50 protein-coding genes are annotated in these 56,997 nt (G+C 70.2%); 24 read left to right on the plus strand and 26 right to left on the minus strand.

The window, feature by feature from the left end; genetic code table 11:
- From ABD817_RS00005 to icmB, 3 genes are all read right to left on the minus strand, one after another.
- A partial coding sequence (locus tag ABD817_RS00005; RefSeq protein ID WP_344913420.1) for a CoA-binding protein occupies positions 1 to 520 on the minus strand: 520 nt, incomplete at its 3' end.
- Positions 520 to 1,701 (minus strand): ADP-forming succinate--CoA ligase subunit beta, encoded by a 1,182-nt coding sequence (sucC, locus tag ABD817_RS00010; RefSeq protein WP_344913423.1) that lies wholly within the window; start codon positions 1,699 to 1,701, stop codon positions 520 to 522. The genes sucC and ABD817_RS00005, both read right to left, overlap by 1 nt.
- A 276-nt stretch (positions 1,702 to 1,977) precedes the next feature.
- On the minus strand, positions 1,978 to 2,385 hold the full coding sequence (gene icmB, locus ABD817_RS00015; RefSeq protein WP_329090183.1) for a coenzyme B12-dependent isobutyryl CoA mutase small subunit: 408 nt from the start codon (positions 2,383 to 2,385) through the stop codon (positions 1,978 to 1,980).
- A 427-nt stretch (positions 2,386 to 2,812) separates the two neighbouring features.
- Between icmB and ABD817_RS00020 the strand changes: the two genes are divergently transcribed.
- Both ABD817_RS00020 and ABD817_RS00025 read left to right on the plus strand, forming a co-directional pair.
- A complete protein-coding gene (locus tag ABD817_RS00020; RefSeq protein ID WP_344913428.1) occupies positions 2,813 to 3,718 on the plus strand; it encodes a hypothetical protein in 906 nt (301 codons plus the stop codon).
- Positions 3,719 to 3,965: 247 nt separating this feature from the next.
- Positions 3,966 to 4,874 carry a hypothetical protein gene (locus ABD817_RS00025; protein WP_344913431.1) on the plus strand — a complete coding sequence of 303 codons (909 nt, stop codon included), beginning with the start codon at positions 3,966 to 3,968 and terminating at the stop codon, positions 4,872 to 4,874.
- A 62-nt stretch (positions 4,875 to 4,936) separates the two neighbouring features.
- On the opposite strand, the gene pcrA is transcribed toward ABD817_RS00025, so the two are convergent.
- Positions 4,937 to 7,201 carry a DNA helicase PcrA gene (gene pcrA, locus ABD817_RS00030; protein WP_425583209.1) on the minus strand — a complete coding sequence of 755 codons (2,265 nt, stop codon included), beginning with the start codon at positions 7,199 to 7,201 and terminating at the stop codon, positions 4,937 to 4,939.
- 120 nt (positions 7,202 to 7,321) lie between these two features.
- Between pcrA and ABD817_RS00035 the strand changes: the two genes are divergently transcribed.
- Positions 7,322 to 8,041 carry a PIG-L deacetylase family protein gene (locus ABD817_RS00035; protein ID WP_344913434.1) on the plus strand — a complete coding sequence of 240 codons (720 nt, stop codon included), beginning with the start codon at positions 7,322 to 7,324 and terminating at the stop codon, positions 8,039 to 8,041.
- Between the two features lie 106 nt (positions 8,042 to 8,147).
- Positions 8,148 to 8,933 (plus strand): ABC transporter permease, encoded by a 786-nt coding sequence (locus ABD817_RS00040; RefSeq protein WP_344913437.1) that lies wholly within the window; start codon positions 8,148 to 8,150, stop codon positions 8,931 to 8,933.
- Here ABD817_RS00040 and ABD817_RS00045 read toward each other — a convergent pair.
- The 6 genes from ABD817_RS00045 to ABD817_RS00070 all read right to left on the minus strand — a co-directional run bounded on the left by ABD817_RS00045 (position 8,867) and on the right by ABD817_RS00070 (position 14,736).
- Positions 8,867 to 9,799, minus strand: coding sequence for a CPBP family intramembrane glutamic endopeptidase (locus tag ABD817_RS00045; RefSeq protein WP_344915546.1), 933 nt, complete (start codon positions 9,797 to 9,799; stop codon positions 8,867 to 8,869). The two genes, ABD817_RS00040 and ABD817_RS00045, sit on opposite strands and share 67 nt — an antisense overlap.
- Positions 9,800 to 9,902: 103 nt before the next feature.
- Complete coding sequence (locus ABD817_RS00050) at positions 9,903 to 10,181, minus strand: WhiB family transcriptional regulator (protein ID WP_344913440.1); 279 nt, start codon at positions 10,179 to 10,181, stop codon at positions 9,903 to 9,905.
- 227 nt (positions 10,182 to 10,408) lie between these two features.
- Positions 10,409 to 11,083, minus strand: a complete 675-nt coding sequence (locus ABD817_RS00055; protein ID WP_344913443.1) for a neutral zinc metallopeptidase — start codon at positions 11,081 to 11,083, stop codon at positions 10,409 to 10,411.
- Between the two features lie 100 nt (positions 11,084 to 11,183).
- On the minus strand, positions 11,184 to 12,653 hold the full coding sequence (locus tag ABD817_RS00060) for a glutamate-cysteine ligase family protein (protein ID WP_344913446.1): 1,470 nt from the start codon (positions 12,651 to 12,653) through the stop codon (positions 11,184 to 11,186).
- Between the two features lie 63 nt (positions 12,654 to 12,716).
- Entirely contained in the window at positions 12,717 to 13,355 is a 639-nt protein-coding gene (locus ABD817_RS00065) for a response regulator transcription factor (protein ID WP_329090166.1), read from the minus strand.
- Between the two features lie 166 nt (positions 13,356 to 13,521).
- Positions 13,522 to 14,736, minus strand: coding sequence for a PspC domain-containing protein (locus ABD817_RS00070; protein ID WP_344913450.1), 1,215 nt, complete (start codon positions 14,734 to 14,736; stop codon positions 13,522 to 13,524).
- 141 nt (positions 14,737 to 14,877) lie between these two features.
- On the opposite strand from ABD817_RS00070, the gene ABD817_RS00075 reads away from it, so the two are divergent.
- The 6 genes from ABD817_RS00075 to ABD817_RS00100 all read left to right on the plus strand — a co-directional run bounded on the left by ABD817_RS00075 (position 14,878) and on the right by ABD817_RS00100 (position 20,652).
- On the plus strand, positions 14,878 to 16,572 hold the full coding sequence (locus ABD817_RS00075) for a PspC domain-containing protein (RefSeq protein WP_344913453.1): 1,695 nt from the start codon (positions 14,878 to 14,880) through the stop codon (positions 16,570 to 16,572).
- Positions 16,562 to 16,768, plus strand: a complete 207-nt coding sequence (locus ABD817_RS00080) for a hypothetical protein (RefSeq protein WP_344913457.1) — start codon at positions 16,562 to 16,564, stop codon at positions 16,766 to 16,768. The genes ABD817_RS00075 and ABD817_RS00080 overlap by 11 nt, the downstream gene beginning before the upstream one ends.
- Before the next feature lie 128 nt (positions 16,769 to 16,896).
- Positions 16,897 to 17,472, plus strand: a complete 576-nt coding sequence (locus tag ABD817_RS00085; protein ID WP_344913459.1) for a CGNR zinc finger domain-containing protein — start codon at positions 16,897 to 16,899, stop codon at positions 17,470 to 17,472.
- A 367-nt stretch (positions 17,473 to 17,839) separates the two neighbouring features.
- Positions 17,840 to 18,283, plus strand: a complete 444-nt coding sequence (locus tag ABD817_RS00090; protein WP_344913462.1) for a VOC family protein — start codon at positions 17,840 to 17,842, stop codon at positions 18,281 to 18,283.
- 6 nt (positions 18,284 to 18,289) lie between these two features.
- On the plus strand, positions 18,290 to 19,285 hold the full coding sequence (locus ABD817_RS00095; RefSeq protein WP_344913465.1) for a pyridoxamine 5'-phosphate oxidase family protein: 996 nt from the start codon (positions 18,290 to 18,292) through the stop codon (positions 19,283 to 19,285).
- Between the two features lie 185 nt (positions 19,286 to 19,470).
- A complete protein-coding gene (locus ABD817_RS00100; protein WP_344913468.1) occupies positions 19,471 to 20,652 on the plus strand; it encodes an SRPBCC domain-containing protein in 1,182 nt (393 codons plus the stop codon).
- Positions 20,653 to 20,678: 26 nt separating this feature from the next.
- Here the strand turns inward: ABD817_RS00100 and ABD817_RS00105 are convergent, their stop codons facing one another.
- The 4 genes from ABD817_RS00105 to ABD817_RS00120 form a co-directional block, all read right to left on the minus strand.
- Positions 20,679 to 21,242 carry a hypothetical protein gene (locus tag ABD817_RS00105; RefSeq protein WP_344913472.1) on the minus strand — a complete coding sequence of 188 codons (564 nt, stop codon included), beginning with the start codon at positions 21,240 to 21,242 and terminating at the stop codon, positions 20,679 to 20,681.
- Positions 21,239 to 21,472, minus strand: coding sequence for a DUF4277 domain-containing protein (locus tag ABD817_RS00110; protein ID WP_344915548.1), 234 nt, complete (start codon positions 21,470 to 21,472; stop codon positions 21,239 to 21,241). The genes ABD817_RS00105 and ABD817_RS00110 overlap by 4 nt, the downstream gene beginning before the upstream one ends.
- 118 nt (positions 21,473 to 21,590) lie before the next feature.
- On the minus strand, positions 21,591 to 21,878 hold the full coding sequence (locus ABD817_RS00115; protein WP_344913475.1) for a DUF6204 family protein: 288 nt from the start codon (positions 21,876 to 21,878) through the stop codon (positions 21,591 to 21,593).
- Positions 21,879 to 21,889: 11 nt separating this feature from the next.
- Positions 21,890 to 22,528: a TetR/AcrR family transcriptional regulator gene (locus ABD817_RS00120; protein ID WP_344913478.1), complete on the minus strand. Its 639-nt coding sequence runs from the start codon at positions 22,526 to 22,528 to the stop codon at positions 21,890 to 21,892.
- A gap of 73 nt (positions 22,529 to 22,601) precedes the next feature.
- Here ABD817_RS00120 and ABD817_RS00125 point away from each other — a divergent pair, with 73 nt between their 5' ends.
- Both ABD817_RS00125 and ABD817_RS00130 read left to right on the plus strand, forming a co-directional pair.
- Positions 22,602 to 23,129: a DinB family protein gene (locus tag ABD817_RS00125; protein WP_344913481.1), complete on the plus strand. Its 528-nt coding sequence runs from the start codon at positions 22,602 to 22,604 to the stop codon at positions 23,127 to 23,129.
- A 3-nt stretch (positions 23,130 to 23,132) separates the two neighbouring features.
- The gene (locus tag ABD817_RS00130; RefSeq protein WP_344913484.1) at positions 23,133 to 23,435 is read left to right on the plus strand and encodes a hypothetical protein; all 303 of its coding nucleotides are present in this window, start codon (positions 23,133 to 23,135) and stop codon (positions 23,433 to 23,435) included.
- 216 nt (positions 23,436 to 23,651) lie between these two features.
- Here ABD817_RS00130 and ABD817_RS00135 read toward each other — a convergent pair whose 3' ends face one another.
- The gene (locus ABD817_RS00135) at positions 23,652 to 24,599 is read right to left on the minus strand and encodes a helix-turn-helix transcriptional regulator (RefSeq protein ID WP_344913487.1); all 948 of its coding nucleotides are present in this window, start codon (positions 24,597 to 24,599) and stop codon (positions 23,652 to 23,654) included.
- A gap of 183 nt (positions 24,600 to 24,782) precedes the next feature.
- On the opposite strand from ABD817_RS00135, the gene ABD817_RS00140 reads away from it, so the two are divergent.
- Positions 24,783 to 25,727: an alpha/beta fold hydrolase gene (locus tag ABD817_RS00140; protein WP_344913490.1), complete on the plus strand. Its 945-nt coding sequence runs from the start codon at positions 24,783 to 24,785 to the stop codon at positions 25,725 to 25,727.
- A 237-nt stretch (positions 25,728 to 25,964) separates the two neighbouring features.
- Here the strand turns inward: ABD817_RS00140 and ABD817_RS00145 are convergent, their stop codons facing one another.
- The gene (locus ABD817_RS00145) at positions 25,965 to 27,071 is read right to left on the minus strand and encodes a CU044_5270 family protein (protein ID WP_344913493.1); all 1,107 of its coding nucleotides are present in this window, start codon (positions 27,069 to 27,071) and stop codon (positions 25,965 to 25,967) included.
- The gene (locus tag ABD817_RS00150; RefSeq protein ID WP_344913496.1) at positions 27,072 to 27,608 is read right to left on the minus strand and encodes an RNA polymerase sigma factor; all 537 of its coding nucleotides are present in this window, start codon (positions 27,606 to 27,608) and stop codon (positions 27,072 to 27,074) included. It abuts the gene before it with no gap.
- A gap of 148 nt (positions 27,609 to 27,756) precedes the next feature.
- Here ABD817_RS00150 and ABD817_RS00155 point away from each other — a divergent pair, with 148 nt between their 5' ends.
- The 6 genes from ABD817_RS00155 to ABD817_RS00180 all read left to right on the plus strand — a co-directional run bounded on the left by ABD817_RS00155 (position 27,757) and on the right by ABD817_RS00180 (position 33,920).
- A complete protein-coding gene (locus ABD817_RS00155; RefSeq protein ID WP_344913499.1) occupies positions 27,757 to 28,077 on the plus strand; it encodes a Scr1 family TA system antitoxin-like transcriptional regulator in 321 nt (106 codons plus the stop codon).
- Between the two features lie 2 nt (positions 28,078 to 28,079).
- Positions 28,080 to 28,301, plus strand: a complete 222-nt coding sequence (locus tag ABD817_RS00160) for a DUF397 domain-containing protein (RefSeq protein ID WP_344913502.1) — start codon at positions 28,080 to 28,082, stop codon at positions 28,299 to 28,301.
- A gap of 304 nt (positions 28,302 to 28,605) precedes the next feature.
- Positions 28,606 to 29,154: a Panacea domain-containing protein gene (locus ABD817_RS00165; RefSeq protein WP_344913504.1), complete on the plus strand. Its 549-nt coding sequence runs from the start codon at positions 28,606 to 28,608 to the stop codon at positions 29,152 to 29,154.
- Positions 29,147 to 29,449, plus strand: a complete 303-nt coding sequence (locus ABD817_RS00170; RefSeq protein ID WP_344913507.1) for a hypothetical protein — start codon at positions 29,147 to 29,149, stop codon at positions 29,447 to 29,449. Before ABD817_RS00165 ends, ABD817_RS00170 begins: the two co-directional genes overlap by 8 nt.
- Before the next feature lie 515 nt (positions 29,450 to 29,964).
- Positions 29,965 to 32,766, plus strand: coding sequence for a bifunctional glycosyltransferase/CDP-glycerol:glycerophosphate glycerophosphotransferase (locus ABD817_RS00175; RefSeq protein WP_344913510.1), 2,802 nt, complete (start codon positions 29,965 to 29,967; stop codon positions 32,764 to 32,766).
- Between the two features lie 35 nt (positions 32,767 to 32,801).
- A complete protein-coding gene (locus ABD817_RS00180) occupies positions 32,802 to 33,920 on the plus strand; it encodes a glycosyltransferase (protein ID WP_344913513.1) in 1,119 nt (372 codons plus the stop codon).
- A gap of 98 nt (positions 33,921 to 34,018) precedes the next feature.
- On the opposite strand, the gene ABD817_RS00185 is transcribed toward ABD817_RS00180, so the two are convergent.
- From ABD817_RS00185 to ABD817_RS00200, 4 genes are all read right to left on the minus strand, one after another.
- On the minus strand, positions 34,019 to 35,062 hold the full coding sequence (locus ABD817_RS00185; RefSeq protein ID WP_344913516.1) for a sulfotransferase family protein: 1,044 nt from the start codon (positions 35,060 to 35,062) through the stop codon (positions 34,019 to 34,021).
- A 1-nt stretch (position 35,063) separates the two neighbouring features.
- Entirely contained in the window at positions 35,064 to 36,074 is a 1,011-nt protein-coding gene (locus ABD817_RS00190) for a sulfotransferase family protein (RefSeq protein ID WP_344913519.1), read from the minus strand.
- 25 nt (positions 36,075 to 36,099) lie between these two features.
- Positions 36,100 to 37,095 (minus strand): CDP-alcohol phosphatidyltransferase family protein, encoded by a 996-nt coding sequence (locus ABD817_RS00195; RefSeq protein WP_344915550.1) that lies wholly within the window; start codon positions 37,093 to 37,095, stop codon positions 36,100 to 36,102.
- 417 nt (positions 37,096 to 37,512) lie between these two features.
- The gene (locus ABD817_RS00200) at positions 37,513 to 40,944 is read right to left on the minus strand and encodes a bifunctional glycosyltransferase/CDP-glycerol:glycerophosphate glycerophosphotransferase (RefSeq protein ID WP_344913522.1); all 3,432 of its coding nucleotides are present in this window, start codon (positions 40,942 to 40,944) and stop codon (positions 37,513 to 37,515) included.
- A gap of 490 nt (positions 40,945 to 41,434) precedes the next feature.
- Between ABD817_RS00200 and ABD817_RS00205 the strand changes: the two genes are divergently transcribed.
- The 3 genes from ABD817_RS00205 (at position 41,435) to ABD817_RS00215 (ending at position 47,128) form a co-directional block, all read left to right on the plus strand.
- Positions 41,435 to 42,967, plus strand: a complete 1,533-nt coding sequence (locus ABD817_RS00205; RefSeq protein WP_344913525.1) for an NAD(P)/FAD-dependent oxidoreductase — start codon at positions 41,435 to 41,437, stop codon at positions 42,965 to 42,967.
- Positions 42,968 to 43,121: 154 nt separating this feature from the next.
- Positions 43,122 to 46,004: a CDP-glycerol:glycerophosphate glycerophosphotransferase gene (locus ABD817_RS00210; protein WP_344913528.1), complete on the plus strand. Its 2,883-nt coding sequence runs from the start codon at positions 43,122 to 43,124 to the stop codon at positions 46,002 to 46,004.
- On the plus strand, positions 46,001 to 47,128 hold the full coding sequence (locus tag ABD817_RS00215) for a glycosyltransferase (RefSeq protein WP_344913531.1): 1,128 nt from the start codon (positions 46,001 to 46,003) through the stop codon (positions 47,126 to 47,128). The genes ABD817_RS00210 and ABD817_RS00215 overlap by 4 nt, the downstream gene beginning before the upstream one ends.
- A gap of 183 nt (positions 47,129 to 47,311) precedes the next feature.
- Here ABD817_RS00215 and ABD817_RS00220 read toward each other — a convergent pair whose 3' ends face one another.
- Positions 47,312 to 48,958, minus strand: coding sequence for a hypothetical protein (locus ABD817_RS00220; RefSeq protein WP_344913534.1), 1,647 nt, complete (start codon positions 48,956 to 48,958; stop codon positions 47,312 to 47,314).
- Between the two features lie 260 nt (positions 48,959 to 49,218).
- Here ABD817_RS00220 and ABD817_RS00225 point away from each other — a divergent pair, with 260 nt between their 5' ends.
- Entirely contained in the window at positions 49,219 to 50,079 is an 861-nt protein-coding gene (locus tag ABD817_RS00225; RefSeq protein WP_344913537.1) for a polysaccharide deacetylase family protein, read from the plus strand.
- Between the two features lie 23 nt (positions 50,080 to 50,102).
- On the opposite strand, the gene ABD817_RS00230 is transcribed toward ABD817_RS00225, so the two are convergent.
- The 3 genes from ABD817_RS00230 to ABD817_RS00240 all read right to left on the minus strand — a co-directional run bounded on the left by ABD817_RS00230 (position 50,103) and on the right by ABD817_RS00240 (position 54,033).
- Positions 50,103 to 51,320 carry an acyltransferase family protein gene (locus ABD817_RS00230; protein WP_344913540.1) on the minus strand — a complete coding sequence of 406 codons (1,218 nt, stop codon included), beginning with the start codon at positions 51,318 to 51,320 and terminating at the stop codon, positions 50,103 to 50,105.
- Positions 51,321 to 51,395: 75 nt separating this feature from the next.
- Entirely contained in the window at positions 51,396 to 52,967 is a 1,572-nt protein-coding gene (gene guaA / locus ABD817_RS00235; RefSeq protein ID WP_425583258.1) for a glutamine-hydrolyzing GMP synthase, read from the minus strand.
- 28 nt (positions 52,968 to 52,995) lie between these two features.
- A complete protein-coding gene (locus ABD817_RS00240; protein WP_344913546.1) occupies positions 52,996 to 54,033 on the minus strand; it encodes an SDR family NAD(P)-dependent oxidoreductase in 1,038 nt (345 codons plus the stop codon).
- 148 nt (positions 54,034 to 54,181) lie between these two features.
- Between ABD817_RS00240 and ABD817_RS00245 the strand changes: the two genes are divergently transcribed.
- Positions 54,182 to 54,928, plus strand: a complete 747-nt coding sequence (locus ABD817_RS00245; RefSeq protein WP_344913549.1) for an SDR family NAD(P)-dependent oxidoreductase — start codon at positions 54,182 to 54,184, stop codon at positions 54,926 to 54,928.
- A 15-nt stretch (positions 54,929 to 54,943) separates the two neighbouring features.
- Here the strand turns inward: ABD817_RS00245 and ABD817_RS00250 are convergent, their stop codons facing one another.
- Complete coding sequence (locus ABD817_RS00250; protein WP_344913552.1) at positions 54,944 to 56,467, minus strand: DUF885 family protein; 1,524 nt, start codon at positions 56,465 to 56,467, stop codon at positions 54,944 to 54,946.
- Positions 56,468 to 56,997 lie beyond the last annotated feature (530 nt).

Genomic DNA, 56,997 nt, shown 5'->3' on the forward strand with positions numbered 1-56,997 from the left:
TGGAGAACCCGATGTCACGCAGCTCGTACATGAGCTGGTAGGTCAGCGTGCCCGACTTCGAGACCAGGCCGATGCGGCCCGCGCTGGTGATGTCGGCCGGGATGATCCCCGCGTTGGAGGCGCCGGGCGAGGCGATACCGGGGCAGTTGGGGCCGATGATCCGGGTCCTGCCGCCCTTGGCGACCGCGTACGCCCAGAACTCGGTGGTGTCGTGGATCGGCACGCCCTCGGTGATGACCACGCAGAGCGGGATCTCAGCGTCGATGGCCTCCTTGACGGCGTCCTTGGTGAACGCCGGGGGCACGAAGACGACCGACACGTCGGCGCCGGTCTCCTTGATGGCCTCGGCGACGGTGCCGAAGACGGGCAGGCCCTCGTGGACGGTGCCCGCCTTGCGGGCGTTGACGCCGCCGACGACGCGGGCGCCGGAGGCGAGCATCCGGCGGGTGTGCTTGGTGCCCTCACCGCCGGTCATGCCCTGGACGATGATCTTGCTGTTCTCGTTCAGCCAGATGGCCATTACGCACCTACCGCGGCGAGCTCGGCGGCGCGCTTGGCCGCATCGTCCATGGTGTCCACGAGTTCGACGCCGGAGAGCTTGGCGTCGGAGAGAATCTGACGCCCGAGGTCGGCGTTGTTGCCGTCCAGACGGACGACCAGCGGGCGGCTCACGGCCTCGCCGCGGGCGTCCAGCAGCTGGAAGGCCGAGACGATGCCGTTGGCGACCGCGTCACAGGCGGTGATGCCGCCGAAGACGTTGACGAAGATCGACTTCACCGCAGGGTCGGAGATGATGATCTCCAGACCGGCCGCCATCACCTCGGCCGAGGCGCCGCCGCCGATGTCGAGGAAGTTGGCGGGCTTGGGCTGGCCGGGGAACGCCTCGCCGGCGTAGGCGACGACGTCCAGGGTCGACATGACCAGGCCGGCGCCGTTGCCGATGATGCCGACGGAACCGTCGAGCTTGACGTAGTTGAGGTCCTTGGCCTTGGCCGCTGCCTCCAGCGGGTCCTCGGCGGCCTTGTCTTCGAAGGCCGCGTGGTCCGCCTGGCGGAAGGACGCGTTGTCGTCGAGGGTGACCTTGCCGTCGAGGGCCTTCACCTGGCCGTCGGCGGACAGGATCATCGGGTTGACCTCGACGAGGGAGGCGTCCTCGTCGACAAAGGCGCACCAGAGCTTCTCGATGAGCTCGGCGGCGCCGTCGAGCGCCGCCTCGGGCAGCCCTCCGGCCTGGGCGATCTCACGGGCCTTGGCCCGGTCGACGCCGTCCAGGGGGGAGATCGGAACCTTCGCGACCTTCTCCGGTGTGCTGTGCGCGACCTCTTCGATGTCCATGCCGCCCGCGGCGGAGCAGATGGCGAGGAACGTACGGTTGGCGCGGTCGAGCAGGAAGGAGAAGTAGTACTCCTCCGCGATCGCGCTGGCCTCCTCGATCAGGACCTTGTGGACCGTGTGGCCCTTGATGTCCATGCCGAGGATGTCGGTGGCCTTCCGCTCGGCGTCGGCGGCGTCGTCGGCGACCTTCACGCCACCGGCCTTGCCTCGACCACCGGTCTTGACCTGGGCCTTGACAACGACACGGCCGGTCAGCTGCTCGGCTGCCGCCCGTGCCTCCTCCACGGTGTGCGCGACCACGCCGCGCGGCACCGGGATGCCGTACTCCGCGAAGAGCTCCTTCGCCTGATGTTCGAACAGGTCCACGAGGGTCCGTCCTTGCTTGTCCGGCTGGTGTATAGATGTGAGCGGGCCGACTCCATGATCCAAGGGGGAGCCCGGCGGTTTTGCGCCAATGAAGCCTAGCCCGCCTGAGGGCATGACCAGGTAACCGGGTTCCAGATCGTACGCCCCGAATGCTGTTCGCGCCGAACCGGCAGGCCCCGTCGCCGGTCCCGTGAGGCGGCTCACCGGACCGGCGGGGATCTGTCAGGGTTCGTCAGACCGGCTGGAGGCTCCACCGGAGGCCCGGTGAGAGGTTCGTCAGACGGGCGAGGGGATCGCGCTGCGCACCCAGTCGACGATCTCCTGGGTGGTGGCGCCCGGGGTGAAGACGCGCGCGACGCCCATCTCCTGGAGCGCGGGCATGTCGGCTTCGGGGATGATCCCGCCGCCGAACACCACGATGTCGCTCGCGTCGCTCTCCTTCAGCAGCTCCAGCACCTTGGCGAAGAGCGTCATGTGCGCGCCGGACAGGATGGACAGCCCGATCGCCGCGGCGTCCTCCTGGATCGCGGTGCGCACGATCTGCTCGGGTGTCTGGTGCAGGCCGGTGTAGACGACCTCCATCCCGGCGTCCCGCAACGCCCGCGCCACGATCTTCACGCCTCTGTCGTGGCCGTCCAGCCCCGGCTTGGCGATGACGACGCGGATCCTCGACACGGCATCCATCCAGACCTCCTTGTCTGCGCTCCCCTCGCGACGTGGGAGCTGTCCGCAGCGTAACCGGCCAGGTCTCACCGGGTTCGGCGGGCCACCGCGAACCACGGTACAGCGGCACGGATTTCATCGCCTTTCCGTACGGCGTCCGGACCGCCCCGGACGACCGCGCCCCGGCCGAAGCCCGGCCGGAATGCGCGGGGAAACCGAGACTTCACCGAGAAAGGAAACTAACCGTCCGTGATTACCCGAAGGCGAATCCGTGTTCCCGCCATAGCAGATGACAACTCACCAAAGGCCGGGAAGGCATATCTGCACCGAATATGCACGTTTAATTCAAGGCAATCCGCCAAATGCGCTACCATCCTGTGATCTTGCTCCGCAAGAATGTGTTGCCTCCCCCCAGCGGGGCGGAGGGATCAATCAGGAGGACTTTCCTTTGAAGCGATACATCGCCGGGCTGGCGTGCGCCGCAACGGCCGTGCTGGGCGTTCCGGCGCTGGCATCGACCGCGCACGCGCAGGCCGCCGACCCGATCAGCGCGTTGAAGAAGCAGCTCAAAAGTGGTTACGGCGTCACGTACGTCGACACCATCAAGACGAAAAGAGCCGGCAAGAGCACGGTTGTCGGCAAGCGCACCGGGGAATTGCAGTTCGACGCCTCCGGGGTCATCGCGTCGGACCACACCACTCAGCTGCGACTCGATGAGGACCTCTTCGAGTTCACCACGGAGAGTGCCCCCGGCACGGGGCAGGACGACGGTGAGAAGACCGAGGAGGAGAGGGACCTCGACAGGCTGTTCGCCGGATTGGCCGAGCCCGAACGGATCGTGCGGGTCAAGAAGAAGGCGTACAGCCAGGGTGGGGCGTTCAGCCGGTTCCTGCCGGCGGACAAGCCCTGGCTCGAATACCCGAAGGACACGCTCGGCCTGACCGGCTCGATGGGCCAGCCCGTCAACGTCGCCGAACCCGCGACCCTCAAGGCCCTCCTCGCCCGCGCCACGGTCAAGCGCCCGACCGCCTACTCGGGAAAGATCACTTTTGGTGAGCTCTACAAGGTCTCACCGTGGTTCCGCGCCGCGCGGGAAGAAGCGTCGCTCGACCGGCAGACCGATCTCGTGATCAACTGGCGGCTGTTCCTCAACGCCGACCGGCTCCCCGTACGGCTGGCGACCTCGTACGCGGCCTTCGAGGGTGACCTGGTCTCCACGGTCGACACCAGCTACAGCGGCTGGGGCTCGAAGGTCACGATCGACGCCCCGCCCGCCGACCAGATCTCCACGCTGAAGGAGGTGGAGGCGAGATTCGAGGCCGACACGCCCATCCCGCTGCTCACCGTCAAGTGATCCTTCCGCGCTGATCGCACCCCGAACCACCCGAGCCGCGCCCGCGGGCCTCATCCGCCGGGCGCGGCTCACGGCGTTCTCCAGGCGCACGGAAACCGGCGCGTCGAAGGATTCTCCCGCCGCCGTTCTCCGGTCGCACGGGGTACGCCACCTTCAACGATTCTTGATCCGGTATTTCGGGATATAGGGAAGAATCTTCTTCCGCCCTCCGCGACGACGCGAGGACACATACGGGAGGACCCCCTCGATGAGGCGAATGATCGCCGCCCTGACCGGCGCCACCGCGGCAGCCTTGATCGTTCCCACGCTGGTGACCGTCGCCCCGGCGAGCGCCAGGACCACCCCGGCCGCCCAGTCCGCGGCGGCCGACCCGGTCTCGGCGCTGAAGCGCCACTTCAGGACCCACAGGGGCGTGAAGCTCACCGAGAACACGAAGATCGTCGGTGAGGGCAAGAAGAACAAGACGATCTTCACCCGGCGAAGCGGTGTGCTGGAGTTCGGCAGGACCGGCCTGGTCGCCTCGGACCTGACCACCGGCTTCAACCTGCCCGCCCAGAGCGGCGAGCTCAAGGGGCTGTTCGCCCCGTCACGGACGATCTCGCTGAAGGGCGTCTCCTACACCTCGGGCGGCATCTTCGCCGAGTCCATGCCCGAGGGCAAGAAGTGGCTGCGCACTCGTGGCGGCACGGCCTCCCTGGTCAGCGCCGTCCAGCAGATCATCAGCACCGTCGAGCCCGGCACGCTGAAGGCGACCCTGGCCCGCACCGGCGCCAGGCGTCCCGGCGGGACGTGGGACGGCACCCGGACCACGGTCCACTCGGGCACGATCACGCTGGCCGAACTCTTCAGGGTCTCTCCCGCGGTGCGCGCGATGCTGACCAAGAAGCCCACCGGCAGGTCCGCGACGCTCCCGGTGACCTGGAAGATCTACATCGGTTCCGACCAGCTGGTCCGCCGGGTCGTGTCGTCGTACACCGAGTCCACCCGGGGCCTCAACAGCACCGAGCTGACCTACGTCAACGACACCCGCTACACCGGGTGGGGCACCAAGGTCACGATCAAGGCGCCGCCCGCCGACCAGGTGGTCGAGTTCGACGAGCTCCTCGGCGACACCACCCAGCCGGAGGACCCCATCGGGGAGATCTTCAAGGGCTGAACCGGCCGGACCGGCCGGACCGGCTGATCCGTCCAGGCCCCATCGGGCGGATCAGCCGGAAGTCAGAGCTTCTCCAGCGGCGCGTACGCCAGCAGCAGGGTCTTCTCTCCCCCGCCACCAAAGTCGATCTTGACCTTGGTCTTCTCCGCGACGCCGTCCACGGACACGACCGTGCCCAGCCCGAACTGGTCGTGGGTGATCCGGTCGCCGGGGGTCAGGTTGGGGATCTGCCTGCCGCCGGGCTTCCTCGCCGGGGCAGGGCGGGAGTCGCGGCGGGTGGCGGCGCTCCAGGCGCTCTTCTCCGGGTCGCTGCGCCAGTCGACCAGCTCGGACGGGATCTCGGCGACGAACCGGGAGGCCGGGTTGAAGGCGGGGGAGCCCCAGGAACTGCGGACGGCCGCCCTGGAGACGTAGAGGCGCTGCTCGGCCCGGGTGATGCCGACATAGGCCAGGCGGCGCTCCTCCTCCAGCTCCTTGGGCTCGCCGAGGGAGCGCATGTGCGGGAAGACCCCGTCTTCCATCCCGGTGAGGAACACCACCGGGAACTCCAGCCCCTTGGCGGTGTGCAGCGTCATCAACGTCACCACACCCTGGCCGCCGTCGGCCGCCGGGATCTGGTCGGCATCGGCGACCAGGGAGACCTGCTCCAGGAACTCCACCAGCGTACCCTCGGGGTTGGCCTCCTCGAACTCGGAGGCGACCGAGACCATCTCGTCCAGGTTCTCCAGGCGGCTCTCGTCCTGCGGGTCGTTGGAGGCCGTGAGCTCCAGGCGGTAGCCGGTGCTCGCCAGCACCTCCTGGGCCAGCTCCGAGGGCGTCATGTCGTCGGCCTTCACCATGAGCTCGTCCATCAGCGCGACGAACTCGCTGATGGCCTTGAGCGAGCGGGTGGCCATGCCCGGCGCCTCGTCCGCCCGGCGGAGCCCCTCCCAGTAGGGGATCCGCTCCCTGGTCGCGAACGCCTCGACCATCGCCTCGGCCCGCTCGCCGATGCCGCGCTTGGGCACGTTGAGGATGCGGCGCAGCGAGACCACGTCGTTCGGGTTGGACAGGAAGCGCAGGTAGGCGAGCAGGTCGCGGACCTCCTTGCGCTCGTAGAAGCGCACCCCACCCACCACCTTGTACGGCAGGCCGGTCCGGATGAAGATCTCCTCGAACACCCGGGAGGCGGCGTTGGTGCGGTAGAACACCGCGACCTGGCCGGGCACGATGTCCTCGTCGTCGGTGAGCCTGTCGACCTCCTGGGCGACGAACATCGCCTCGTCGTGCTCGTTGTCGGCGACATAACCGATGATCTTCGCCCCGGCGCCCTGGTCGGACCAGAGGTTCTTGGGCTTGCGGCTCGCGTTGCGCGAGATCACCGCGTTGGCGGCGGACAGGATCGTCTGGGTGGAGCGGTAGTTCTGCTCCAGCAGGATCGTCCTGGCCTCCGGGTAGTCGCGCTCGAACTCCAGGATGTTGCGGATCGTCGCGCCCCGGAAGGCGTAGATCGACTGGTCGGCGTCGCCCACCACGCACAGCTCGGCCGGGGCGACCCCGCCCTCCCCGCCCTCCCTGACCGCGTCCCCGTCGGCGGTGCGCGGCTCGGGACGGCCCGCGATCTCGCGGATCAGGGTGTACTGGGCGTGGTTGGTGTCCTGGTACTCGTCGACCATGATGTGACGCCAGCGGAGCCGGTAGTGCTCGGCCACCTCGGGGAAGATCTGGAACAGCGTCACCGTCAGCATGATGAGGTCGTCGAAGTCCATCGCTCCGGCCTCGGTGAGCTTCCGCTGGTAGTTGCGGTACGCCTCGGCGAGCTTGCGCTCCAGGTGGCTGGACGCCTGGGCCGCCGCCGTCTCGTAGTCGATCAGCTCGTTCTTGAAGTTGCTGACCGAGGCGGAGAACGATCTCGGCGGGTAACGCTTGGGGTCGAGGTCCATCTCGCGGCAGACCATCGCCATCAGGCGCTGGGAGTCGGCCTGGTCGTAGATGGAGAAGCTCGTGGGGAAGCCCAGGCGCTTGGCCTCGCGGCGCAGGATCCGCACGCACGCGCTGTGGAAGGTCATCACCCACATCGACGCCGAACGCGGGCCGATGAGCCTGTCGACCCGGTCCTTCATCTCCCTCGCGGCCTTGTTGGTGAAGGTGATCGCCAGGATCTCCTGCGGCCGCACACCCCGCTCACCCAGCAGGTAGGCGATGCGGTGGGTCAGCACCCGGGTCTTGCCGGAACCCGCGCCGGCGACGATGAGCAGGGGGCTGCCGTGGTGCACGACGGCCTCGCGCTGCTGGGGATTGAGCCCGTCGAGCAACGGATGGGTCAGGGAAGAGGCTGGGATCGACACGTCCCCTAGGTTAGAGCGACCGACCGACAACCGGGTCCAGCCATCGCAAAGGAATGCGAGTGGACTCGCTCGCGGTTGTGATGACCGAGCGGTACGCGGAAAAACGAAAGGGCCCCTCCCATGCTTTCGGAAACCGACATCAACCGCGTACTGGCGGTCACCGCGCACCCCGACGACGTGGACTTCGCCGCGGCGGGCACGATGGCGCTGTTCACCGAGCGAGGCGTCGAGGTGACGTACTGCGTGGTCACCGACGGCGACGCGGGCGGCTTCGACCGTGAGCTGGACAACAGCGGCATGGCCGAGTTACGCCGGGCCGAGCAGTCCAACGCCGCCAAGGCCGCCGGCGTGACCGACGTGCGCTACCTCGGCCACCACGACGGGACCGTGGTGCAGAGCCTGGAGCTGCGGCGCGACATCACCCGGGTCATCCGCCAGGTCAGGCCCGACCTGGTGATCACCCACAGCCCCGAGCGCAACTACCGGTTCATCGCCCCCAGCCACCCCGACCACCGCGCGGTCGGCGGCTGCGCCCTCGACGCCGTCTACCCCGACGCGCGCAACCCGTACACCTTCCCGTCGCTGCTGCTCGACGAGGGACTGGAGGCGTGGACCGTCCGCGAGGTCTGGCTCAGCGGCGGCCCGGCGCCCGACCACCACGTGGACGTCACCGGCACCTTCGACCGCAAGCTCGCCGCCCTGCGCGCCCACGCCAGCCAGATCGGCCACCTGGCGGACTTCGAGAACTTCCTGCGGGGCCGCTTCTCGCAGATCGCCGCCGAGGCGGGCTTCGGCGAGGGCCGCTACGTGGAGGCCTTCCAGCGGGTCTCGACCGCCTGATCTTCTCCGGAGGCCCCCGAGCCCAACGGGAAGAGCCAGGGCCCCCGTTCCGGTCGCCGTCGGAGGACTGGAAACCTGGAAGGCACCCGATGGGAAGTCAGCGCCGTTGAACAGCATCCATCTGTCGATCGCCACCGCCGTCGTCGTCCTCCTGCTGGCCGCCGGAGCCGCCGCCGTCGCCTGGCTGGGCCGCCTCGGGCACGCGCGCGCGGTGCTCGTGGCGTCCCTGCGGGCCGTCGTCCAGCTCGGCGCGGTATCCCTGATCATCGTGTGGGCCGTCGAGCGCGCGCTCGCGGTGACGGTCTTCGTGCTGGTCATGTACGGGGTGGCGAGCGTGACCGCGGGACGCAGGATCACCTCGGGTCCCGCCGTCCGGTGGGCCGCGGTGCCCGTCGCGGCCGGGACCGTGCCGATCCTGGCACTGCTGTTCGGCAGCGGCGTCGTCCCGCTCCTGGGCATCACGCTGATCCCGATCGCGGGCATCCTGCTGGGCGGGTGCCTGACGGCCACGGCCCTCGCGGGGCGGCGGGCCCTGGACGAACTGGCCCACCGGCGCGGCGAGGTGGAGGCGGCACTCTCGCTGGGCTTCTCCGAACGGGACGCGGCGCTGGAGGTCTGCCGCCCGCCCGCGGCGCGGGCGCTGGTGCCCGCGCTGGACCAGACGGGAACCGTGGGCCTGGTCACGCTGCCCGGCGCCTTCGTCGGGATGCTCCTGGGTGGGGCCGACCCGCTCCAGGCCGGAGTGGTGCAGCTCGTCGTGCTGGTCGCGCTGCTGGCCGCGGAGGCGGTGGCCGTGGTCGTCACGATCGAACTCGCCGCCCGCGGCTACTTCGGCAGCGGTCCTCGGCTTGGGGAGGGCTCCTCCGGCGGGGCGAGGCGGGCGAACAGGTAGCCCAGCGAGTTGGTCGCCATGTGGAACATCGCGGGAGCCGCCAGGCCACCCCTCCCGCGCAGCCCGGTGAAGAGCACCCCGGCGAGGCCCGTCGTGACCACCGACCCGGCCACGACGCGCGCCACCTGCCACCCGGGCGCCCTCCCGGGGCCCCCGGGTGCGCCCTCACCCCCCGCGCCTCCCGTACGAGGGTCACGGGCGGCGGGAGCGCCGGGAGCGTCCGGGGCCTCCCCCGCGGCCAGGCGGCCCAGGGCGGGGTTGGCGGCCATCATGTCGACGGCGGGCAGGATGTGCCAGAGGCCGAAGAGGACCGAGGAGACGGCGGTCGCCGTACCGTGTCCGTGAGAGCGGGCGACGAGGGCGTGCAGCACCCCTCGGAAGCCGACCTCCTCCAGCAGGACCGTGCCGACCGGCACCTGGAGCAGGGCCTCCTCCAGCGCGCGGGCGCGCGACAGGGACAGGGCGCGCTCGTCGCGGAAGAACCGGCGGGTGGCCGGGACGGCGATGCCCACGGCGTAGGCCCCGGCCACGGCGGAGGCGAGCGCGCCACCGATCCGCAGGCCCCGCGAACGCCGGTGGAACCCCAGCTCGGCCCAGGAGAGCCCGGAACGGCGGGCCATGACGACCAGCGCGCCGGTGGCCGCGGCCGAGGTCAGCGGTGCCAGCCTCGGCGCCAGACGGTTGTTGAGCACGTTGGCCGCCACCAGCACCGCCACCGCGCCCGCCAGCACACCGGGCACCGCCCCGCCCACCGGTACGCCGGACACCGTCCTGCCCGCCAGCACGCCGGACACCACCTCGCCCGCCTGCACTCCGGGCACCGCCCCGGATCCGGCACGGGCGGCTCGTCCCGGCTCGCGCTCCATGCCCACGGCTGCCCACGACTCCCCCGGACGTCGTCTCGCGCCCCGCGTGCCGGGCCGCGCCGGGGACCGTGATCTTCAGAATCCCCGCGAATCCGGTTCGAGGCTACGCGACGGGGGCTCGGCCCGTGGCGGCCTGGCGCCAGCCGGAGGGGAAGCGCAGGCCGCGGCGTTCCCTCACCGTGAGGCCGCCCCAGATCCCCTCGGGCTCGGCCGCGCGGAGCGCGTAGGCGCGGCACTCCTCCAGCACCGGGCACCGCTCGCAGACCGCCTTCGCCCGCGCCTCGTGCTCGGCCGACGGCGTCAGCGGGAAGAACAGCTCGGGATCGCTCGTAGCGCAGGCACCCCGTGCGGCCCAGCCGATCTCCCGCACTGTCATCCGCATGCCGTCACCCCCTATGGCTCCCCGTCATCAGGGTAGGCGGACGGGGGCGGCGCGACATCAGCCTCTCGACGGATTCCCGCGTACTCATCACGGCGTACTCCGCTCGCCGCGCGTCCCCCTGGCCTCCTTCGCCCGTACGTGCGGCGAGGCCCCTGCGGGCGATCGGCCCCGGTCATGGCGCCCGTGGTCGTGGCCGGAGTGCGGCGGGATCTCCGGGACGGTGTGCCTCAGCAGGCGGTCGTCCCCTGGTTGTAGCCCTTGGCGAACAGCTCCTGGCGCTGCCCCGCCGTGCCGTGGGCGTCCGGGCGCAGCCAGTCGTCGGTGGGGTCGCCCGCCGCGGCGAGGTTGATCAGGAGCTCGTCCTCGTCGCCGGGCTCGGTCTGCAGCGAGCCGCCCTTGACGAGCGCCCCCAGGGTTCCCCCGGCGTAGCAGTCGGCCTGGAGCTCCTTCTCGATGCTCAGCCGGAAGGCGGTGTTCAGCTGTGCCTGCACCGCGTGCCCGAACTCGTGCGGGATGATCACGTAGACCGAGCCGTCGCCCATCCGCTCGTAGAGGCCGTTCATCCACTGCTCGTCGTAGGCGATGAAGTGCCCCACCGGGCAGTAGAAGGCGTTGTTCGGCACCGACGGCTGCCCGCCGCAGTCGGGTCCGTTCTCTCCCTGGTAGGCGGTGAACGCGGTGACCGGGCGGTAGGTCAGCCCGGCCGCGGAGAAGGTCTGCTTCCAGTAGGCCTCGGTGAGCTCCCTGGCCAGCTCGACGTCCGACTCGAACGTCTGCCCGCGCGCGCTCGGCGTGTCCTGCTCGACGGTGGGACCGGCCTCCGGTTCCGTACCCTCCCCCACGCTCCCGCAGGCGGTGACGGCTGCCAGGACGAGCACCAGGAGAAACGAGAACGCTTTCATGGGCCTATCGTGGCGGAGCCCCGCCCCCTCGCGCGAGGAATCGGTGCGACCGGTACGGGGACGTGGGCGGCACGGCGGGTTCCGGGGAGACGGGCGGGCCTCACGGGGACGGCCAGGTGTGTACGGGCTCGTTGGTGTGCATGTTCTCGATGTAGCGCAGGGTCATCCGGCGCAGCGCCTCGTGCCTGTCGAGGTCGCCGAGCGCGTTCACCGCGTCGATCTGCCAGCTCGCCCCGGTCGTGCCCGTCAGGCAGCGCCGTTCGACGATCCCCAGCAGCCGGTCCCGGGAGTCGGGGGCCACACCCCACAGGTCGAGTCCCTCGTAGGCGAGCGGCAGCAGGCGGCGCAGGACCAGCTCGGACGCGACCACCTCGCCGAGTCCCGGCCAGAAGAGCCGGGCGTCCAGGCCGTACCGGGCGGCGGCGTGCAGGTTGTCCTCGGCCGCGGCGAACGACATGCGCGTCCACACCGGGCGTTCGGCGTACGGGAGGACGCGCATGAGCCCGTAGTAGAAGGCGGCGTTGGCGGCGACGTCCGCCACCGAGGGGCCCGCGGGCAGCACCCGGTTCTCCACCCGCAGGTGCGGGGTGCCGTCCACGACCGCGTAGACCGGCCGGTTCCACCGGTAGACGGTGCCGTTGTGCAGGGTCAGCTCGCCGAGCTGGGGGGTGATCCCGCGCGCCAGTTCCTCGCGCGGGTCCTCCTCGTCGCACAGGGGCAGCAGCGCGGGGAAGTAGCGGGCGTTCTCCTCGAAGAGGTCGAAGACCGAGGTGATCCACCGCTCGCCGAACCACACCCTGGGCCGTACGCCCTGGGTCTTCAGCTCCACCGGGCGGGTGTCGGTGGCCTGCTCGAACAGCGGGATCCTGGTCTCCTGCCAGAGCCTGCGGCCGAACAGGAACGGCGAGTTGGCGGCCAGCGCCACCTGGGGGCCCGCGATGGCCTGGGCGGCGTTCCAGTTGGCGGCGAACGCCTCCGGGCTGACCTGGAGGTGGAGCTGGAGACTCGTGCAGGCGGCCTCGGGGGTGATGCTGTCGGCGTAGGTCTCCAGGAACTCGTCGCCCTCGATCGACAGGTGCAGGTCCTCGCCCCTGGCCGCGAAGATCTGCTCGTTGAGCAGCTTGTAGCGGGGGTTGGCCGACAGCGTGCCCTCGTGCACGTCGCTCTCCCGCAGCGTGGGCAGGATGCCGACCATCACCATGTGCCCGCCGACGGTGCGGGCCCGTTCCTCGGCGTGGTTGAGGCGGTCCCTGATCACCTTCTCCAGCCGGGCCGCGCCGTCCCCCTCCAGGGATTCGGGCAGGACGTTGATCTCCACGTTGAACTGGCCCAGCTCGGTCGCCCAGTCGGGCTCGGCGATGGCCTCCAGCACCTCGATGTTCTTCATGGCGGCCTCGCCGCGCTCGTCCACGAGGTTGAGTTCGATCTCCAGCCCGGCCCTGGGCTCGTCGAACTCGAACCTGGACTCGCGCAGCATCTGCGCGAAGACGTCAAGGCACCGGCGAACCTTGTCCCGGTAACGCCGCCGGTCCTCGCGGCTGAACACCATCGCCGGTACGTCGCGTCCCATATTTCGCAGAGTCGCACATAAGTAACTGCTCGTACAGAAGCCGGGAGGTACGGATGTGGAGCTTCAGACCAGGCGCCGCGCCGTGGCCCAGCGGGACAGCTCGTGGCGGTTGGAGAGCTGCAGCTTGCGCAGCACGGACGAGACGTGGGTCTCCACGGTCTTCACCGAGATGAACAGCTCCTTGGCGATCTCCTTGTACGCGTACCCTCGGGCGATCAGCCGCAGGACCTCGCGCTCACGCTGGGTGAGCGAGTCGAGCTCGGGGTCGATCGGCGGGGCCTCGCTGGAGGCGAACGCGTCCAGCACGAACCCCGCCAGCCTCGGGGAGAAGACCGCGTCGCCCTCGGCCACCCGGCGGATGGCGTCGGTGAGCTCGCGCCCGCTGATGTTCTTGGTCACGTATCCCCTGGCACCGCCCCGGATCACGCCGATGACGTCCTCCGCCGCGTCGGAGACCGACAGGGCGAGGAAGCGGACCGTGGAACCGGAGCCGAGGACCCGGCGCAGCACCTCCTGGCCGCCGCCGCCGGGCATGTGCACGTCGAGGAGGACCACGTCGGGCCCCAGCGCGGCGATCGCCTTGACCGCGGAGTCCACGTCCTCGGCCTCCCCGATCACCTCGATGGAGTCGCCCAGCTCGGCCCGCACGCCGGAGCGGAACAGGCGGTGGTCGTCGACGATCAGGACCTTCACCACGCTCATCGGACTTCCCCTCGCGGTCCCGGGGACCGCTCTCCGGCTCGCCGCGATCCCAGGGACGGGGTTCCGGCTCGGTGCGATCCTCGGTGCGATCCTACGCGCGGGACGTCGGCCCGCCGCGACCCCGGGGACCGCTCTCCGGCTCGCCGTGTCGTGGCTCGCTCGCTACTCACGCCTTCTCCAGCTTCATGGTCAGCATCACTTCCGTGCCCTCGCCGGGCTCGGTCCGCACACGGGCGCTGCCCCCGTGGCGCTCCATCCTGCCGATGATCGACTGGCGGATACCCATACGATCCTCGGGCACATCGCTCATGTCGAACCCGACCCCCCGATCCCGGACGAAGACGGTGACCTCATCCGGTTCCGTCTCGGCGTACACGGAGACGACCTCGGAGCCGGAGTATTTCGCGGCGTTGACCATCGCCTGCCTCGCGGCCTGCATCATCGCGGACAGTTCGGGGGTGAGCGGGCCGTCGCCGACGCAGACGACCTCGATCGGCACCCCGTGCGCGTCCTCCTCCTCGGCCGCGACCCGCCGCACGGCCGCGGCCACCGACGCGTCGGCGTCCTGCTGGGGCTGGTAGAGCCAGTTGCGCAGCTCCCGCTCCTGGGAGCGGGCGAGCCGCATCACCTCGCGCGGGTCCTGGGCGTTGCGCTGGATGAGCGTCAGCGTGTGCAGCACCGAGTCGTGCACGTGCGCGGCCACCTCGGCGCGCTCCTCCTGCCGGATGCGCTCGCGGCGCTCGCGCTGCAGCTCCTTCCACAGGGCGGCCAGCCAGGGCGCCGCGATCAGCGCGACGCCGCCCACGACCACGAGGGTGAACACGATGCCCGGACGGGCCTTGCCCAGCTCGTCGTTGGCCACCAGGAAGCCGATCGCGCCGACCACGACGAGCACGAGCCCGAGGAACGTGCGGACCCGGTTCCTGCGGACCTGCCCGACCGTGTTGCTCATCCAGCGCTGCCGCCGGTCGGGGTCGGCCTGCTGCCAGAGGATCAGCGAGCCGATGCCGCCCACGGCGATCGGCCAGGCCCCGATCCCGGCCCCCGAGGTGCCGGTGAGCCAGTCCAGGGCCGCCAGCGCCAGCCCGATCGCGCCGTACGCGGCGAGCTGGCTCCAGTCCCGCCCGGGTTCCCTGCCCTCGTACGGCTCACGCGGGGTGAACATCCACAGGGCGGCGTACGCCAGGGCGCCGAAGCCGTCCAGGACGGTGAGCAGCACGAAGGCCAGCCGCAGTACGACCGGGTCGAGCCGGAGCTGGGCGGCGGCCCCCTGGGCCACCCCGGCGACCAGCCGCCCCTCCACCGGTCGTACCAGACGGGGGAAGGGGGCGTCCTCGGGTGTCACGGGCGCCGCGTCGCGAACTGTCTGTCGGTCAGCCATAGCGTCAGCATCGTCACACGAACCAGCCTGCCACTGCATCAGGCGTTCCCCTGAAGCGACCCTGAGGGAGACCTCCCCCCTCCGGGACGACTCAGGGGTCTCCCGGATGCGTCACGGACCGGGAAGGGCCACGATGAGGACATGAACGACACCGGGCGGGCCCAGGATCCGGCGAGCTCGCCGTCCGCCTCCTCCCCCTTCGAGGAGAGCTCCGAGGAGCGCTTCGAGGAGCGTCTTGGGGAACGCTTCGAGGAGCGCGGGCTGAGGCGCGGCGACGAGGGGCGCATGCTCACGGGCGTCTGCGCGGGTCTGGGAAGATACACCCGGATCGATCCCGTGGTGCTGCGGGTCGGTTTCGCGGTGCTGGTGCTCGGCTCGGGCATCGGCATCATGCTCTACATCGCGGCGTTCCTGCTGATGCGCGAGACCGACGGCGGCCCCGGCCACCTGGAGCAGTGGATCCGGCGCGACTTCGACGGCGAGACGGTCCTGACCCTGCTGACCGGCCTGTTCGCCCTCGGACTGATCGTCAACGTCTCCTCGGACGGCATCGGCGGCGGCACGGTCGTGGTCGGCACGGTGTTCGCCATCGCCCTGCTCGCCGCCCACTCCCGAGGGGTCGACCTGCTGGCGGTGACCAGGTCGCTGCCCGACCGGCTGCGCAGGCGCCGCACCCCGTCCCCGTCCCCGGCCGGTCAGTGGCCCGGCTCGGCCGCCCACCCGTCCGACGCCGCCGGACGGCGTCCCGTCGGTGAACGGGATCCGGTCGCCCACGCCACCGCGCCCCCGGCCGCCGACCCCGCCGCGTACGCCGGATCCCCCGTGGCCGGACCCACCGGCGCCACCTCGGGAGGCGCCGCGCACACCGGACCCGGTACCGGAGGCGCCGCTCACCCCGCCGCCCGGCCGGGCGCCGAGACGGTCACGGAGCCGTACGCGCCCGAGGCCGGACCGGGATCCACGATCCCGTCGTCCCCCGCCCCCGGGACCCAGGCCGGGCACGCGCCGGGCATGCCCCCGGGCCCCGCCGCGCCACCGCCAGGCCCCCCGGGGGATCCCCGGGGCCCGTACCACACCGCCGCGAGGCCGCTGTTCGACTCCTCCGGTGAACCTTTCTCGCCGTACGGCCCCTACCAGCCTCTGGATCCCCGGCGGCGGCAGCCGTACTCCCCCTACGACCCGTCCGTGTACGGCGGGACGGTGGTGGCGCCGCCCAGGCCGCGGCGGCGCGGATCGCTTGTCGGAAGCATCACCATCTGTCTGGCCATGATCGTTGGAGGGATCATCGTGGCGATCCAGTCCGCCTCGGGAGAGGTCAACATGACGGTCGTCGGCGGCGCGGTACTCGTCGTCATCGGCGCCGGTCTGCTGGTCGCCACCTGGTTCGGCCGGGGAGCGGGGCTGGTCGCGACCGGCACCGTCCTGTCGATCGCCCTGGTCGCGGGGTCCACGCTGGGCGGCATGCCGAAGAAGTTCGGCGACTTCAACTGGCAGCCCGCCACCCTGTCCGAGGTGGCTCGCAGCTACTCGGTGGGCGTGGGAGAGGGCAGGCTCGACCTGGGCGACCTGGTCCTGCCGCCGGGTTCGCGGACCATCGTGGACGCCTCGGTCTCGGTCGGCGAGATACACGTGATCCTGCCCGCGACGGCCAGGATCGAGGTGAACGGCTCCACCAGGTTCGGCGACGTCAAGATCGACCATGTGGTGGAGGGAGGGGCCGACATCGTGCACAACAAGATCCTGGAGCCCGAGGTGCCCCCCAAGGGCGACGTGGCGACCATCGTGCTGAACATCAAGGCCGGCATCGGGGACGTGGACGTGCGCCGTGCGGCCTGACATCGACAGAACCGAGCGCCGCCGCGCGCACCGCACCGACTGGATGGCCCTGCTCAGCGGCGTGGTGTTCATCGCGGCAGGGATCGTCTTCATCAGCGATCCGTCCGTCCCGCCGCTGGTCATGTTCATCATCCTGGTGGGCGGCCTGGGCTTCTCGGGCCTGGTCGCCATCCTGGTCAAGGCCGTCCGGCGCTAGACGCACCGACCGTGAAGGGTGAGTGCGGCGGCGGGCGCTCCACGCGACGCACTGCTCCGACCTGTGGCGATGTGGGGCATACGCGAGACCTCACGGCAAAAGGTCGGATCAGGCGTTAGGGTCGGGGTATGTCGGCCCTGGAGTTCGTCAGCACCGTCCGCGCGACGCGGGCCGGTCTGACGGACACGCTCGCCGACGTCGAGGGCATGACCGCGTGGGGCCGGGCGCATGCCGCCGCGCTGGGGATCGACCCGGGCTTCGTCGCCTCGGAGGAGCTGCGGCGCGAGGTGGTGGAGCTGCGGCAGGCCGTACGGGCGCTCTTCGCCAGAGCCGTGGGGCCGCGCGCCGCGAGCGGAGCGGACGCGCACCGGCTCCCGGGGTTCGCCGAGTCACTCGACCTGGTCAACGCCGCCGCGCTCGCCGTACCGCTGGCCGCGCGGCTGGAGTGGCCCGCCGAGGGCGTCCCCCTGGCGCGGACCGTCCCCGGTGAGGGGACCACGGAGTCGGCGCGGATCCGGGCGGCCCTCGCGACGTCGGCGATCGAGCTGCTCGCCGGGCCACAGCGCGAACGGCTCCGCACCTGCCCCGCGCCGCGCTGCGTGCTCTACTTCCTCAAGGACCACGCCCGGCAGGAGTGGTGCTCGGTCGCCTGCGGCAACCGGGCCCGCGCGGCCCGCCACTACCACCAGCACCGCGACGACTGACCTCCCCCGGTCTCTTTCGGCCCCTCCCGGCCCCTCTGGCCTCGGAGTCGCGCGTGGATACGACGACTGACCTCTCGGAGTCCTGAAGCCCTTATGACGTGAGCCGTCACCGGCATCGGCGCCGGGACGGCCGGCCCCGCGCCCGCTCAGGTGATCCGCGACGACGACACCCACGCCGTGCCGTGCCATGTCATGTCGGCCTCGCGCCCGCCCAGGTGGATCTCACGACGGGCGTTCACCTGGGGTTCTCCCGGCTGTGATGCACGCCATACCTTTATAATGGGAAAAATAATGATTATGCGTTAGATTCATCCTGTAGGCCAATCTAACGGCATGAACCGTTAGGAAGCTTGACGGGAGCGATCAGATGACCTTCCAGACCGGCCACGTCGGCCTCAACGTCTCCGACCTCGACAGGTCCAGGGACTTCTACCTGAAGATCTTCGACTTCGAGGTCCTCTTCGAGTCCGGCGAGGCGGACCGCCGGTACGCCTTCCTCGGCCTCGACGGCACGCTCGTGCTCACCCTCTGGCAGCAGAGCGAGGGCCGCTTCGCCACCGGTCTGCCCGGTCTGCACCACCTGTCCTTCCAGGTTCCGGACATCGAGACGGTCCGCCGGGCCGAGGACGCGATCAGGGAGGCCGGTGCCACGCTCCACCACGGCGGAGTGGTGGCGCACCGCGAGGGCGCGTCCTCGGGCGGCGTGTTCTTCGAGGACCCGGACGGGATCCGGCTGGAGATCTACGCGCCCACCGGCGCCGAAGGTTCTCCCGTGCCGGTGACCGCCGCCCCCACCTGCGGCTTCTTCTAAACGATCATGGAGCACGCGGGAGAGCTCGCGGTTCAGCGGAGGGCCGGGGTACGCGCGGTGGCGCTGGGTTCGGCCAGGACCCGGCCGGAGATCCCGGCGGTGGCAGCCGAGTTCCTGGGGCGACAGCGGATGCTGCTGATCGGGGCGACGGGGCGGGACGGACTCCTGTGGGCGTCCGCCCTGACCGGACCCGAGGGTTTCGCCGAGGCCGTGGACGAGCGAACGGTCGTGATCGACGCGCTGCCGGGCGAGCACGACCCGCTGGCGGGGCTGGACGGCGGCCAGATCGGGATGCTCGCGATCGAGCCGATGAGCAGGCGCAGGATGCGGGTCAACGGCACGGTCCGGCGGGAGGGCGGACGGCTGATCGTCCGTACCGAACAGGCGTACGCCAACTGTCCCAAGTACATCCAGGCGCGAGAGATCGTCACAGAACCGGCGGAGCCCGCCACCCCCTCCCCCGGCTTTTCCGGCCCCGCCGACTCCCCGGAATCCCCCGGAGCCGCTGGAGTCGCCGAAGCCGCTGAAGCCTCCGGAGCACCCGGCTTCCTCGACTCCGCCGGTTTCTCCTCGGCGACGGGGACGGCGGCGACGGCGTTCGACGACGGCGACCGGGCCCGGATCGAGAACGCCGACACCTTCTTCATCGCCACCTCCGCGCCCGGACTCGGTGCCGACCTGTCACACCGGGGCGGCGACCCCGGGTTCGTCCGGGTGGTGGATGACCGGCGGCTGGTCTGGCCGGACTACGTCGGCAACTCCATGTACATGACGCTGGGCAACCTGGAGCTGGACGACGGCTGCGGCCTGCTCTTCCTCGACTGGGAGGGCGGCGACGCCCTGCACCTGACCGGGCGTGCCCACGTCGACTGGGACGCGGGAGACGTCCCGGGCGCGCAGCGGCTGGTCAGGTTCGAGGTGGACAGGATCGTCCGCGTACGGGGAGCCAGCCCGCTCCGCTGGAGGTTCGCGGAGTACTCCCGCCACAACCCGCCGGTCTGAGAGCGCGGCGCGGGTGGGCGCATCGTCCCCGCCATCGAGGGCAGTACCAAGGAACGAGCACGAATCCGGAGCGCGGACGCGGACCGCCGCAGGCGGCTCGGCCGGGCTCCGGGGCGGCATACTGGCAGTACGCCCCCGTGTAGTCGTAATGTCGCAACAGCGGCCGACCGACAAGGAGCGGAGCGATGGCGATGCGGTTCGAGCACGAGTTCACGGTTCCCGTGCCTGTCGACCAGGTGTGGCCGGTGCTGCTCGACGTCGAGCGGATCGCGCCATGCCTGCCCGGTGCCGCCGTGGACAAGGTCGAGGGTGACTCCTTCACCGGCCGGATGAAGATGAAGATCGGGCCGGTCACGGTGACGTACCAGGGCAGGGTCGCCTTCGAGAAGGTGGACGAGGACACCCACTCCATGACCATCAGGGCCTCCGGCAAGGAGGCCAGGGGGCCGGGCACGGCCGGTGCCACGGTCGTCGCGCGCCTGCACCCGGAGGGCCGGAGCACCCGGGTCACCGTCGACACCTCCTTCGACGTGACCGGCCGCCCGGCCCAGGTCGGCCGGGGCGTGATGACCGAGGTCGGCGGGAAGCTGGTCGACAGGTTCGCGGCCAACCTCTCTCGCCTGCTGGGCGAGGGCCCCGGCGTGGAGACGGCCGCCGAGACGGCCGGTGCTGGCGGCTGGAGCGCGCCCCCTAAGCAGGAATCGGCCGGTGACGTTCCAGCGATCTCGGAGTCCTGGGGCCCCGGCCCGGCACGTCCGGCCGGTTCGGAGAGCCCGGACGAACTTGTCACCGGCATGGGGCCGGGCGGCGCAGAAGGTGATTCACAGCGTCTCGGCTCGGCGGATCGGGACACCACGACGTCGGAGACGACCTCTCCAGGCCCGGCGGGCTCGACGGCCTCCGCCGGGAGCCCCGGCACCACCGGCTCGGCGTTCCCCGGCCCCGCGGGCTCGACGAACCACGGCGCGGAAACGGAGCCGGGCACGGCGGCCCCCGGTGGCGCGGACCCGGGCGCGGTGGCGTCCGGACTGGGCGGTCCCGGCGGCACGAACCTGGGTGCGGCGGCGTCCGGACTGGGCGGCCCCGGCGGCCCGGAAGGACTGAACGGCCCCCAGCTCCCAGGCGCGCCGGGACGTCACCTCAGCGCGGTGCCGACACCACCCGGCCTCACGATCGGCGAGGAGGCGGAATCCCGCCAGAGCCACCCGGCGGGCACCTCGCGCACCTCGCTCAGCCCCGACGAGGAGGCCCTGAACCTCCTGGAGGTGGCGGGCATGCCGCTGCTCAAGCGCATTGCCCCCCTGGTCGCCGCCCTGGCAAGCCTCATCCTGGTCGCCTGGCTGATCCGCCGCGCCCTGCGGCGCTAGTCCTGTTTTCCGCATGTGGCTGATTCTCAGCGGAGATCTCGCGGGTCCACGTCCAGGAGTTTGAGGAGATGGATCTGTACGGGAGTGGGCTGAGGGATGACCGGAGGTGACTGGCCGGTCCCGGGAACGATCCGGAAACTGGCCAGCGCCTGGAAGATCAGCCGCCCGGTGGGGACGGCGGGCCGGCCCGCGTACAAGCCGTTGACCTTGGTGGTCCCGTGTAGTGCGAGGGCTCGGCGGACCTGACGCTCGACCAGGCAGAAGACGAGCAGCGCCAGGCAGATCACGGTGATCAACGCACTGATGCGCCGGTTGTTCTTCAGATACAAGGTCGCCACTGCCAGCGAGCCCTTGAACGCGGAGTAACGGCGTTCGACGGCTTCCTGACCCTTGTACAACCTTAAGACCTCGGCGGCGTCGGCCTGATCAGGGCCGAGGGTGCTCAGCAGGGCGTACCAGCCGTCACCGGCGGCTTCGGCGTCGATCGCCGCCTGGTCGAACGTCCAGGTCAAGGTCGGTTTTCCGGTGTCGGGACCGATGCCGACCTCGGCGGTCAGGTAGGCGCCGACTCGGCGCTCCCGGCCGATCACGGTGAGCCGGTCGGTGACCTTCTCGGCGGTCGGGTAATGCCTGCCGCCCAGGCCGCGCTCCAGCCGTTGCAGGTCATCGCGGGCGACGTCAGCCGATTGGCGATCATCGCTTCGATGACCTGCCCGTGAGTGAGTTCGGCCAGGTCACGCACGGGACAAAGGGCATCGACCGTATCGGCGATCTTTAACTTCCGGCAGAAATCCGCCACCACCGGCAGCGCCCCGAGCATCTTCTCCACGCTCGGGGCACCGAACTGCGCGCGTTGTCTCACACTCACATGTCGTACCGGTTCCGGACCCCTCACTCAAATCCACGTCTCAAACACCCCCACGTGCGGAAAACGGGGGCTAGTCGTCGCGCGCTTTTCGGCGGATTTTGATCGTACGCATGTCCGTCACCGCGACCTGTAAGATCTCGTGCGCATACCCGTGCGTCTCCAGTGCGGCCAACGCATGTAGGGCGGCGTCGTCCTCATCGTCGTCTGGCCCGGCAGGCACCTGGCAGCGGAAGGTGAAGGCCGATACGCTCGCGTCGTGAGTGAACGTGCCCACTTCGGTGTAGGCGGCGCCGCTCCCCGCTAGCACGGCGGCCCGGCTGGCGTCGTCGAGCCCCTTGAACTTGCCTCTGATCGTCACTCTGAACACGGTCATTCCTCTCGTACGGCATAACCCAGGACTCGCTCACCGAGCAGGCTCTCCACGATGTCCAGCAGTTCGAGGACAACCTCGGCGATCGCGTCGGGACGCTCGCCCGCCGCCGTTCGCCTGCCGATCTCGGTCATGACCAGTGCGTGCAGGCAGCCGATGTGCCAGGCGACCGCGCGCGGCAGCGGATCGTACTCGGATGCGTCAGTCTCCTCGGCGAGCACAACCATCAGCGCGTCCGTCATCTGGCGGCCGAGGTCCTCCAGTCGGGCGGACAGCGTGGGCGCGGCTCGCATCATCTCCAGTACGCTTCCGAATCCGGCGCTCAGCCCGACGCGGTGCTCGCGGCCGCGCACCTCCTCCCGAAGGCGCGCCAGCACCGCGCCCGCCGCGGACTCCCCAGGCCGACGCTGGCGCACGATGTCGGCCAGCCGCTGCGGGGAAGCCTCCTCGGGCGGCAGGACGAGGTCCTCCTTGGCCTCGAAGTAGTTGTAGACGGTGTTGACCGACACCTCGGCGGCCGCCGCGACCTCGGCGATCGTCACGTTCTCGAAGCCGCGCTCCACGAACAGGCCGATGGCCACCTCGGAGATACGCTGCCGAGTTTGCCGCTTCTTGCGCTCCCGCAGCCCTTCCTGCATAAGAGGAGTCTACTGCAAAACTTAAGTCGATTGCATCTTTGCAATGGACTGTAGTTTCTGTCATGATCAACCAATGCATGTATCCCGATGCGAGCTGCTGCGCTGGCAGTTCGACTTCACCTGGTCGCTGTTCGATTACCACCTGGAGCGGCTGGAGCCCGCGGGCTTCCTGTGGGAGCCCGCTTCCCGCTGCTGGACTGTGCGTCCGGACGTCGAGGGAACCTGGGTGCCTGACTGGGCGGAGATCGAGCCCGACCTCGTCCCGGTTCCCACGATCGGTTGGGTGAGCTGGCATATCGGCTGGTGGTGGAGCGTGACTATCGATCACGCTCAGGGCCGGACACCGCGGGAGAGGGCCGAGATCGCTTGGCCAGGTGATGGAAGGACCGCCATCGAGTGGTTGCGCAGCCTCCGTGAGGACTGGTTGGTGGTGCTGGATCGCCTCGCCGACGCCGACTTGGATGCTACGGCCCCCGCCTTCCCATGGCCAAGGGACTCCAAGCACACCGTCGCCCATATGGTCGCCTGGGTGAATTCCGAGCTGATGAAGAACGTCACTGAGATTGGTCAGCTTCGGCTGTTGCGGGCCGCTTCGGGGTGAACCTTGTATCTGAAGAACAACCGGCGCATCAGTGCGTTGATCACCGTGATCTGCCTGGCGCTGCTCGTCTTCTGCCTGGTCGAGCATCAGGTCCGCCGAGCCCTCGCACTACACGGGACCACCAAGGTCAACGGCTTGTACGCGGGCCGGCCCGCCGTCCCCACCGGGCGGCTGATCTTCCAGGCGCTGGCCAGTCTCCGGATCGTTCCCGGGACCGGCCAGTCACCTCCGGTCATCCCTCAGCCCACTCCCGTACAGATCCATCTCCTCAAACTCCTGGACGTGGACCCGCGAGATCTCCGCTGAGAATCAGCCACATGCGGAAAACAGGGCTAGTCCGCGTCCGGCCCCAGCCGATCACCGCGGATCCCGCCCGGCCGGAGGCCGTTCCCACCGCCCACGTGGCGGGTGACGAACGGTAGGGGGATCCCCGGAGGATGTCCGTTCGGCGACCGGGGTCCTCTGTTCTCCCGTGCTTCTCAAGCTCACCGGCGAACCAGTCGACAAGCGCTCGTGCCGGTCTCAGCCGTATCGCTCGACGAGCGCGTTGCCGATCGAGGCCAGGTGGTCTCGCACACCCGGAGGGCCGGTCACCTCAAGCCATTCGACCAGCCCGGCAAGCTCGCCGGCGAGCGCGTACTCGTTGTGGCCGCGGATCACGACCTCGATGCGGCCGTCGGTCGTGGAACCTCCCACCTCAAGCCGATCGCCGAGCACCATCCGGAGCCGGCCTATCCCGTGCGGCGCGCATACCGCCTGCATCTCGGTGGGCGTTCGCCTGCGTTCGACCTCGTCGGCGATCTCGCGCCAGCTCTCGGCAAGGTCGAAGTCCTCGGGTCGGTGCACGGGATCGTCGGTCGGGTCGGCGGACGACACACGGTCGATCCGGAAGGTCCGCCGGCCGGCCTCGGTGTTGGAGACGAGGTACCACGACGGACCTTTGGCGACGATGCCCAGCGGGTGGACGGTTCTCTCGGTTTCGGCGCCTTCGCTGTCGACGTAGCCGAGCCGCACCTGGACGCCGCGGATCACCGCGTCTTGGAGTTCGTCGAGGAAGCGAGGTGGTCGGCGCTCGACCCGGCTCGTCCCCCATCGTTGCGGGTCCATGACCAACGACGACGCCGCTGCCTCGGCCTGCACCCGGAAGGGCTCCGGCAGGGCATGGACGAGCTTGCGCAGAGCTGCTTTCACGGCCGGTGTCGCAACCGACGCCTGGCCGGCGACCAGGAACAGGGCGCGGGCCTCACTCGCGGTCAACCCGGACAGGTCGGTGCGGGCGCCACCCACGAGGCGCCAGCCGCCGCCTCGGCCCTGCATGGAGTACACGGGCACCCCGGCCATGGCCAGGGCGTCGAGGTCGCGGCGGGCGGTGCGCTCGGAGACCTCCAGCTCTCGGGAGATCTCTGCTGCTGTCACCTGCTCGCGCCGTTGCAGCAGGAGGAGGATGGCCACCAGCCGGTCGGTTCGCACGCCAACAATATTTTCACCTAAACCGGTCATGGGGTGACCGGTTTAGGTCGGCAAGATGGCGACATGACCTCATCGACGAGGTCGACCGCAGGCGAACGCCACTCGGCCTATCAGGGGTGCGCCGACGCCATCCTCGGGGACCCTCGTCGCCCGATCAATCCGAAACGATATAGAGGAAATTCAATGCTTGATCCAGCCGATTTTCCCAAGCCCACCCTTATTTCGGTCAACGGCGTGGAACTCGAAGTCTTCGAAGCGGGCCAGAAGAATGCCGGAAAGCCCATTGTGCTCTGTCACGGCTGGCCGGAGCACGCCTTTTCCTGGCGTCACCAGGTGCCCGTCCTCGCCGCGGCGGGCTACCACGTCATCGTTCCGAACCAGCGGGGTTATGGCAATTCATCTCGTCCGGCCGAAGTGACGGACTACGACATCGAGCACCTGTCGGGTGATCTCGTCGCGCTTCTCGATCACTACGGGTACGAGGACGCCACCTTCGTCGGTCATGACTGGGGCGCGATGGTCGTCTGGGGGCTGACCCTGCTGCACCCCGACCGTGTGAACAAGGTGATCAACCTCAGCCTTCCCTACCAGGAGCGCGGAGAGAGGCCCTGGGTCGAGTTCATGGAAGCCGTGCTCGGCGGCGACTTCTACTTCGTCCACTTCAATCGGCAGCCGGGCGTCGCGGACGCCGTGTTCGAGGAGAACACCTTCCAGTTCCTTCGCAACCTGTACCGGAAGAACGAGCCTCCCAGGGAGCCTCGGCCGGGTATGGCGCTGATCGATCTCGCCAGAGCGGAAACACCGCTCGGTGAGCCCGTAATGAGCGACAGCGAACTGGCCGTTTTCGTCTCCGCCTTCGAATCGACAGGGTTCACCGGCAGTGTGAACTGGTACAGGAACCTCGACCGCAACTGGCACTTGCTGGCGGACGTGGACCCGATCATCCGGCAGCCCACACTCATGATCTACGGCGACCGGGATGTGATCTCGAAGTCCGAGAAGCTGGCGGAGTTCGTGCCCAATGTGGAAGTGGTCAATCTGGATTGCGGTCATTGGATCCAGCAAGAAAAGCCGGAAGAAACAAACCAGGCGATTCTAAAGTGGCTGGACCAGCGGGATGCCAACTAGATCGCTGATGTGAAATTCGGTGATTGGCCGCGGGCGTGACGAAGGGCGTCCATGGTCGGTGTGTGAAAACCGACTTGGACGCCCTTCTGACCGCGCTCTACGTCCTGCCTCTGGGCGCGCGTCAGCCAGCGCATCCTCGCCCTCAACGCCGCCATCTGGCACAACTGGAACACCGGCGCTCCCGTGAAACGGTCCCCGACCGCCTACGATCACCAACCCGGATTTCACCTCAGCGATCTAGCGGATGCACTCTTCCTTACCACCCAGTACGCACCCCTCGGGAATGACAGGCTCGTCATCGGTCCAGCCGAGCTGCCTGATCACGATGGACATGTACGGGGCGCTCTCCTGACCTGACGTCGAGACGGGCATGTGCTGGATCGCCAGCAGATCGCCCGTCTCCCTGTCGATGACGATCTGCTTCTCCGGCTCACCGTTCGCCCCTCCGCGCAGGATGGCCATCCCCGGCCGCCCCTCCTCGTCCCGGAACTCGTCCGCGACCCGGGCGCCGGGAAGTCCGGCGAGCAGGTGATAGGCGGCTGCCCGGGTTCCCGAGGTGATCGGAGCTTCCACCAGCAGGCGTTCACTCAATTCCCACAGCCAGTCGTCCTGGTTCGGGGCCTTCTCCTGGCCCGGCGATCCTGCCGGGACGTCCTTCATGGCCTCCCGTTCGGCCGGCCAGTACGACAGCAGTTTCTCCTTCAGCTTCCCCGGGCCACGCGGCAGGTCCTGGAGCTCCCGTACGCTCAACGTCACGATCCCCTGCCCGAAACCATCCTTGTACCCGCCCAGATATCGGGTCCTCCCCTTGGGAACCATGTCGTTCTCGCAGTCGGTGTCCGATCCGCAGAGCCGGGGCGAGCCCGCCTTCTCCCACTCCGCCCTGTCGGCGGCGGTGAAGGGGCGGGTATCGAGCCCGGTGAGCTCCATGACCGTGTTCCGGCCGAGCCCGTTCCACCGGACGTACCCGACAGGGTCCTCGACGACGAACTCGTGCCCCCCGACGCTGGTCCGTTCCCGGACGACCCGTTCCATCTCACTGCGCCAGTATCGGCCGTCGACCACCTCCTGCCGCTGGGCCAGCCGGTCGGCGGCGGCGTCGAGCACCTCCCTCGCACTCGTCTGGGTCACCGTGACGACCGGGCCGCCTCCCAGCCGGGGAACGACCACGACGGCGCCGATCACGGCCACGGTCGCGGCCGACGTGACCAGGATCCCGGTCCACACGGAGATCCGGCGGCGGCGCCCGCCGTTCAGCACCCTGGCCCTGACCTCGGCCGTCTTCGCCGGACCGGAGGCCGGAACGTCCGGCATCACGTCATCGACGAACTGGAACTCGTTCACTCAGATCTCCACTCCCAGCGACTTGTGCAACTTGGTCCTGGCCCGGCTGAGCCGGGAGGCGACGGTGCCGTTGGCGACCTTGAGCGCCTCGGCGACCTCGTCATAGGTCAGCCCGCCGTAGGCGATGAGCAGCACCACGTCCCGCTCGCCTTTCGACAACCCCGCCAGCGCCTCGGAAAGCCGTCCGACCGTCACCCCCGCCGCGACCCGGTCGACAATCCGCTCGTCATGGCCTTCGTCGTCGGGCGGCGGGCCCGTCCTGGCCAGTGCCCGGTAGCGGCGCACCTCGCTCCGGCGGTGGCGGCCGATCAGGTTGGTGGCTATGCCGTACAGCCAGGGGCGGACACCGCCCCGGGCGGCGTCGAACCTGCCGCGCTGCCGGAAGGCGATCAGGAAGGTCTCGGCGGCGAGGTCCTCGGCGATGTCGAGGTCGAGCCGCCGCCCGATGTAGCGGCGTATCTCCTCGTAGTGGGCGTCAAAGACGGTACCGAACCGCTCTGGATCGGCCACCGAGGCCGCCTCGGAAACAGTGGTCATGCAAGGAGCTCCCTTGCCGGAAGGACAAGACACCCCTTCTTGCCCGCCGGTCACCCCACCCTTCCGTGCTTTCTCACCCTCCCGCCGCGCTTCCTCGCGCATCCGTACCGGTTTCTTGTGTGGGGTTTCGGCCATCGTCCGGGGTGTGATGGGTCAGCGCACCGTCGACCAGACGGGCGAGGTTCGCCAGTTCGTGGAACAACCGGTGACGCTCAGACTCCCCCAGAGCCCTGATCGCCACTCTGATGTCGCCGGGATACACGCGGCCATGGACGGAAGTTTTGTGATCCTTGGATTCGGCGCACCAGATCCCGATGTTGTGTACGTAGAGACTCAACTATCCGGCCTGTACCAGGAACAGCCCGCAGCAATTCGCCGATATAACCTGGTATACGAAGATTTGCGAGCAAAGGCGCTGGACGCTCGCATGTCTCGCAATCTGCTGGCAAAGCTAGCGAAGGAAGTGTGAGCGTGACCGACAGCATCCCCGTGAGCGTCGAGGCCGAACTGTCGGCGACTGTCTGGCGCAAGTCCAGCCGTAGCAACGCCAGTGGCGACTGTGTGGAGATCGCCCGCCTGAGTGACAGCCGGGTTGGCGTGCGCGACAGCAAGAACCCTGGCGCCCCGGCCCTCGTGTTCGAGGCCACCGTGTTCGCCACTCTCCTGGAAGCCTTGAAGGCCGAAGTGCTCTGAGCAACGCCTTCGGTGATGATGCCTCCTGGACGATCGAAGTCCTTGAACCTGTCGCGGATGCGGTCGTAGTCGTCAGGAGAGAGCACCGAGAACCGTTACGGCCCAGGTCCGGCCCACGCTCGCCACTGGTGGGGTTGGGTAGGAGGCGATCATACGGGGTGGAGTGCCGTTTACGGGTGAAAGGGATTGACAGGACCTGGGGCGGGGAATTGTCACACCCATCAGCCATGATGGAACACATGTTCGGGACCGAAGAATGACCAAAAACCCTCACCCCGCCGGGCATGAACCGTACCCTGACCCCATGCCCCTCTCAGCCCACGCCATCGCCGCCGCCCTCCGCCAACGGCAACCCGGCATGGGCGTCAAAAAGCTCCACAAGCTGCTCTATTACGCGCAAGGCCACCACCTCGCCGCCTTCGGTCAGCCTCTGTTCAGAGAATCGATCTCCGCATGGGACATGGGGCCAGTCGTCGGACAGGTCTGGGGGGACGAGAAGTACGGTGCCCTCATCGAGGAGCCTCCCGAGCTGACGGAAGCCGAGTTGAACACCATCGGCTACGTTCTCAGCAGGTACGGCGGTTTAACCGCGACGGACCTGGAGAACCTCACCCACTCCGAAGCCCCCTGGCAGCGCGCCGACCGCGATCGGCCCCCGGGAGGGAAAGCCCGGATGGAGCTGGAGTCGTTGCAAGAGTTCTTCGCCAACCAGGTTGACGACGACGAAGACGAGCCACAGCCCGATCGCGCCCAGTTCGCCCGCATGCTTGAGGGCATCGAACAGCGACGAGCCGAACCGGCCAGCCCGGACAGCCCGGAGGACATTCGCGCGTGGCTGGCGGCCCGTGCCTGACTCCGCCCCCTACAAGCTGGTCAACTTACGCAACGCTCTGGATATCTGGGAGCTGAACGAGCCCGTGTCCGCAGCCCGCAAGGAGGTCCTCACGGCAGTCGTGGACTGGGCGTTGGATCGCCACACGGATCCCTATCAGGGGGCTGCCCGGGTGGAGGGTTTTCCCAACCTGTGGCGCAGCCGCGTACCAGATACGTGGCATGAGGGGCAGATGGTGTTTTGCCAGTTTTGGATTGAAGAGACCACACACACAGTCCGGTTCGACATGTTCTCCACGCTGAGCCTGCCAGTTTGACCGGCCAGCCGAGAAAAGAACCCTCCCGAATTCCCCGACGGATCTGGGTGGGCACATACAGGGCAAACACGCTAGATCTGTCTCTCGCATAGAGATCGAGTCCTACGTCGCCATCGGCGATCGCTCCGACGCGCTGGCCGGTCGTGGTGGTCCGATCTCCCAGTCACTCTTGTGTGATCCTCCGTCCGCATGAGCATCACAAACGTCCGGGCGGATGTTGTTTCCTCTGAGCGCCAACCCGTTGCCCATGCGCGCCGATCGAGTACGTGGCCGGGTTGGTGCGGGCGTCGGCGCTCCCGGGGTTGACTCCGTGGGCGGCGACGAAGGCGCGGGTGAGGTGTGCGGCGACGAAAGAACTCCATCGGGCCGCGATGGCGCGGATCGGCCGGTCGCCGAGGGCGGGGACGGAGAGGCCGTCGGCCGTCTCGCACTATAACTTCACACAACCCCAAAAACAGTGTCATCAGTGCACAAGTGGGACAACTGGCCACTTTTTCTCGGGAATACCTCAGATCGTGATCAATGTCCCGGAATGCAGCGTTGTGGTCATCACCTACAACGATGCCGCGCGGCTGGCCAGGGCCGTGCGGTCCGTGCTCCGGCAGTCCCTGCGCGACATCGAGGTGATCATCGCGGACGACGCGAGCACCGACGGGACGGAGAGGGTCGCCCGGGAGTTGCAGCGCCAGGACCCGAGGGTCCGCTACCTGCGCGGGGAGGTCAACAGCGGGGGGTGCGGGGTCCCGCGCAACAGGGGGGTGGCGGCGGCGCGGGCGCCGTACGTGATGTTCCTGGACAGCGACGACGAGCTGACGCGGCACGCCTGCAAGAGCATGCTGCTGGAGATCGAGCGGACCGGCGCGGACTTCGTCACCGGGCAGATCTCGCGGCTGTACGAGTGGACGGGGAAGACCGCGCGCTACTACCCCGCCCTGTTCGCCAGGCGCAGGACGGTCGAGGGGATCGCCCGGGAGCCGGAGATGTTCCTCGACTCCTTCAGCACCAACAAGCTCTACCGGGCCGAGCTGCTGCGGCGGGTGCCGTTCCGGGAGGACATGCACTACGAGGACCACGTCTTCAGCACCGCCCTGTACTGCACGGCACGGCGGTTCGCCGTGGTCCCCTGGGTGGTCTACCTCTGGCACCGGGCCTCGGAGGAGAGCGAGGCGCGGCTGTCGATCTCACTGTGCCTGACGGAGATGGCCAACGTCCGCTCCAGGATCAGGGCGGCCCGGCTGAGCGACGACATCCTGCGGGACAACGGCCTCGGCGACCTGGTGCACGAGCGGCAGCGCCGCTTCATCCGCCAGGACCTGCGGGTCTACCTCAACCCGCTGCCCTCGCGCGACCCGGCGTGGATCGAGGAGTTCGTCTCGGTGATCCATCCCTACCTGGCGGAGCTCGACCCGGCGGTGTTCGAGACGGTCGACCCGCTCCTGCGAGTCTGCTGCAGCTTCATCCTCGACGGCAGGCCCGACGAGCTCCTGGTGGCCGCCCGGTCGCTGAACAGGCCCAAGCCCCCGCCGCGCGTCGCCGTACGGGAAGGGGGGCGCACCTACTGGGGCACGGTCGCCGACGAGAGGCGGGAGATCACCTCGCTCCGGATGGCCGAGCTTCCCTACAGCGCCTCCCGGCTGCGCCACGAGGCGGTCGTCACCGGCGAGGGCACGCTGATCAGGCTGGCGATCACGACGTACGACCCGTTCGGGGTGCTCACCGCCACGCCCGGCTGGACCGCGTTCCTGCGGTTCAGGAACCATCGGGTACGACTGGAACCGCGCGAGCGAGACGACGGCGACGGCGGTTACCTGAGCGAGGCGACGATCGACCTCGCCGCGATCCGCCACGGCCGCCTGGGCTTCGACGGCCGCTACGACCCCGTGGTGGAGATCGTCAACCCCGACGGCCGGGTCACCTCCGACCGGCTGCTCGTCGACCCGTCCACCGCGCCGTGCGGTACGACCATCCTGTGGCACGAGGTCGTCGTCAAGGCGGAGGGGACCGCCGCGTTCCTGCGGGTGCTCTGGCGCCGCCAGGGGCTGCTGCGGCAGTTGCCCCGGCTCAAGCGGGCCGCCACCCGTCTGCTGCGCAAGGTGGACGTGCCCGAGGTGAAGCTCCGCGTCTACAAGGGGCTCATCTCCGTGCTGCCGCCGCGCGGGGACCTGGCCCTGTTCGAGTCCGACGTCGGCGCCGGGTACACCGGGAACCCGCGCTACATCTACGAGGAGCTCAGGCGGCGGAACGCTCCGCTGAGGGTGGTGTGGTCGGCCGTCGGCACCCGGGGAGACTTTCCCCCCGGTGTGAGGCTGGTGCGGCGGATGAGCTGGCGCCACATCTGGACCATGGCGCGGGCGGGCTACTGGGTCGACAGCCACGGCATGCCGCTCGCCTATCCGAAACCGCCCGGCACCCGTTACCTGCAGACCTGGCACGGACAGGGCATCAAGTCGGTCGGCTTCGACGCGCCCGACCTGCGCGCCGACTTCGACGGGCCGAGGGCGACCTGGCGGGCCGCGGTGGAGCGCTGGGACGCGCTGGTCTCGCCCAGCGCCGAGTTCGAGCGGGTCTTCGTGCCCTCCAACGGCTACCGGGGGCGGCTGCTGCGGCACGGCTCGCCCCGCTGCGACGTGCTCGTGCACGGCGACCGGGAGGCGGCCGGGCGGGCGAGGGAGCGGCTGGAGATCCCGCACTGGTCCAGGGTGCTGCTGTACGCCCCCACCTACCGCGACCGGGCCAAGGGGTCCGGGCAGTCGGTCAGGGCCGACCTGGCCGCGATGGCCGAGGCCCTGTCGGCCGACTGGACGGTGATCCTGCGGACCCACCCGGTCGAGCGGTTCGAGGTACCGGAGCACCTGCGCCACTTCGTCCGGCAGGCGGGATCGTATCCCGAGGTCAACGACCTGATACTGCTCTCGGACGCGCTGCTGACCGACTACTCGTCGCTGATGTGCGACTACGCGGTCACCGGGCGGCCGATGCTGTTCCTGATCGACGACTGGGACGAGTACCGCAGGGTGGAACGCGGGGTCTACCACGACCTGCCCGCGATCGCCCCCGGCCCCTGCCTGACCACGACCGAGGAGCTGATCGAGGTGCTGCGCGATCTCGACGGGACGACGGCGTCGTTCGCCACCAAGTACATCGCGTTCCGCAGGACGTGGTGCGCCGAGGAGAAGGGCCACGCCTCGGCGAAGGTGGTGGACGCCTTCTTCGAGCCCTTCCACACCCAGGCCCCCGACCCCGGCGAGGCGTGGGAACGCGCCCTGTCCGCGGCGCGGCACCCGAGCCGCCTGCCGCTGCCGGGACGGCCGCGGTGAGCGGCGGGCGTACGGGAACGGTGGTGTTCGCGTGCATGGACGCCGACACCCTGGGCGGCATCCAGCGCGTCACCCACACCATGGCGCAGGGCCTGGCCGAGCGGGGCCGCGAGGTGCACGTGATCGGGCTGCACCGGGCCGAGAAGCCGTTCCGGTACGTGGAACGGCCGCGCTACACCAGCCACGTGATCCACCGGGCTCCGGTGGGAAGGCTCTCCCGGCTGGGCAGGCGCCGCGAGCGGCGGGCACTCGGCGGGCTGCTGCGGGAGGTGGGGCCGGGGTTCGCGGTGCTCTCCTCGCCCAGCGTGGTCACCCGGATCGGGGGCCTGCTGCCCGAGCGGCTGCTGCCGATCGGGCAGTACCACGGGTCGTACGAGCACGCGCGGGGGTCCTGGCACCTCGGCTCGGTCACCGGCCACTACGGCGACCTGGAGAAGGCGGTGTTCCTCAGCGAGCAGGACGCGTGGCTGTTCTCCGAGCACGCGCTGCTGCCCAACGCCTGCTCCATCCCGAACCCGCTGCCCGTCTGGCCGTCGCGGACCGCGGAGCTGACCGCCCGGCGGGTGCTCGGGGTCGGCAGGCTGGAGGGTGTGAAGCGGTTCGACCGGCTGATCTCGGCCTTCGCGGAGGCGTGCGGACGCCCGGTTCCCGGGGGCGCCGGTGCTCCCCCGGATCTCGCGGCGGCCCGTCGCGAGGCGGGTGAGGGCTGGGAACTGCACCTGATCGGCGAGGGGGCCGAGCGAGGGCGGCTCCTGTCGCACGCCGCGGAGTGCGAGGTGAGCGACCGGGTGGTGTTCCGCGGCGCGGTGCCCGCCGCCCGGATGGCGGACGAGTACGTGGGCGGGTCGGTGCTCGCGCTGTCCAGCGAGCACGAGGGACTGCCGCTGGTGGTCGGCGAGGCGGCGTCCTACGGGGTGCCCTCGGTGGCGTTCGACGTGTCGAGCGGGCTCAGGTCGCTCGTACTGGACGGGCGGACCGGGGTGCTGGTGCCCCCGGCCGACGTGACCGCGCTCGCCACCGCGCTGGCCGGGCTGATGGCCTCGGCCGAGGAGCGGCGGCGGTTGGGAGCCGCCGCCCGCGCGCACGTCGAGGCGTTCCGTCCGGACCGCGTCCTGGACCGGTGGGAGGCACTGTTCGACCAGGTCACCCGCTGAGCGTCACGGGCCGGTGACGCTCAGCGGGTCACCCGCCGATTCCCACCGGCCCGCCACGGACCGGTCGAACTGACCCCGACGGGCTCGCCGCGGACCGGTCACCCGTTCACCCCGACAGGCTCGTTGCGCGGCAACGGCACGCCCGCCAGCACGATCTGGGCGGAGGTGAGCCGTGCCCCCAGCGGGTTCGGCTCGCGGAGCCGGATCAGCCGGTCGAACGCGACCCGCTTGACGCGGGCCAGCTTCCGCTTGGCCGCGGTCCGCTCGTAGGAGACCATCCGCGAGGTCTCGACCTTCGGCGCCCCGGTGAGCTCGTACCCGTACGTCTCCAGCCGGTCCCCGAGCACGCTCTCGCACAGCGAGATCTCGCCGGGGTCGAGCCGGTCGCGCCACGAACCGGTCCGCGCGGTGGTCACCTCGCCGAAGGTGCGCGCGTGCCAGGTCTTGCGGGCGGGTACGGCGATGTCGGCCACCGCGCCCGGGTCGCACATGGCGGGGTCGAAGTCCTCGCCGAGGAACTCGCACAGCCTGCGCAGGTGGGCCTCGGGCTCCGCGGTCAGGTCCTCGTAGCGCAGCTCGTGGTAGCTGCCCTCGGGAAGTTTCGGCGCGCCGTGCCGGGCGAAGTCGATCGCCTCGGCCCAGGCGGAGACCGCGCTGTAGACGCTCCCGTTGTACCAGGGCATCTCCTTCAGCGACGCCACGCAGTCGCGGCCGTCCCTGATCAGGTGCACGAACTGGGCGTCGGGGAAGAGCCGCAGCAGCACGTCGGTGTACTGGAAGTACGAGGGCCGCTTGTCGCCCCAGCGCGGCTTGCCGTGCCTGGCCGCGTACGCGCGCAGCACGATGCCCAGCGCGGAGCCGAGGGTCGGCGGCCCGTCGACGATCTGCTCCAGCACCTCGTCGCGGTTCAGGTCCAGCTCGTGGAAGCGCGACTGGCGCCGGTCGACCACCCACTCGCCCAGCTCGCGCCGGTGTTCGGCGTCGTTGAGGTCGCCGAACTGGAGCCGTCGCTGGTAGGTGGAGACCATGAACCGGGTCTCCGGCGGGATGGCGACGCGCGGGTGGGCGTGCATCATCAGTTGCAGCATCGTCGTCCCCGAGCGGGGACAGCCCAGGATGAAGATCGGGCGATCGGACTTCATGTCAGACCTTCGCAAGCTCGCCGAGTTGCCGGCTGGTGAGCCTCGCGGCCACCGGGCTCGGCTCGCGGAACCGGTTGACGCGGTCGCGGAACTCCTTGCGCCTGCGCGCCCAGCGCCGCTTGGACGCCGCCTTCGCGCACGCCTCGACGTGCGCCTTGCTCGCCTTGGGGGCGCCGCTCAGCTCGTAGCCGTTGGCGATGAGCCGGTCGGCGAGCACGGTCTCGCACACCGAGATCTCCCAGGGCTCCAGCCTGGCCTTCCAGGAGCCCGCCCTCGCGGTCGTGACGTCGCCGTGGGTGTTGCTGTGCCAGACCTTGTGCTGCGGGATCGCCACCCTGGCGACGTGGTACGGCTCGGTCATCGCCGGGTCGTAGTCCTCGCCGAGGAAGTCGCAGAGCTTGCTCAGCTCGGTCTCCGGGTAGGCCGTCAGGTCCTCGTAGCGCAGCTCGTAGTAGCTGTCGGCGGGGAGCCTCTTCGCGTGGCGGCGGCCGTAGTCGATCGCCTCGCTCCAGTTGACCGCCGCGTGGAAGACGTCCTTGGTGTACCAGGGCATCTCCTTCAGCGACGCCACGCAGTCGCGGCCGTCCCTGATCAGGTGCACGAACTGGGCGTCGGGGAACAGCCTCGTCAGCAGGTCCACGTGGTGGTAGTAGCTGGGCCGCTTGTCGCCCCAGCGGCTCTTGCCGTACTGCTCGGCGTACGAGCGGAAGGTGATGCCCATCGCCGACCCCAGCGTGGGCGGGCCCGCGACGATGTCGTCGATCAGCTTGTCCCCGTCGAGTTTGAGCTCCTTGAACTTGGTGTCCTTGTCGCTCACGATCCACCGGCCGACCCTCCGCCGGTTGCGCTCCTCGCCCAGGTCCCCGAAGGAGAACCTGCGGTAGTAGCCGGGTACCACGAACCGTGTCTCCGGAGGCACCGCGATGCGCGGGTGGGAGTGCAGCATCAGCTGCAACATCGTGGTGCCGGAACGCGGACAACCGATCACGAAGATCGGGCGGTCGGACTGCATGACAACGAACCCCCGTAAAACTTGGTCAAACAGATACGCGTGGCGCCTTCTCCACGAGCGGCAGGACGGGCACCACCCGGGCGAAGAGCCACATTCGGTAGATCAAAACGACCTCGTTCAGCAGAAGCAGCACCCCCGCCGCGACCGCGAGGGGCACCAGGGCGACCGTCCCGATCAACGGGGCGACCACGAACACCGCGGCGTGGAACTCGATACCGCTGATCAGGTGGGTCCGCACCCGGTGACGGGCCAGGAGGCGGCCGAACCTGCGGGGTAGCTTCGGGCGCCTGCCCTTCCGGGGGCCCTGCCGTCCGGCCCGGCCCTCGCCCCTGCCCTCGCCCCGGTTCTCTCCCCGGTTCTCGAACCCGGCGGCTCGCAGCGGCTCGCGGGGCGTGATGACCTCGGCGTGCCTGAGGTGTCCCGCGTGCCCCGCGGCCACCGGCGTCTCCCCGAGCCGGGGCGGTCCCACGGTCACCACGGGTTCGACGGACTCGACGGACTCGACGGACGTCAGGCGGCCGAGCCGGTTCTCCTTGACCACCTCGCGCACGCGCTTCATCTGGGGCGCGTTCACGTAGCGGAACAGGTCGAGCACGGCCACCCCGGCGCCGAGCAGGATGTAGGAGACGTCCCCCGTCGCCACGTACTGCCCGGACGCCAGCCCCGCGGCGCAGCAGACCACCCTGATCCGGTCGCCCACGTAGTCGAGCCAGAGCCCGAACGCGGTCCCCGTCCCCTTGAGCCGGGCGATCTTCCCGTCCATGCAGTCGACCATGAAGCTCACGTAGAACAGCAGGGCCCCCGCGACCAGCCGTCCGGACGCGAAGCAGATCGCCGAGCACATTCCGAGGATCAGGGAGAAACGGGTGAGCCCGTTGGGGGTGATGGACGTGTGGTTGGCGACGAGCAGGGTGAGCCTGCACGCCACCGGGTCGACCAGGAAAACGGTCCACCAGGAGTCTTTTCGTTTCCGGGTCGCGTGAACGTCGTCCAACGAATAGGCCCTCATGCGTTCCAGCATGGCCACGCGGAGTCTCCTCTCATCAACGCTCTGTAAGTACTAGAAGATCTCCATGCCACTTCTTGACCGACCCGCGCCACAGGGATCGGGCGCTTTGGGGACACGAAAGGCCGAGGAGGGCTTCCCCGGCCTTTCTCTGCGGCCCCCAGCCGCCTCACCCGGGCCGACCTGCGGCTTTTTCCACCTCTGCCCGCCGCTTTCCCGCACGGAACCGCCGTTTTCTCCGTGTCGGCCGATCGCTTTCCCTGGGTCGGCCCATCGCTTTCCCCTCGCCGGCCCGGCGTTCGCGGAGCTTTCCCCTCGCCGACCCGGCCTTCGCGAAGCCTTCCCGCGTCGGCCCTGCGTTCGCGAGGCGACCCGGCGTTCCCGCGTCGGCCCGGCGTTCGCGAGGTGAGCAGGCTTTCGCGGGGCGGGTGGCTACCGGAAGATCCGGTCCACGGCCCTGGCCGCCGCGCCGCCGTCCTCCAGCGGGCAGAACCTGGCGGTGAAGGCGTCGTACAGCTTCCGGTACTTGGCACGCACCTCGTCGGCGTCCCGCACGGCCGCCACGACCTCCTCGGTCGTCCGCAGCAGCGGCCCGGGAGCCTCGGCCTCGAAGTCGAAGTAGAAGCCGCGCACCTCGTCGCGGTAGCGCTCCAGGTCGTAGGTGAAGAAGAACATCGGCTTGCCGGTCACCGCGAAGTCGAACATCGCCGACGAGTAGTCCGTGATCAGCATGTCCGCGACCAGGTACAGCTCCTGGATGTCCGGGTACGCCGAGACGTCGAGGAGGAAGTCCGTACCGACCCTGGGCAGCCTGTCCGTGACGCTCGGATGCTTGCGGATCATGAGCACGTGGTCCTCGCCGAGCTCCTCGGCCATGGCCTGGAGGTCCAGGCGCAGGTCGAGCCGGTAGCGCCCCTTGCTGTAGAACTTGTCGTCGCGCCACGTCGGGGCGTACAGGACGACCTTCCTGCCCTCGGGCAGGCCGAGCCGCTCCCGGATCTCCCGGGTCCGCGCGGCGACCCCGGCGCGGCGCAGCAGGTCGTCGCGGGGCGAGCCGATCTCCAGGATCTCCCCCTCGAACCGCAGGGCGTCGTCCATGACCGAGGTGCACCAGGGACTCGGCGAGATCAGGTGACTCCACCGGGTGACGGCCCTGGCCAGCCGCTCGTGGTGGTCGGACCTGGCGAACGGCACCTTCTCGACGTCGAAGCCGATGCGCTTCAGCGGGGTGCCGCGCCAGGTCTGCAGCACCGTCTGGCCCTCCCTGCGCTCGAACCAGGCGGGCAGGTGGCTGTTGGTGACGATGTACTGGCAGCGGGCCAGGGCGTCGAAGAACTCCCGCCCGTACCGCCGGATCGGCGTCACCCCCTCGGGCAGCTCCACCTGCCCGTCCCTGACGATCCACATGAACTCCAGGTCGGTGCCCCGCCGCACGAGCTCCTCGTAGATCGCCTTCGGGCTGTCGGAGAACTGCCTGCCCCCGTAGCTGTCGAAGAGGACGGCGGGGCGCAGCGGCTCCTGACACCTCGCGGGGTAGAAGTCCTCGCGCAGCAGCCGCTGCTGCTTCGGCCTGCCCGAGGCGCGCAGGTCGTCGCTCACGGTGAAGACGGCCTCGTCCATCAGGTCGGTGTCGAAGGTGAACGTACGGGTGGCGGAGACGTGCTCCAGCGGTGCGGACAGCCGGAACTCCACGCGCATATCACCGGTGTCGGTGCGGATCGCGAAGCCGTGCGTGCCCGCGGGCAGCGGCAGCCACCCGCCGAGTGTGTCGCTCCCCTCGGGTGTCACCGTGGCGCTGCCGCCGACGAGCGGGAAGAGCCGCTCGCTGAGCCGGTTGCGCGAGGTGACGACGAGCCACGCGGGGCCGTCGATCGGGCGCATCGGTGCCCCGGTCACCCTGAGGTGACCCAGGTCGGTCCACTCCACCCGCTCCACGTAGAACGTCGGACGCTGCTCGCGCAGCACGAGCCCGCCCGCCTGTGTCCGGTCCAGCACCACATCGCGCCCGTGGAGCCGGTAGAGGCCGCGCTCCACGTCGCGGCCGACGAGCAGCGGCCGGGCCTGCCCCTCCCCGGGGACGACCTCGAAGTGCCACTCGGCCCCGGGGTTGAGCGCGCTCATCTCCAGGCTGGCCGGGTCGAGACCCGGCCAGCGCTCGGACAGCACCTCGTCGAGGTCGACCACCGCCTCGAAGGCGCCGTCCGAGACGGTCATCGGGTAGCGCCGGTCGCGGCCCCCCTGCGGCCGGGTCAGCCGCAGCTCCGGCGCGGCGCCGAGGTCGCCGTCACACCGGCCGCTGATCCTCAGCCTGCCCTCGGCCACCCGGTGACCGGTGACCCGGCCGCCGGGCCGCTCCACCCGGAGCCTGAACTCCTCGGCGGGCGTCCACTCCGTCCACGCCACGGTCCCCGACTCGCGCTCGGTGAACTCCAGCCGCCGCGCGGCAGGGCTCGGCTGGGCCAGCCTGCCTCTCCGTACGAGGCCCCGGGACAGCACGCCCAGGTCGATCCGCCAGGACGATCCGGCCGGAAGCGCGGCCGGGTCGACGGCGAGCCGGAACCCGCACCAGTCCTTACGCCTGCGCGGGCCGGTGTCGACCAGCGACAGGCCCCGCCGGATCGTGACCGGGAGCCGGATCCTGCGGCCGTGGCTCCCGGGGCCCTCGGGGACCAGCCAGGCGAGGACGTGCTGCTGCATCCGCCTGCGAGGACGCAGGTAGCGCAGCGAGACCCGTCCCTCGACGACCAGTTTGCCGTCCTTCCAGTCCAGGCTGTCCACCCGCTGCCGCAGGTCCAGTTCCTCGCGCATCCGGGTGGTCGACCGCTCGACCTGCACGGGGACGTTGAGGTGGTACCCGCGCAGGCCGCCGCCGACGACGCGGGCGGTGGGCTTGACCGTCCTGTCCCACTCCAGCAGCTGGACGAGGTCGTCCAGCCGGCGTTCCCGGACGAGAGCCCACTTCGCCCGGCGCTGCGCGGGGATGAGCGAGAGGACCTTGGGCCCCGCCTGGTCGATGTAGGCGCACGCCAGGTCGAGGAAGCGGCTCCGGAACTCCTCCCCCGCCTGGTCCAGCACCTGCAGGAAGTTCGGCAGGTCGCTGTCGAGGACCATCCGGTCCCACGCCTTCAGGTGTTCGGCCCTCCCGGTGTCGGCGAGGAAGCTCCGCACCGAGTTGACGGCGGCGAACCGGTCCTCGATCCCCTTGACGTGCCCCCGGTTCTGCGTGATCGAGACGCTCTCCCCCTCGCGTTCCCGCCACAGGTAGACCGGGGTGGACAGCACGTCCACCGCCCCGGCCAGGAAGTGGGCGGGCAGGGAGACGGCGATGTCCTCCCACAGGACCCCCTCGGGGAAGCTCAGCCCCTGCTCGTCCCAGAAGGAGCGCCGCCAGAGCTTGTTCGTGACCAGCCGGTCCTTGAGCAGGATCTCGTCGCCGGTCACGTGGGTCCGCCGGGCGGAGGTGGCGAAGATCACCTTGTGCATCGCCGACTGGCGCACCCCCTGGCCGCTGAAGCGCAGGACGTTGCCCGTGACGAGGTCGGACCCGCTCTCCGTCAGGCTGCACACCATCGTCTCGACGGCCGTCAACGGGAGCATGTCATCGCTGTCCAGGAAAGCGAGAAAATCACCGGTGGCGTGCCGTATACCGGTGTTGCGCGCGGTACCGAGGCCCCCGTTCTCCTGCCGGATCAGCCGGAACCGGGCGTCACGCTCGGCGAAGGCCCCGGCGATGTCCGCGCTGGAGTCGGGAGAACCGTCGTCGACCATGACGACCTCGATGTCACTCCAGGTCTGCGCGACCAACGACTCCAGACACGCCTCAAGGTACGGTTCCACGTCGTATATGGGCACGATGATGCTCACTGGGGCCACGATCGGTCCTCCGGTAGTCGAAAGCTCACAGTCCGGTCCGTCGGCGTCGACGCCGGACACGGCACGCGGGTGAAGATCCACTCATCGTGGACGACGTCACGGGCGCGCGGCGGAAGGCTCGGCGGTCGCCGGAAAGCGGCGGAAGGAGCCCGTGTGCCCGTCGACACAACCCGGCGGCCATGAGCGCGACGTAGACGTCACGTCAGCAGCATGGCTTCGCGCCGGGTCGGGCGAGCTCAAAATATGACCGCGATGGAGTGAGCTGACCGAGACTTGACCATCTCCCGTACATCTCCCTCGGACGGCCGGTCCGGACACGGGCCCGCGACGCGGCAACGCCTTCCCCAAGCCCAGGTCAAGGCTGGGAATGCACACGTCCTAGTAAGACGTAATGACCCTTCGGTCCCCCCTCGCCGTCCGACACGATCGTGTGACCGAGACGGGCGAGATCGCAGGAAACGGCATTCGCGGGGGGAAGCGCATGGATTCAACAGTGGTCGTGGGAGCGGGGCCCGCCGGGCTCACCGCGGCCTACGAGCTGGCCCGGCGAGGACACCCGTGTGAGATCTTCGAGGCCGACCGCGTGGTCGGCGGGATCAGCCGGACGGAGGAACGCGACGGCTGGCGCTTCGACATCGGCGGGCACCGCTTCTTCACGAAGGTGCCCCGGGTGGAGGAGTTCTGGAACGAGATCCTCGGCGAGGAGGATTTCCTGCTCCGCCCGAGGATGAGCCGCATCCACTACAGGGGCCGTTTCTACGACTACCCGCTCAGGGCGTCCAACGCCCTGCTCAACCTCGGTCTCCTCGAATCCCTGCGCTGTGTCGGCTCGTACGCCTGGGCCCGGATCAGGCCGCCCGCCGACCAGTCCACCTTCGAGGGCTGGGTCGCGGCCAGGTTCGGCCGGAGGCTCTACGGGATCTTCTTCAAGACGTACACCGAGAAGGTGTGGGGTGTTCCCGCCGCGAGCATCCAGGCCGACTGGGCCGCGCAGCGGATCAGGAACCTCTCCCTGGGAAAGGCCATCGCCGACGCGCTGCGGCCGGGCAGGAACCAGAAGGAGATCACGAGTCTCATCGAGGAGTTCCGCTACCCCAGGCTGGGGCCGGGCATGATGTGGGAGGCCTGCGCCGACCGGGTCCGCGAGCGGGGTTCCACCGTGCACCTCGGCACCCGGGTCGAGCGCGTCCGCCGCCACCACGGCCGCCTGGCCGTCACCGTCCGCTCGGACGACGACGTTCACTCGGACGACGACGCGAGCGCCGTTCGCACGGACCGCGGTGGGAGCGCCACCCGCGAGGTGCACTGTGACAATCTCATCTCCTCGATGCCGCTCAACGCCCTGATCCGCGCGTTCGGGCCGGACGTGCCCGACGTCGTCGCGGAGGCCGCCGCGGGGCTGAGGTACCGCGACTTCCTCACCGTCGCGCTGGTCGTCCCCGAGCGGTTCTCCTTCCCCGACAACTGGATCTACATCCACTCCCCCGAGGTCCGGCTCGGCCGGGTGCAGAACTACGGTTCCTGGTCGCCGTACCTGGTGCAGGCCGGACGGACCTGTCTCGGCCTGGAGTACTTCGTCAACGAGGGCGACGACCTGTGGCGCACCCCGGACGACGACCTCGTCGCGTTCGGCACCCGAGAGCTGGAACACCTGGGCCTGGTGACCCCCGGCTCGGTCCAGCGGGGCTACGTGGTGCGGATGCCGAAGGCCTACCCCGTCTACGACGCCGACTACGTCGGCAACGTCGAGGTGCTCAGGAAGTATCTCGACGTGGAGTGGCCGGAGATCCACCCGGTCGGCCGCAACGGCATGCACCGGTACAACAACCAGGACCACTCCATGCTCACCGCGATGCTGACCGTGGAGAACATCGTCGACGGAGCCCGGCACGACGTCTGGGAGATCAACGTCGACGCGGAGTACCACGAGGAGCACGCGGAGCGGAAGAGGTCCGCGACGGGCACCGGCCGTGACGCTCCCGTCCTGCTCGCCGACACACCCGCCTCGGCCTGACCCCCTCACGGACACGACCGCCTCGGCCCGAGGCCCCCCGATCGACACCAGCGATCCCATGACGCCTTGCCCGGCCTCCGCCCATCGGGGCGCGGGCCACCGCGGGTCACCGCGGGTCAAGGCTCTCCTCCCAGCCGCCCTGGAGTTGCGCATCATGACAGCACAGCGATACACGGTCCCGGACGTCAGCGTGATCGTCATCACCTACAACGACGCGGCCCGGTTACCCCGTGCCGTACGCTCCGTCCTCGGCCAGACGCTCAAGAACCTCGAAGTGATCGTCGTGGACGACTGTTCCGACGACGACACCCCCTCGGTGGCCAAGGCGCTCACCGAGGAGGACGACCGGGTCCGCTACGTACGGCTGCCCGCCAACAGCGGCGGCTGCGGCGCGCCGCGCAACGCGGGCATGGACGCCTCCCGCTCCCCCTTCCTGATGTTCCTCGACAGCGACGACGAGCTGCCCCGGCACGCCTGCAAGAGCCTGCTGCTGGAGGCGGAGGCGACCGGCGCCGACTTCGTCATGGGCACCGTGGAGCGCGTCGACGAGGCGACCGGCACCGTCACCCTCTGGTACCCCCAGCTGTTCGCGGAACGGCGGGTCGTGGACGGCATCCGCGCCGAACCCGAGCTCCTCTTCAACTGCCTGGCCACCAACAAGCTGTACCGGCGGACCTTCCTCGACGTCATCGGCATCCGCTTCCCCGAGGAGATCCACCACGAGGACATCGTCTGGTCGACGGAGCTGTTCTGCCGCAGCAAGCTGTTCGCCGTCGTACCGTGGCCGGTCTACCGCTGGCTGCTCGCCGCCACGCCCGTCACCAGGTCGATCTCGTCCCGGCGGCACGAGCTGGAGAACGTGCGCCAGCGCGTCACCGCCGCCGTCCTGAGCGACCACGTACTGGCGGGCACCCACTCCCTCGACCTCAAGGAGGACAAGGACTTCCGTTTCCTCTCCCACGACCTCCGGCTCTACCTGGGCGACCTGCCCCAGCGCGACCCGGCGTGGATCTCCGAGTTCGCCGACATCGTCATCCCGTACGTGGACACGCTCGAACCCGCCGCGATCGAGCGGCTCACCCGGGCGGAGCGGGTGTGCCTCCAGCTCGTCCGCGAGCGGCGCGGAGCGGAGGCGGCGCTCGCGGCCGTCGAGCTGGGGGGCAGGCACTCCGTCCCGCCCCGGGCGGTCACGGCGGACGGCGAGCGGGTGTTCTGGGGGACGACGCTCCCACGGGACGAGCAGGCCCGCAGCGAGCTGGACGTCACCGAGCTGCACCTGGCGGAGCAGCCGCTGTCCGGCGCGCTGCTCCGGCACGAGCTCGTCGATCTGCAGGCGTCGAGGGACCAGGTCCGGTTGCGCCTGCGGACCTACGACCCGGGCCGGGTGCTCGACGGCCGCACGCTGACCGCGTGGCTCCGCATCGGCGGCAGGAAGAGGATGATCACCTCGATCCCCGTCCAGATGGCACCCGTCGTGATCGAGACGCCGGGGGAACGGGAGGAGCAGGCCCCGAGGGGGCTCGAAGGACAGTGGGACCCGGAGGAACCGGAGATCAGGAGGATCCCTCGGATGACGGGGGCTCCCCCCGACGGGACGGGAATCCTGGAGGGGACGGTGACGATCTCCCTGCCCGACCTGGAGTGGCCGGACAGCGTCGTCAGGCCGCAGGCGGTCACGATCTCGCTCCACGAGGGCGAGCGCCGCAACCTCAGGCCCCTCCTCGCGATCCCGGGGCTGTCGTTCACCTCCGTGGGCACGGTGAACTCGGGCCGTCTGGTCCTTGAGGCGTCCGCCGACATCCCGTTCCGTCTCATGGCGCGCAGGCTCGGCACCGCGCCCAAACGGCGTTTCCCGAACGTGCCGGAACTCTGGCGGGACCTGCTGTCCGACCTCGCCACCCCCCGCAACCTGGGCCGTTTCTACCGGCTGGTCAGCACGACGGTGCCGGTGAACCGCCGCCTGGTGCTGTTCGAGTCGGCCGAGGGCACCGGCTACACCGGCAACCCGCGCTACGTCCACGAGGAACTGCAGCGGCGCGCGACCGGCCTGCGTGCGGTCTGGTCCCACGCGGACGTCCCCGAACGCTTCCCCGAGGACGTCGACCTCGTCCGGCGCGACACCTTCCGCTACGCCTGGACCCTGGCGCGCGCCGGGCACTGGGTGGACAGCCACAACCTCCCGTACTGCTACCGCAAGCGCGGCGGCACCCGCTACCTGCAGACCTGGCACGGTCAGGTGCTCAAGAAGATGGGACTGGACGAGCCCCGGCACCGGGCGCAGCCGTCCCTGGCCAAGAAGTACGCCGAGGCGGTGGCGCGCTGGGACACGCTGCTCACGCCGGGCCCCGACTTCCGCCGCGACTTCGCGGAGGCCAGCGGGTTCGAGGGCGAGCTGCTCCACGCCGGTTACCCGCGTACCGACGTGCTGGTACGGCACATGGAACCCGCGCAGCGCGAGCGGGCGCGACGGGTGAGGGAGTTCTTCGAGATCCCCGCGGGAAAGCGCGTGATCCTCTACGCGCCCACCTACCGCGACAGCAGGCGTTTCAGCGGTGACTCGATCCGGCTCGACCTGCCCGCCCTCGCCGGGGCGCTGCACCCGGACTGGGTGATCCTCGTCCGCGCCCACCAGTACGACCGCTTCGCGGTGCCCGACCCGCTCGGCTACCTCGTCCGGGACGCCTCGGCGTTCCCCGAGGTCAACGACCTCATGCTCGCCTCGGACGTCCTGGTGACGGACTATTCCTCGATCATGTTCGACTACGCCTGTCTCGGCAGGCCGATCCTCTACTACGTCGACGACTACGAGCGCTACGCCTCCTCTCAGCGAGGGGTCTGCTTCGACCTGGCCGAGGTCGCCCCCGGGCCGCTGCTGCGCGACCCCGAGGAACTGGCCGGGGCGCTGGAGCACCTCGCCGAGATCACCGAGAGCTACGGGCCGCGCTACGCGCGGTTCCGCGACCGCTGGTGCGGTCTCGACGACGGAGAGGCGAGCGGCAGGGTCGTGGACGCGTTCTTCCCGGAGGTCATGAGATGAGATCGCGTGACATCTTCTTCCTCAGCACCGACGGCGACTCGATGGGCGGGTCCCAGCGGGTCATCCACACCCTGGCCCAGGGCCTCGGCTCGCGCGGGCACCGGGTGACCCTGGTCAGCATCAGCCCCTCCCGGCAGCCGCAGACCTACGTCGCCGACCCCCTCTACCGGCACGCCACGCTGTACGACACGCCCGCCCCCGAACCCGCCGCCCGTTCGCTCCCGTGGCGCAGGGCCAGGCAGAGAAGGACCCCGGAGGAGGTCACCGCGGCCAGGCGGAAACTGCTGCGGCTGACGGACCGGGTCGACGGCGGCTACATGGTCATCGCCTCGCCCTGGGCCGCCCACTGGATCGCCGACCTGCCCATGCCGCACATCGCGAAGATCGGCCAGTACCACCAGTCGTACGCCGAGGCGGTGGACTCCCCGAACCTCAGGCTGATCAAGAAGCACTACGCGCACCTCGACAAGGCGCTGTTCCTCTGCGACGACTACGCCGCGTCCTTCACCACGCATCGGCTCGCCAACTGCGGGACCATGCTGAACCCGGTCAGCGTCTTCCCCGAGGAGGCGGCCCCGCTGCGCAACCCGCGGATCGTCTCGGCGGGACGGCTGGTCAGGGTGAAGCGGATCGACCTGCTCATCGACGCCTTCGCCGCCGCGGCCCCGGCCGTCGCCGAGCCGTGGGAGCTGCACATCATCGGCGACGGGCCGCTCCGGGCGGTCCTGGAGGCGCAGGCCGCGCAGACCGGGTTCGGCGACCGGATCGTCTTCCGCGGGCAGGTCGAGAACGTCGAGGCCGAGTACCTGGACGCCTCCATCGTCACCCTGAGCAGCGACTTCGAGGGGTGGGGGCTGGTGCTCGCCGAGGGCGCGGCCTGCGGGCTGCCCGCCGTGGCCTGCGACGCCTCGGCGGGGGTACGGACCCTGGTCGAGGACGGGGACAACGGCATGCTGGCCGAGCCGGGCGACACCGGGAGCTTCGCCGCCGCGCTGGAGCGCCTCATGTCCGACGCCGAGTTGCGCCGGAGGATGGGGGCGAGGGGCAGGGAACGGATGAGGAGGTACCGGCTGCCCCACGTCCTGGAACGGTGGGAGGCGCTGTTCGAGGAGCTCGACCGCTGACGGGCGGGCGCGCCCGGCACCGGGCCGCTCAGAACCGGGCGCGCCCGACACAGGGCCGTTCAGACCGAGCGCGCCCGGCACCGGACCGGTCAGAACCGGGCGCGCTCGGCACCGGACCGGCGGGACCATCGGGACCCGCGGGAGGTACGGGGGCGCGGGGACCGGAGCGGCTCCGAGGCTCGCTCATCGACGGGGCGACAGGGCCCCCACCTCCCGCAGGAGCAGCGGAACGAACAGGACACCGATGAAGATCGGCGACACCATGAACCGGAAGTCCGGCGCGGTGTTGGTGAGGATCACCCCGATCTGCTGCCCCGCGACCACGGCCGCCCCCGCGAGCGCCGCCCGGCTCCCCGTCCGCCACCACACGAGCGCGGCCGTGGCGTAGACGAGGTAACACCAGAAGGGCGCCCGCCAGAGCAGCCATTCGAGCTGCCCGGCCGTGCTCGCGTCCAGCGCGAACAGCCCGGCGGCCAGCAGCCCGGTGAGGATCGGCCGCTGCCGCATCGCCGAGGCCGCCGGGGTGCCCTCCCAGCCGTCGGGGAGCCGGGGATCCCCCAGGGAGAAGCGGTAGAGCTCACCGCCGGGTTCGCCCGAGGTCGAGCCGACCCGCCAGGCGAGCGCGGCGCGGCAGATCCGGGTGCTCAGGATCATGCCGGGCGCGCGGGCCAGCAGTCCCCGCCAGAGCTCCAGGACGTCGGAGATCCGCTGCTCGGCCCGCGTGTGGCCGAATTCGGGATCGAAGAAGACGCGCGCCATGGTCTGGCAGGTCGCCCCCTGCCGCCAGACGTCGAGCGGGGCGATCTCCGCCAGGAGCGCCCGCTGTTCTTGGTCGAAGAGCCGGGGCCTCTCCCCGTACGCCACGGCGAGATCGCCGAACACCGTCTGGTAGGCGAACGAGCGGGACGGTGCGGCGATGCCCATCGCCGGGTAGCCGACGCCCAGCAGGAGCAGGGGCGCCGCCACCGCCCCGGCCGCCAGCGCCGCGACCCATCGGCGGGCCCCCGGACGGCCGGACAGGAGCGCGACCAGCAGGGCGGCGGCGATCAGCGCCACGAGAAAGCCGTTGTTGCGGAAGAGCCCCAGCCCGAGCAGTTCGGCCCCGAGAGCGGCGAAGCGCGGATCCCAGGCCCACCCGCCACCCCCGCGCCCGGCCGCGTCCCGCCCCCGCCTCCGGCCCACACCCCGCGCTTTGGCCCCGTCCCGTGCCCCGGCCCCGTCCCGCGCCCTGTCCTCACCCTCCACACCCTCTACGACAGACCCGGCCGCATCCCATACCCGATCCTCACCCCCTGCGACAGCCCCGGCCACATCCCGCGCGCCGGACCGTACGCCGGACCACATGCCGGATCGGGTCGCGAGCCGCACGGCGGTGCCCGCGGCCAGTACGGCGCACACGGTGAACGGCACGTCCTTCCACATCGACACCGTGAAGGCGCCGAGCGGCGGCGACAGCGCCGCGCATCCCACCGCCACGAGCAGCGGGCGCCTCCGTCCCCCCAGTGGCCGGATCGCGCCCGCCAGATGGGCCAGCGCGGCGGCCATCGCCGCCGTCTGCAGGAGGGTGACCGCGGAGAGGCCGCCGGTCACCCTCAGGGAGAGCCCGAGCAGGGCGTCGTAGGCGACCGACTGCCCGGCCACCCAGGGGCCCGTCGTGACGTGCGCGACGTAGGTGACGGAGTCGGGGCTCATCAGCCCGGGATGGAAACCGAGCCACCAGCCGAGCAGCGCGAGCTGGGCGGTCGCGTAGCAGGCGAGCGTGAACCGCCGGTCGCGGGCCGCCGCCCTACGGATCGCCCTCCGCCCCTTCTCAACCGGTTTCGGGCTCACCGTACTGATCGTCATGGTTTTCCCAGCGTGCTCCGGCGGGGGGCCGATGCCATCATCGGGCACGCCCGGGGCACGCCCGGCCCGTTATACACACCCATGACCTGGGAAAACGTCAAGTTTGCGCTGGGCGATGCGCCGAGGCCCGGTCACGGGAGAGCGCGCCTTTCACAGGACATCGTGACGCTTCAGCCCCAGAAGGCATCAGGCACCTCGATAGGATGCCCACTCGACCGACGTCGATTTGACCCGGAGCTCCCCTCATGAAGTCTCCTGTCCGAATGCTGCTGGCCACATCCTGTGCGCTGGCCATGATTTCCGTTCCGACCACCGCGTGGAGTGCGGACCAGCCCAAGACGACGGCCACCGCGGCGGGCAAGGCCAAGCCCGCCCCCAAGGCCACGCCCACCCCCACCCCGAAGCCCGTGCCCGTGGACTGCGCGAAGGTGAAGTGCATCGCGCTCACCTTCGACGACGGCCCCGGAAAGTACGCGGACAAGCTGCTCGACACCTTCAAGAAGTACAAGTCCAAGGCGACGTTCTTCCTTGAGGGCCAGTACGTGAAGTCCCGCCCCGCGTTCGCCAAGCGGATGGTCACCGAAGGCCATGACATCGGTAACCACAGCTACAGCCACCCGCACCTGCGGGAACTGTCGGAAGACAAGATCCGCGAGGAACTGACCAAGACCCAGGACATCGTCAAGAAGTCCACCGGGAAGTACCCGACGACGATCCGCCCGCCCTACGGCGAGCTCGACGGGCGGGTTTCGGCGATCGCCGCCGAGATGGGCATGCCGATCGTCCTGTGGAACGGCGGTTCACGGGACTGGGCGACCAAGAACGAGAAGGCCATCTACGACGAGGTGCTCAAGAACGCCAAGCGTGAGGGGATCATCCTCATGCACGACTGGGTGGAGCAGACCGTCACGGTGATGCCGAAGCTGCTGACCGCGCTGCAGAAGCAGGGCTACCACATGGTGGCGGTCTCCTCGCTGCGCGGCGCCAAGGACACCAAGGCCGGAGACGTCTACCCCGTCGGCTCCGAGAAGGACGAGGACCTGCCCTCCGAGTCGCCCACCGGCGACCCGGACGACTTCGCCCAGTCGCCCTCGGACGGTCTCTGAACCGACCCCTCACCGTGCGTGGGTCACCGTGGGGAGGCGACCTCGCTGGTGGACGGCCTCCGGGCCAGCCGCCTGCCCAGCCGCTGCATGGGAAGCTCCACGTAGCGGTGGGTGAGCAGGCTCAGGCCGAGCACCACCAGCACGAACGCCGCCGACAGTGACAGCTGCACCACCTGCCCCGCGTCCCGTACGTCACCGACAACGGCGTGCGTGAGCCGCAGCAGCGGGTGGTGCAGCAGGTAGATCGAGTAACTGACCAGGCCCAGCCAGACGAGGAAGCGGGGCAGCCGTCGCTCGCGCAGGGCCATCGCGCCCGCGAACGTCACCCCGGCCAGCGCCATGGTCGCGAACCACGGCCCTGGCCGCACCCACCACCAGCCCGCCTGCCCGGACCAGACCGGGGCCAGCGCGACGAGCACGGTCGCCGCCGCCACGGGCCAGAGCCCGCCCGCGCCCTGCTCCCAGCGGCGGATCGCGGTCCCGGCGAACATCACCGCGAGGATCGCCGCCCCCAGCCACGGCACGAACCCCGAGAAGATCAGCAGCACCAGCGCCATCGCGCCGAGGACGTACGCGGCGGCCTTCTGGAACCGGCCGCTGATCAGGCACGCCAGGCCCGCGAAGAACACCACGCCGGACACGTACGCGGGCCAGGGCCCCTTCAGCAGCGGCGCCGTCAGCAGCAACCCCGCCACGACCGCGACGGCGCCGAAGCCCACCGCGAAGGCCCCGCTCGCGCGGTGCACCCCGCCGACGAACAGCGCGGTGACGACCAGGTAGAAGACCATCTCGTAGGAGAGCGTCCACATGGTGTCGGCCAGGCCGCCCAGGTGCACCACGTCCAGCAGCATCGTGGCGTGCGCGGACACCGACGACAGGTCCCTGGGCACCTGCTCGCGGACGGGCATCCAGATCGCCATCACCAGGACGGCCGCCGCGACCAGCAGGTAGATCGGGTAGAGCCGGAACACCCGGCTGATCCAGAACGCCCTGACGTCGCCGCGCCGCTCCAGCGAGACCGGGATGATGTAGCCGCTGACCAGGAAGAACACCAGGACGCCGTACATCCCGAGGTTGAACCAGTACGGTCTCAGCGCGGGCATGAACCAGGGCAGCAGGTGCTCCAGCAACACGGCGACCGCGCCGATGCCGCGCAACGCGTCGAGCCACGCCAGGCGGGCGACGGGGGTCTTGGGGGAGTCTGCGCCGCCGGGGGTGCCGATGGGGGTGGTGGAGGACACCCGCCCCAACTTACCTCCCGGCACCTCGCGAAACGGCGCCAACCGCCGGGGAGGCCCGCTCCCCGGCATCCGCGCCTACTCCCACTCGATGGTGCCCGGGGGCTTGCTGGTCACGTCGAGCACCACCCTGTTGACCTCGCGGACCTCGTTGGTGATGCGGGTGGAGATGCGGGCGAGCACGTCGTACGGGACACGCGACCAGTCGGCGGTCATCGCGTCCTCGCTGGAGACCGGGCGCAGCACGACCGGGTGGCCGTAGGTGCGGCCGTCGCCCTGGACGCCCACCGAGCGGACGTCGGCGAGCAGGACGACCGGGCACTGCCAGATCTCCCGGTCGAGACCGGCGCGGGAGAGCTCCTCGCGGGCGATGGCGTCGGCCTCGCGGAGGATCTCCAGGCGCTCGCGGCTCACCGCGCCGACGATGCGGATGCCCAGCCCCGGACCGGGGAACGGCTGGCGCCAGACCATGGCGGCGGGCAGGCCCAGCTCCTCCCCCGCCCGGCGCACCTCGTCCTTGAACAGCGCGCGGAGCGGCTCCACCAGCGAGAACTGGAGATCGTCGGGGAGGCCGCCGACGTTGTGGTGGGACTTGATGTTGGCGGTGCCGGTGCCGCCGCCGGACTCGACCACGTCCGGGTAGAGGGTGCCCTGGACGAGGAAGTCGACGGGGCCGTCGGCGATGATGGCGCGCTGCTCGTCCTCGAAGACCCTGATGAACTCGCGGCCGATGATCTTGCGCTTCTCCTCGGGGTCGGTGACCCCGTCGAGCGCCTTCAGGAAGCGCTCCTGGGCGTCGACCACGCGGAGCTTGACGCCGGTGACGGCCACGAAGTCGCGCTCGACCTGCTCGGCCTCGCCCTTGCGCAGCAGCCCGTGATCGACGAAGACGCAGGTCAGCCGGTCACCGATGGCCCGCTGGACCATGGCCGCGGCCACCGCGGAGTCGACGCCGCCGGACAGGCCGCAGATGGCGCGGCCCTCGGGGCCGATCTGGGCGCGGACCGCCTCGACCGCGTCCTCGACGATGTTGAGCATCGTCCAGGAGGGGCGGCAGCCCGCGGCGTCGAGGAAGTGCTTCAGCACGGCCTGGCCGTGCTCGGAGTGCAGGACCTCGGGGTGGAACTGGACGCCGTACAGGCCCAGCTCGGGGTGCTCGAAGGCGGCGACGGGCGTCTGGGCGGTCGCGGCGGTGACGGTGAAGCCCTCGGGGGCGGCGGAGACGCTGTCGCCGTGGGACATCCAGACCGACTGCTCGGCGGGCAGCCCCGCGAAGAGCACGCCCTGCCGCTCGACGGCGAGGTGGGTGCCGCCGTACTCGGCGGTGCCGGTCCTGGCCACCTCCCCGCCGAGCTCCTGGGCCATGATCTGGAAGCCGTAGCAGATGCCGAAGGTCGGCACACCGGTCTGGAACAGGCCCGCGGGGGCGGCGGGGGCGCCCTCGGCGTACACCGACGAGGGACCGCCGGACAGGATGATCGCCTTGGGCCTCTTCGCCATCATCTCCTCGACCGGCATCGTCGAGGGGACGATCTCGGAGTAGACGTGGCATTCACGCACCCTTCGCGCGATCAGCTGCGCGTACTGCGCGCCGAAGTCGACGACCAGGACCGTGTCGAACTCAGACACCAAGACCCCCAAAAGGAACAGAGCGGTGGGCCCAGTCTATCGGCGCCCGTCAGCGCGCCCGCTCGTAGTCGGGGAACGAGGGCAGCGCCCCCGAGATCAGGGCCTCGGTCTGCTCGCGCAGGGCCTCCGCGTGGCCGGGGTGGGTGAGGACCAGGAAACGCTCCTCGCGGATCGCGGCCACCGCCGCGAGCGCCACCTCCGCCGGATCGACACCCCCCTCCACCAGACCGTCGATGATCGCGGCGGAGACCTCCTCGTCCTCGGTACGCTCGGCGGCCACGAGGTTCTCCGGCCGGTGGCGGCCGGAGTGGTTGAGGTCGGTACGCACCCCGCCGGGGCACAGCGCGGTCACGCGGAGTTTGGAACCGGCCGTCGCGAGGTCCTGGGCGAGGGCCTGCGAGGCGGCGAGCGCGGCGTACTTCGAGATCGAATAGGGGCCGAAGTACGGGATGGCGAACAGTCCCGCGGCCGAGACGGTGTTGACGATGTGCCCTTCGGTGTCCTGCTCGATCATGCGGGGCACGAAGGCCCGGATCCCGTGGAGCATGCCCCACAGGTTCGCCCCGAGCGGCCAGGCGAAGTCCTCCGGCTCCCGCGTCCACATCCGGCCGCCCTGGAAGACTCCCGCGTTGTTGCACAGCACGTGGACCGCGCCCAGCTCGCCGAACGTGCGGTCGGCGAGGTGCTCGACGGCCACCGGGTCGGAGACGTCGGTGATCTCGGTGAGGACCTTGCCCCCGAAACCCCCGGGACCCTCGGAACCCCCGGGACCCTCGGGACCCTCGGGACCTCCGACGCCCCCGGAATTCCCAGCGCCTCCGAGACCACCGGAAGCCGCGACGCCCCCGAGACCTCCGGGTCCCCCGGAAACCCCGGTGCCCCCGGCGCCCCCGGGGATCCCGCCCTCCCCCGCGTCTCCCCTCGCCGCGTTCTTCTCCACCAGCGAGGCGGTCTCCGCGAGACCTCCCGGGTCGAGGTCGGCGAGCATGAGGGACATCCCCTCGGCGGCCAGGCTCAGTGCGAGCGCCCTCCCGATCCCGCTGCCCGCTCCCGTGACGACCGCTACCCTGCCCGACAGTTCACGCATGGCGCTCCCTCCAGCCCGATGGTTCACGCGTCGTGGTACCTCGGGACCGGCGGTTCACACATCGCACCGCTCCGCTTCGTGCCGTACCTAGCGACCGATTGGGCGCAAAGCTAACGTGAAGCCCATCACGAGTCGAGGAGGTAACCCGATGGCCGGTACCGGAGTCGTCGTCACCGGTGGGGCGTCGGGGATCGGGCGGGCCTGCGCGCTGGCGCTCGCCGAGGCGGGGCGCCCGGTCGCGATCTGGGACCTGAACGAGGCGGGCGCCAAGGAGACCGCGTCGTTCGCCGCGATGAAAGGCGTCAGCGCGGTCGCCGTCCCCGTCGACGTCACAGACTCCCCGGCCTTCCCCGCCGCGATCGCCGCCAGCCGCGACGCCCTCCCCTCGATCGGCGGCCTCGTGCACGCGGCCGGGATCGCGGCCCCCACGGCCGTCGGCGACCTGACCGAGGCGTCGTGGGACGCGGTGCTCAACGTCAACCTGCGCGCCCACGCCCTGCTGGTCAAGGCCCTGCTGGAGGACCTGCGCCGTCAGGAGGGCTCCGCGGTCGTCGGCATCTCCTCGATCGAGGGCCTGGTCGGACAGGCCTTCATCCCCGCCTACTGCTCGTCCAAGGCGGGGATGCTCGGCCTGACCCGCTCCATGGCCCACGAGCTGACGCCGATCCGGGTCAACGCCGTCTGCCCCGGCTACGTCGACACCCCGATGCTCACCGCCGCCACGGGCGGCGACCCGCGCTATCTGGAGTCCTTCACCCAGAGGTCGCTCTTCCGCCGCCTCGGCCGCCCCGCCGAGGTCGCGGCGGCCGTACGGTTCCTGCTGAGCGACGAGGCGTCCTTCATCACCGGCACCCACCTGGTCGTCGACGGCGGCGCCACGGCCGTCGACCGCTGACCCCGCGCCGACCGGTCACGTATCGGTGAGGGCGTGGCCGAGGAGGCCGAGGGGCGGGGAGCCGAGGTCGAGCATGGCGGTGTGGAAGCGGTTGAGGCCGAAGCCCGCCCCCCATTCGGCCCTGGCGCGGTCGCGGAGGTCGAGGATCTCCAGCTTGCCCCAGGTGTAGCGGCCGTAGGTGGGGTCGAAGGTGGCCCGCGCCGCCTCCGCCAGGGCCGCGGGACCGGCGAGGTGGGTGTCGGCGGCGAAGCGGCGGGCGCCTTCCTCGACGGTCATCGCGCCGGAGTGCACGCCGATCGCGCAGGCCAGCCGGGTCACCCTGATGAGCGCCTCCAGCCACACGCCGATCTCGAAGCGCGGGTCGTCGGGGGCGAAGCCCTCCTCGACGCAGAGTTCCTCCGCGTAGTGGGCCCAGCCCTCCGCGAAGGCGAGCGACATCAGCGTCCGCCGCACGTCGGAGGAGGCGTGGCGCAGCGCGCGGCCGTGGGAGAAGTGGCCGGGGGCGACCTCGTGCACGTTGATCGCGGGAAGCGTGGTCTCGCTGAAGACCTCCAGCCACTCCTCGATGTCGCGTTCGGGCCACGAGGGGTCGGGCGGGGTGACGTGGTACCAGGAAGGACCGTCGGGCTCACCGGGCGCCGCCCAGCTCAGCATGGCCATGCCCCACCGGCGCGACTCGGGCGCGATGCCGACCAGGCACTCCCCGTCGTGGTAGGGCACCAGGTCCTTCTCCCTGGTGAAGGCGATCGCCCTCTCGGTGCCGATCCTGGCCGCCTCGATCACGCCGTCGGGGTCGGGGTGCTGCCTGACGAGCTCGCGCGCGACCTCCAGCGGCGGCCGTCCGGCGAATCCCAGCGCCGCGCACGACTCCGCCAGCCGGGCCATCAGGCGGTCGCGCTCGGCGTCGGCGCGCTCGGCGAGCCGTCCCAGGTCGACCGGGAGGCCCTCACCGGCGCTCATGAGCCTGGCGAGACCTCCGGCGCCGAGGGAGGCGTCCGGGTCGCCGCCGTGCGCGGCCTTCTCGATGTGCTCCACCAGCCGGGCGTGGGACCTGAACGCCGCCTCGCGCACGCTCTCCTCGGCGTCCCCGGGCACCCCGGCGGCCAGGCCGCGCACCGGCCCGAGCAGGGCGGTCGCGACGGGGGCGCTGAGCAGGTCGAGCGAGGCGATCGCGCCGTCCACCGCCTCGGGCCAGCGGGCCAGGTGCGCGAGCTTGGCGGCGTTCCGCTCGGCCTCGGGGGCGTACTCGCGGTCGTAGGCGGCCAGGTCGAGGTTGCCCAGGTGCTCCAGGGGGTTGCGGCGGTGCAGTTCCAGCTCGCCGAACTGTACCCGCGCGGCCTCCTCGAAGATCTGCAGGTGCGCCGCGTCGTACGGGTCGCCGGGCAGCGGTCCCCGGCCCAGCGCGGCCAGCCCGGCGCGCACCCCCTCCGGCGACAGGTCCTGGATCAGGCCGTCGTACTCGTGCCGCCCGGCCATTTCCCGGACGCCGGAGACGGCGAGGTCGCACACCGCGCGAAGGCGGCCGTCAAGTTCGGTCATGAACGCGACGCTATATCAGGACAGGTCTTCCCAGGTCGGGAACGACACCCGCGCATTCGGGACGGGCCCGGGAAGCTCGCCAATCGACTCACTTCGGACGTTCCCGGGATACCCCGTTGATGCAACGTCACGGCGGACCGGAATTAACATATGGGAATATGAAATAAGCGCATTAAATGTACGGCAGACCACTCTCGCCGGGCGAGAAGTGTGTACTTTTACGTGGCGCATCCCATATCCCGCGTGTTTTCGTATTGCCCAGCGCCGACAGGCGGAAAAGAACGCGGCGGCCTCGCCGATCCCACATATGCGCGACCACCACGACGCCGTCCCGGTGACACGGGGCGGTGGCCACACCCCGTCTTGGTAACGCGGAGCGGTGGCCGCACCCCCGGCGGAACCCACGCCATCGGCGCGGCCCCCGGACGCGAAAACCTCGCGCGTTTCTCGCGTCCCTCCTACCCGCGTGACATGGATTCCCGATTAACCCGAACTTCCCGCATAACCCAAACTTCCCGCGTGACCTGAAC

It is taken from the genome of Streptosporangium oxazolinicum (assembly GCF_039537505.1).
Taxonomy (GTDB): domain Bacteria; phylum Actinomycetota; class Actinomycetes; order Streptosporangiales; family Streptosporangiaceae; genus Streptosporangium; species Streptosporangium oxazolinicum.

What these genes read in the sequence shown, in the direction of transcription:
- icmB (WP_329090183.1), bottom strand. Translation starts at nt 2,385, where the DNA reads ATGGATGCCGTGTCGAGGATCCGCGTCGTCATCGCCAAGCCGGGGCTG.
- ABD817_RS00025 (WP_344913431.1), top strand. Translation starts at nt 3,966, where the DNA reads ATGAGGCGAATGATCGCCGCCCTGACCGGCGCCACCGCGGCAGCCTTG.
- ABD817_RS00035 (WP_344913434.1), top strand. Translation starts at nt 7,322, where the DNA reads ATGCTTTCGGAAACCGACATCAACCGCGTACTGGCGGTCACCGCGCAC.
- ABD817_RS00045 (WP_344915546.1), bottom strand. Translation starts at nt 9,799, where the DNA reads ATGGAGCGCGAGCCGGGACGAGCCGCCCGTGCCGGATCCGGGGCGGTG.
- ABD817_RS00050 (WP_344913440.1), bottom strand. Translation starts at nt 10,181, where the DNA reads ATGCGGATGACAGTGCGGGAGATCGGCTGGGCCGCACGGGGTGCCTGC.
- ABD817_RS00055 (WP_344913443.1), bottom strand. Translation starts at nt 11,083, where the DNA reads ATGAAAGCGTTCTCGTTTCTCCTGGTGCTCGTCCTGGCAGCCGTCACC.
- ABD817_RS00060 (WP_344913446.1), bottom strand. Translation starts at nt 12,653, where the DNA reads ATGGGACGCGACGTACCGGCGATGGTGTTCAGCCGCGAGGACCGGCGG.
- ABD817_RS00065 (WP_329090166.1), bottom strand. Translation starts at nt 13,355, where the DNA reads ATGAGCGTGGTGAAGGTCCTGATCGTCGACGACCACCGCCTGTTCCGC.
- ABD817_RS00070 (WP_344913450.1), bottom strand. Translation starts at nt 14,736, where the DNA reads ATGGCTGACCGACAGACAGTTCGCGACGCGGCGCCCGTGACACCCGAG.
- ABD817_RS00075 (WP_344913453.1), top strand. Translation starts at nt 14,878, where the DNA reads ATGAACGACACCGGGCGGGCCCAGGATCCGGCGAGCTCGCCGTCCGCC.
- ABD817_RS00085 (WP_344913459.1), top strand. Translation starts at nt 16,897, where the DNA reads ATGTCGGCCCTGGAGTTCGTCAGCACCGTCCGCGCGACGCGGGCCGGT.
- ABD817_RS00090 (WP_344913462.1), top strand. Translation starts at nt 17,840, where the DNA reads ATGACCTTCCAGACCGGCCACGTCGGCCTCAACGTCTCCGACCTCGAC.
- ABD817_RS00095 (WP_344913465.1), top strand. Translation starts at nt 18,290, where the DNA reads ATGGAGCACGCGGGAGAGCTCGCGGTTCAGCGGAGGGCCGGGGTACGC.
- ABD817_RS00100 (WP_344913468.1), top strand. Translation starts at nt 19,471, where the DNA reads ATGGCGATGCGGTTCGAGCACGAGTTCACGGTTCCCGTGCCTGTCGAC.
- ABD817_RS00110 (WP_344915548.1), bottom strand. Translation starts at nt 21,472, where the DNA reads ATGCTCGGGGCGCTGCCGGTGGTGGCGGATTTCTGCCGGAAGTTAAAG.
- ABD817_RS00120 (WP_344913478.1), bottom strand. Translation starts at nt 22,528, where the DNA reads ATGCAGGAAGGGCTGCGGGAGCGCAAGAAGCGGCAAACTCGGCAGCGT.
- ABD817_RS00125 (WP_344913481.1), top strand. Translation starts at nt 22,602, where the DNA reads ATGCATGTATCCCGATGCGAGCTGCTGCGCTGGCAGTTCGACTTCACC.
- ABD817_RS00140 (WP_344913490.1), top strand. Translation starts at nt 24,783, where the DNA reads ATGCTTGATCCAGCCGATTTTCCCAAGCCCACCCTTATTTCGGTCAAC.
- ABD817_RS00150 (WP_344913496.1), bottom strand. Translation starts at nt 27,608, where the DNA reads ATGACCACTGTTTCCGAGGCGGCCTCGGTGGCCGATCCAGAGCGGTTC.
- ABD817_RS00155 (WP_344913499.1), top strand. Translation starts at nt 27,757, where the DNA reads ATGGGTCAGCGCACCGTCGACCAGACGGGCGAGGTTCGCCAGTTCGTG.
- ABD817_RS00165 (WP_344913504.1), top strand. Translation starts at nt 28,606, where the DNA reads ATGCCCCTCTCAGCCCACGCCATCGCCGCCGCCCTCCGCCAACGGCAA.
- ABD817_RS00180 (WP_344913513.1), top strand. Translation starts at nt 32,802, where the DNA reads ATGGACGCCGACACCCTGGGCGGCATCCAGCGCGTCACCCACACCATG.
- ABD817_RS00185 (WP_344913516.1), bottom strand. Translation starts at nt 35,062, where the DNA reads ATGAAGTCCGATCGCCCGATCTTCATCCTGGGCTGTCCCCGCTCGGGG.
- ABD817_RS00190 (WP_344913519.1), bottom strand. Translation starts at nt 36,074, where the DNA reads ATGCAGTCCGACCGCCCGATCTTCGTGATCGGTTGTCCGCGTTCCGGC.
- ABD817_RS00195 (WP_344915550.1), bottom strand. Translation starts at nt 37,095, where the DNA reads ATGCTGGAACGCATGAGGGCCTATTCGTTGGACGACGTTCACGCGACC.
- ABD817_RS00205 (WP_344913525.1), top strand. Translation starts at nt 41,435, where the DNA reads ATGGATTCAACAGTGGTCGTGGGAGCGGGGCCCGCCGGGCTCACCGCG.
- ABD817_RS00210 (WP_344913528.1), top strand. Translation starts at nt 43,122, where the DNA reads ATGACAGCACAGCGATACACGGTCCCGGACGTCAGCGTGATCGTCATC.
- ABD817_RS00215 (WP_344913531.1), top strand. Translation starts at nt 46,001, where the DNA reads ATGAGATCGCGTGACATCTTCTTCCTCAGCACCGACGGCGACTCGATG.
- ABD817_RS00225 (WP_344913537.1), top strand. Translation starts at nt 49,219, where the DNA reads ATGAAGTCTCCTGTCCGAATGCTGCTGGCCACATCCTGTGCGCTGGCC.
- ABD817_RS00240 (WP_344913546.1), bottom strand. Translation starts at nt 54,033, where the DNA reads ATGCGTGAACTGTCGGGCAGGGTAGCGGTCGTCACGGGAGCGGGCAGC.
- ABD817_RS00245 (WP_344913549.1), top strand. Translation starts at nt 54,182, where the DNA reads ATGGCCGGTACCGGAGTCGTCGTCACCGGTGGGGCGTCGGGGATCGGG.
- ABD817_RS00250 (WP_344913552.1), bottom strand. Translation starts at nt 56,467, where the DNA reads ATGACCGAACTTGACGGCCGCCTTCGCGCGGTGTGCGACCTCGCCGTC.